Raw genomic sequence first — 57,671 nt, 5'->3', positions numbered from 1 at the left:
CGGAGGCCGATCTTGGTCTTCACCGCGGTCTGGTCGAGTGTGGCGGTCATGACCCGCTCCCGTGGGCGTAGGGGTTGAACTCGTTGGTGTAGAGGTCGGACGGCTTCACCTGGCCGGGCCTGATCTCGCCCTCGCGGCTCAGCCAGTCGATCCACGTCTGGAACTCCTTGGCGGCGATGACGCCGCCCTTGCCGGCGATGCCGGTGCTCTTCCAGAACGTCACCGCGGTCGCGTCCTCGTTGCGTCCGCGCTTGGCGATGATCTGCTTGAACCTGGCGACGACCTCCTCGCGCGGGTGGCTCTGGGCCCACTGGACGGCCTTGGCGAACGCCTCGACGAACGTCCTCGTGGTGTGGGGGTTGCGCGCGATGAAGTCCTCGCGCAGCACGACGGAGCCGGCGGTGAACGGCCCGAACAGGCCGACGTCGGTGAACAACGGGCGCAGGCCGCCGCGTTGCAGCGCCTTGTCCTTGATGATGCCGCCGAGCGTGCCCACGTCGAGCTGTCCCCGGCGCAGCGCCTGCTCGGTGTTGACCGGGGGGATCACGACGAGCTGGACCTGCTTGATCTCCTCCGTGGTCAGGCCCGCCCGCTTCAGGTACTCCTTGATGACGGCCTCGTGGTGCGCGCCGAGCGTGTTGACGCCGATCTTCTTGCCGATGAGGTCGCGGGCGGTGCGGATGGGACTGTCGTCGGTCACGTAGTAGCCGCTGAAGCTTTCGTCGTCGGAGCCGTAGTAGCCGATCACCGCCTTGATCGGCGCTCTGGCCGCCTTCAGCTTGATGATCGCGCCGTTGAAGGCGCCGCCGAAGTCGGTCTGGCCGGTGGCGGCCGACTGGATGTCCTGGGGGCCGCTGGTGGTGTTGCCGACCCACCTGAGCTTGACGTCGCCGAGGTAGCCGAGGTCCTCGGCGAGTTCGGGGTAGGTGACGGCGCCGACGTTGCCCTGGTAACGCAGCACCTTCACCTCCGCTCCGCCGGGACGCGCCGAGCCCTCGGCGGAGCCGCAGGCGGCCAGTCCGGCCGCCGTCAGAACGAGAAGGAGATGCCTGATCTTGATCACGGAATGTTCCTCATGAAGAGGCGCGCCAGTGCGCGGGCGCGCGGGAAGAGGGTGGCACGAGCACCGTCGGCCATGCCGGGATGGGGAAGTGCGCGGTCAGCTGTCCGTGATCAACGACATTGCGCGCTGGCGACGTGACCGAAGTCGACGTGCGGGCGCCGGGTCAAGTGAAGGCCCTGGCTCATATCGGGAACGCTACGGCGCCGGTCGCGCATAGTCAACATTCCCTACTGGATATACATGAATATCCTGGGCCCTCCGGGCCGTCAGAACAGGTCGCGCAGCCGGGCGGCGTACGCGCGCGGGTGGGTGAGATTGCCGTTGTGGCCGCCGGGGAACTCCTCGACCTCTCGCCCGACGAGGGTCGCCAGCTCGTGCGCGCAGCGGTGGTCGAACACGTGCCGGGGCGTGGTGCGCCCCGCCGCCGGGACGATACGCACCGAACTGGCGGCGATCGCGGCGGTGTCGAGGGTGTCGAGGACGATGGCGCCGAAGTCGTTGCGGATGAAGAAGTCGAAGCCGGCCCTGCGCCGGTCGTCCATGGGGTGCTGGGTGAGCCCGGACTCGGTCTCCTGCCGGCCGAGCTGGATGCCGAGGACTTCGGCGATCTTGCCGAACGCTCCGGCGAGCCCCTGGTCCTGGTAGAGCCGCTGGAGGCCCTGGAGCTCCTCCTCGTGGAGGCGGCGTTCGGCGGCGGGCAGCAGGGCGGGCGCGACGGGCTCGTGGGCGACGAGCGTGTGGAGCTGGGCCGGGTGCCGGACGGCCAGATGCAGGCCGAGCACCGCGCCGAAGCTGCAGCCGAGCATGCGGGCGGGCTCGTCGGTGAGCTCGGCGAGCAGGCGGTGCACGTCGTCGGTGTGCTCGGCCACCGTCGCGCCGCCGGCCGGGTCGTCCAGCGTGCTGCGGGACAGGCCGCGCCGGTCGTAGGTGATGACGGTGTGGTCGGCGACGAGCCGGTCCACCAGGTCGACGGTGCGGCCGGCGTCGCCCTCACCGCTCTGGGAGATGAGCAGGACCGGGCCCGTACCGCGGACCTCGTAGTAGAGCCGGGCACCGGGGACGCTGAGGAATCCGTTCATGGGAAAAACATATTAAACTTGATACATCTAACTAGATGTAATCTTGGTCACATGGCCCTCCGTCTGAGGATGGCCGCCGTGGGCTCGTCGGCGGGCAGGAACGCTTCGAGCCGCAGCTCGGACAGCGTGACGTCCACGGCCGTCGCGAACGACGTCAGCGTGGTGATGAGGCGCAGCTCGCCTTCCGGCACCCGCAGCCGCAGCGGCACGGCGAAGCCCAGATGCCCCGCCGGTGGGTCCACGTCGGGAAGGTAAGCGTCCAGCTCAGCGATGAACTCCTCCAGGTCCGGATCGGGGCTCTGCCGCAGCTGGTCGCGCAGGCTGCCGGTGATGTGGCGGCCCCACTCGGGCAGGTTCTCCACCCGGCGGGCCATGCCCTCGGGATGCAGGGCGAGCCGCAGCACGTTGAGCGGCGGCTCCAGCAGCGCGGGGGCGGCGCCCTCGTGCAGCACGCCGAACGCCGCGTTGGCGGCGACCAGCTCGCCGTGCCGCCGGACGACGACCGCGGGATACGGCAGGTGGCCGTCGAGGATGCGCTCCAGCGCCTCACGCACCGGGCCGAGCTCCGGGGCGTCGAGGCTCGACTCGGCGTACATCGGCGCGTAGCCCGCCGCGAGCAGGAGCTCGTTCCGCTCCCGCAGCGACAGCCCCAGCGACTCGGCGAGCCGCACCACCATGACGCGGCCCGGCCGTGAACGTCCCTGTTCAAGGAAGCTCAGATGGCGCTGGGTCGTGTCGGCCCGGATCGCCAGGTCGAGCTGGCTGAAGCGGCGGCGCGTCCGCCAGCGCCGTAGCTCGCGGGCGAACTGCTCGGGTTCCGCCAAGACCGTCATGTCACCATTCATAGTGGACATCCGCGGTGACGCGATTCCCTCCAGGGAATCGCGCGGCCGCCGCCCGGGCCCGCACACTGCTGGCCATGAGGAACACATTCGATGTCAAGCAGTGCGCCGACCGCTATGTCGCCCAGTGGAACGAGCCCGATCCGGCGACGCGCGGCGCCCTCATCCGTGAGCTGTGGGCACCCGGCGGAATCCAGGTGCTGATCGATCCGCCCGAGGCGATCCGCAACGCCGCCGCGGCGCTCGCGTTTCCCGTGCCGCCGCTGGAGGTCCACGGCCACGAGGCCCTGGACGCCAGGGTGACCCGTGCCTACGAGATGTTCGTGGCGCCGGGCGAGCACGTCTTCCGGGTCGCCGGGGAGCCGTTCGTCCTCCTGTCGAACGTGATCGGCGTCCGGTGGTCGATGGTGTCCGTCCGGGACGGCGAGGTCGTGGGCGGTGGCCTGGACATCCTGGCCCTGGACGGCGAGGGCCGGATCCGTACCGACCACCAGTTCATCGGGGTGAGCTGATGCGCTTCACCAGGATCATCCGCACGGGGGACGGCGGTTCGGCGTTCGAGGACGGCGAGATCGCGCTCGAGCGGCGACAGGTCGCCGACGGGGTGCCGGCCATGGCGGTGGGCGGGCTGCCGTCGAGTGACGGCGTGCAGTTCCTGCGCAGCGCCGCGTTCGACAGCAGCGCCCACCCGGCGCCGCGCGAGCAGTGGGTGGTGATGCTGCGCGGCACGATCGAGGTGACGGTGACCGACGGCGGCCGGCGCCGTTTCGGCCCCGGTGACCTGGTGCTCGCCGCCGACACCACCGGCCTGGGGCACGTCACGACGGGCGTCGGCGAGCCGCCGTTCGAGGCGCTGTTCATCCCGCTCTGACGGACGGGGCGACACGGCGATGGTGCGGTGGATCGCGTCGTGCCGGGCGTCGGCCCACTGCTGACGGGTGTGCCGGGTCGTCCGGGCGACCTGCGCCTCGTGGGCGAGGGGGATGGCGGCGCTCTGCAGGTAGGTGCCGATCATGATGGCGACCTGGACCAGCGTGGTGAAGTCCAGGTCGTGGCCGGCCAGGGCGCGCATCCGCCAGTCGGTGCAGGCCATGAGGTTGGGGGCGACGGGCGGCCGGGTCGTGACCGCGACGAGGTGGGACACCCAGGGGTGGTCCTGGTAGATCGCAGTGCCCACTCCGCGCGCGCGGACAGCTCCAGCTTGGCGCGCCAGCCGTCGGGGCCCGGCTCGGGCAGCGGCGCCGTCTCCACCCCGTGGACGGCGCCTCGGGCGGTGACCCGGCCGCCGCCGCACGCTAGATCCAGCCGCGCTCGCGGGCCGCGAGCCCGGCCTGGAAGCGGGTGATGGCGTTCAGGTCGCGCATGACCGCGTGGATGCGGCGCTGCACGGTACGCAGGCCGAGTCCCAGCGTCCGCGCGATGGCCTCGTCGGTCAGCCCGCCCGCGAGCAGCGCCAGCAGCTCCCTGGTCGCCTCGTCGGGCCCGTCGGGGGCGGCTGGGCGGGGTGTCCCCCGCAGCGGGAACCCCCGTCCCCACTCCCGTTCGAACAGCGCGATCAGCGCGTCCAGCAGGGCCGACTGGTGCAGGATGAACGCCGCGTCGATGGAGTACGAGCCGTTGCGGATGGGGATCAGCGCGAGCGCGTCGTCGGCGATCCACATCTTGGCCGCCGCCCCGGCCACCACGCGGGCCTGCTCGCCGTGGGCCATGGAGTCCTGGATGAGCCGCAGCTTGCCCGGCACCGCCAGGGACTCCAGGTCGTACACGCTGCGGTAGTCGATGCCCGACTTGAGCATCCGCCGCTCGCGCTCGACGTTGTCGGCGTGGCCGCGCATGACGTACGGGGGCTTGTCGATGTTGCGGAACATGGTCTGGGCGCTGTCCTGCAGCGCGTACGCCCGGCTGATGATGTTGCCGGTCCCCGTGACGACCTCGACCTGCTCGGCCGGATGCGTCGCGTAGCGGGAGGCCAGGTGGAACGACGTGGTGAGCTCGTGGATGGCCGTGCGCACCTGGTGCAGCTCCTCCTCCTGGCGGGTGAGCAGCGGCCTGATCGCGATGTCGGGCGCGACGGCGACATATCGGGCACGGCGGCCAGGCAGCCTGCTGGCCAGGCCGCGCCGCGCGAAGGCCGCCAGCGTGCGGGCCGCCAGGAGCGTGGAGACGCCGCAGTGCGTGGCGAGCTCGGCGGCGGAGGACCGCGGGTTCTCGACGAGCGTCGTGTACAGACGGCTCTCGGCCGGTGACAGGCCGATCGCTTCGAGCATGGGCGACGCCCCTTCTCCCGGTGGAGGGGTGGCGGGATACCGCCACCTGGCGGGTTTTGGCCCGTCCGGCGGACTTGTGCCCTGACTGATTCCCAGATTAGGTCAGCGAGGAAACGATCTCCATCGCGCGCGGGCGACGATGGCCGGTGTTTCTCACGTCTGGAGAAGGTTGTGCGCATGCTGTCCACCCCCCGGCGCCGCGGAGCCGTGGCCTTACTCGCGGCCGTCCTGGCGGTGCCGCTCTCCGCGGTCCCGGCAACGGCCACCACGGCGACCGCCGCCCCCTCGGCCACCAGGGCGAACGCGCCCGCGATCGGCACTCCACCGGTCAAGATCACGCTGATCACCGGGGACACCGTCACCTACGCCAGGGACGGCGCGGGCCGCGCGTCCGCCACCCTGGAGCCCGCCGAGGGCCACGAGGCGCGGACGTACCAGGCCCAGCAGGACGATCACGGCTACTACGTGATCCCCGCTGACGCCGGTCCTTACATCAGCAAGGGCCTGCTGGACAAGGAGCTGTTCAACGTCGACTACCTGGCGGCCAACGGCTACGGCGACGCCAAGGCCGCGCGGATCCCGCTCATCCTCCAGTACCGGCCGCAGACCAAGGCCGGCGACCTGGCGGGCAAGGCCAGATCGCTGAAGGGCGGCGGGGAGCCGGTGGTGCTGGAGAGCATCGACGGCGCGGCGATCAAGCTGGACAAGAAGGACGCCACCACGTTCTGGCAGTCCTTGGGAGGGAGCACGGGCAAGGCCCTGACGGCCGACCTGCGCAAGGTGTGGCTCGACGGCAAGGTCAAGGCGCTCGACGACGTCAGCAACGCGCAGATCGGCGCCCCCGCGGCCTGGGCGGCCGGGTTCGACGGCACGGGCGCCACGGTCGGCGTCATCGACACCGGCATCGACGCCGCCCACCCCGACCTGCAGGGCAGGGTCGCCTCGGCCCGCAACTTCGTCCCCGCGGGCAGTCCGGGCGGCGGCGACCCGGCGAAGGTCACCGACCGCGTCGGTCACGGCACCCACGTGGCGTCCATCATCGCGGGCAGCGGCGCCGCCTCCAACGGCAGGTACAAGGGCGTCGCCCCCGGCACCCGGCTGACCATCGCCAAGGCGCTGGACGACACGGGCAGCGGCAACGACTCCGAGATCATCGCGGCGATGCAGTGGCAGGCGGCCACCGCGCACGCCCGGGTGGTCAACATGAGCCTGGGCAGCAGCAGCCCGACCGACGGCACCGACCCGCTGAGCCAGGCGGCCGACGAGCTGACCGCCGCGTACGGCACGCTGTTCGTGGTCGCGGCCGGCAATTCGGGCCCCGGCCGGTACACCGTCGCCTCTCCCGGCGCGGCCACCTCGGCGCTGACCGTGGGCGCGGTGGACTCCGCCGACCGGATCGCCGAGTTCTCCAGCCGCGGCCCCCGCCTGAGCGACGACTTCGCGATCAAGCCGGAGATCACCGCGCCCGGCGTGAACATCGTCGCGGCGCGCGCGGCCGGCACCTCCCTCGGCCAGGGCAGCAGCGTCCCCGGCGGCGGCCCCGTCGACGAGCACTACACCGCGGCGTCCGGCACCTCGATGGCCGCCCCGCACGTGGCGGCCGCCGCCGGCATCCTCGCCGCCCAGCACCCCGACTGGACGCCCGACCAGCTCAAGACCGCGCTGACGGGCACCGCCAAGCCGGGCGACGCCACGGCCCACGACCAGGGCGCGGGCCGGCTCGACATCGGCCAGGCCGTCACCCAGCAGGTCTTCGACGACCTGGCGACCGTCTACGCCGGCTTCACCGACCCGTACACCGGCCAGACGCTGACCCGGAAGGTGACCTACCGCAACACCGGCAAGGAGCCCGTCACGCTGAACCTGTCGCTGACGCTGAAGCACGGTGACGCCCAGCCCCCCGCCGGGATGGCCACGATCACCCCGTCGTCGCTGACCGTCCCCGCGGGCGGCACCGCGAGCGCGGACCTCACGATCGAGCCCACGCTCGGCGATCCCGGCTGGTACGAGGGGCGCCTGACGGCGACCGCGGGCACGGCCCGGCTGACCGCGCCGATCGCGTTCCGCAAGCAGGCCAGGATGAACACCGTGCGCGTCCGGCTCGTCGGCCGGCCGGAATGGACGATGAACCGGGGCATCGTGTCCGCCCTGCGGGTCAGCGACACCGACCCGCTCCTCGAAGGCGAGCCGATGACCGTGGCCACCGACGACTGGCGGGCCACCGACACGCCGGGCACGTTCGAGGCCCGGTTCAGGCTCGCCCACGGCGGCGTCTACTCCTTCGGCGACATGCCCTGGTGGTACACCAAGCCGGACCGGCAGCTCCAGTACGCCACGCTGCTCGCCCCCGAGATCAAGCTCGCCGGCGACACCACGGTCACCCTGGACGCCACCGACGTCGAGCCCATCCGCGTGAGCACGCCCCGCACGTCGGAGCCGGTGTTCCTGAACGTGATGAACACCCGCACCACCGCCTCGGGCCAGATGTACGCGGGCGCCTCACTGCTCAGCTACGAGCCGGTCAACACCGGCAGCTACTGGGTCACGCGGCTGCGGAAGGCGCCCACGGTGGGCACCTCCATGGTGCTGTTCGACCAGATCCGCCGAGCCCCCGAGGTCGAGCTGACCGTGCCGGGCCTCCAGCTCAACCCCCGCTACGTCAGCGAGCACGACGCGCTGGTGCCGAAGTTCACCACGGACCGGCGGTTGAGCCTGACCACGGGCGACGACATGCGCGCCGGCGCCGACACGCGCGGCAAGCTCGTCCACCTCCCGGCCAGGGACTCCCTGCAGCTGTTCCTGGCCGACATGGAACTGGCCGCCAAGGCGGGGGCCGCGGGCGTGGTCACCAGCGACCGGTTCGCCTGGCTGCTCAGCGACGCCGCGTACACGGCCCAGAACAAGATCCCGGTGCTGTGGATCGACAGCGGTGAGGCGGACCGGCTGGGCAAGGTGCTGGCCCGCAAGCCGTACCCGGGCGCCGCGCTGCGCTCCACACCGACCACCCCGTTCGCGTACAAGCTGGCCTACTACGTGCGGGGCGCCACGGCCGGCCGCCTCACCTTCACGCCGAAGGCCCGCGACCTCACCGAGATCGACACCACCTACCACGCGCAGTTCCCCCCGCAGGCGGGCACATGGGGGCCGCACGCGGACTTCACGGAGGTCAACCACACCTTCGCGGAGGACCAGCGCTTCAGCATCCGCGGCTCGCACCGCATCGCCGCCCCCACGGCCAGGACCGAGTACTACAACGCGGCCGGCGAGGACGTGCTGTGGGAGCGCGACTACTCGTTCTTCGACCCGGCCTCGGGCGCCGAGCGGTACGCCTCCTCCTCCCGCGGCTTCACCCGCCCCACCCGGGAGCGGGAGAACTGGAACGAGGCCCTCGTGCCCGCGCAGCTCACGACCGGCCCGGACCTGCCGGACTGGGTCAGCCCGGCCCTGTACTGCGACGGCTGCCGCCAGGGCGACCGGCTGCGGCTGCGCGCGCTCACCCCGCTCGGCTTCGGCTACTACTCCGACGCCTCCGACCCGAGCCACACCTACCAGGGCGCGCCGGGGACCGAGGAGGTCCGCCTGTTCAGCGGTGACGCCGAGGTCAAGCCGCAGTACGACGACCTGGGCCTGCCCTACTACACCGTCCCCGCCGGGGCCGGGACGTACCGGCTGACGGACTCGTGGAAGGACGCGTTCCCCGGCAAGCACTCCGGCACCGGGGTCGAGACCACGTGGACGTTCCGCTCCGCCCGACCGGCGACCGGCGACGCCCCGCACGCCTGCCTGGACACCGTGCTGTGGGAGGACAAGCAGCCCTGCGCCCAGGTGCCGCTGATCCGGCTCCGGTACGAGCTCGGGCTGCCGGGCGACGACACCGTCCAGGGCGGCAGGCCGTTCACCTTCACCGTGAAGCCCGAGGGCGGCAGGTCGCCGGCGCTGCGCGGGGTGTGGGTCTCCGCCGACAAGGGCGCCCACTGGACACAGGCCGCGGTACTGCCCGGCGACAAGGTGCTCGTGCTCAACCCCAGGGGCCCGGGCAGCGTCTCCGTCAAGGTCGAGGCCAAGGACAGGGACGGCAACACCGTCCAGCAGATCCTCGCCGACGCCTACCTCGTGAAGTGACCGCTGAGCGGGGGCAGGACACCCCGCCCCCGCTCCTGCGGCGGCCCGGCCTGTACGTTACGTGTCATTTGAGCGAGGTTCGGGCGAAGGGCCGCTGATGAGACAAGACGTGCGCATCCCACTGCCGGACAGCGGCTCCCTGGCGGCGACGGTCGCCTTACCGGAGGGCGTCCCGCCCGCGGACGGGTGGCCGGGGGTCGTGGTGGTGCACGAGATCTACGGCGTCGAGCCGGACATGCTGGACGTGCTGGACCTGTTCGCCGCCCGGGGGTACGCGGCGGTCCTGCCCGATCTGTACAGCCACGGCAGCAGGGTCGGCTGCCTGGCGCGGGCCATGCGGCAGCTCGCGACCGGCAGGCCGGGTCAGCCCGCCGCCGACATCGACGCGACCCGGCGATGGCTGGCCGGCCGCGACGACGTCGACGGCGACCGGCTCGGGGTGATCGGGTTCTGCATGGGAGGCGGGTTCGCCCTGGCGTACGCGGCGAGCGCGCCGCCCGGCGTGCGGGCCGCGTCGGTGAACTACGGCATGGTCCCCCGCGACCAGGAGGAGCTGCGGCCGGTGTGCCCGGTCGTGGGCTCCTACGGCGGCCGCGACCAGGGCTTCCGGTCGCACGGCGCGCGGCTGAAGGAGCACATGCGGGCGCTCGGCATCGAGCATGACGTCGAGATCTACCCGGACGCCGGCCACTCGTTCATGACCGACGGCCATCACCCGGTCGCCAAGCTGGCGCTGTTCCCGCTCAGTCACGGCAACGTCCGCCCGGCCGCGGACGACGCGTGGCGGCGCACCTTCGCCTTCTTCGACACGTACGTCGCCCACCCGGAGTAGCCAGGGATCACGGTGGCAACGGATCACGGCGGGCAACGGATCACGGCGGCTACGGGAGGGGGATGCTGAGGCCGAGCATGCGGGCGCCGGTCTCGGTGCGCGGGCGGTGGGTGCTGCCGGGCGCGAACACCACGTAGCTGCCCGGCCCGAGCCGGTGCCCGCGGTCGATGAACTCGCCCGACACCACGTAGTAGCGCTCCTCGCCCTCGTGCACGTCCACCTCGGGCCACTCGGCGCCGGGGGCGAAGTCGTAAGCCCAGCCGCGGCACCGGTCGGTGGCCGGCAGAGCGCGCCGGACGATGCCGGGGGCGACCTCGACGGGCTCGATCTCGTCGAGGTTCAGGATCTGCATGTCGTCAGCAGGTGATGTCATGCCACCATCGTCCCGGCGGACTCCCCCGCCCGCCCAGCGTCTGGTTTGACACCTACGAGTACTTTTCTGCCATGAAGCTGCACCGGGTGGCCGCTCTCGTGCTGGCGCCGCAGGCGACGTTCGAGCTCGCGTGCGCCCAGGAGGTCTTCGGCGTGCGCCGCCCGAGCCTGCCCGCCCGGTACGCGTTCGAGGTGTGCGGGGAGCGGCCGGGCGCCGTGCCCACCCTGGCCGGCTACGACATGGTGGTGAGCCGGGGGCTGGCGGCGCTGGAGGAGGCGGACACGGTGGTGGTGCCCGGCTGGCAGCACCACGAGCGGCCCGCCCCGCCCGCCGTGCTCGACGCGGTGCGGCGGGCGCACCGGCGCGGCGCCCGGCTCGTCGCGATCTGCTCGGGCGCCTTCCTGCTGGCCGAGGCCGGGCTGCTGAGCCGCCGCAGGGCGACCACCCACTGGCGGATGGCCGCCGAGCTGGCGGCCCGCTTCCCCGAGGTCCAGGTGGAGCCCGACACGCTGTACGTCGATCTGGGGGACGTCGCCACCAGCGCCGGCACCGCCGCCGGCATCGACCTGTGCCTGCACCTGGTCCGCGGCGACCACGGCGCGGCGTACGCCGCGCAGATCGCCCGGCACATGGTGATGCCCCCGCACCGCGAGGGCGGGCAGCTGCAGTACGCCGCTCCCGCCTCCGCCGGCCGCCCGGCGGAGTCCCTGGCCCGGGTCCTCGACTGGGCCGCCGGGCGGCTGCACGAGCCCCTGACCGTGGAGGACCTGGCGGCGCGGGCCGGCCTCTCGCCGCGGACGCTCGCCCGCCGGTTCACCGGACAGCTCGGCGTCAGCCCGGGCAGGTGGCTGCTCGACCAGCGGATCGCCGCGGCGCGGGTCCTCCTGGAGGAGACCGATCTGCCGGTCGAGACGATCGCCGGCCGCGTCGGCCTGTCCTCGGCCACCAACCTGCGCCGGCGCTTCCGGTCCCTGGTGCACACCACGCCGGGCGCGTACCGGCGCTCCTTCGGCCGGCGCGAGGAGGACGCCTGACGCTTCGCCGTCATGGCCTCCCCCGGAGTCGTCCGGCGAGGACGACATCGGCGCGGCGCGGTCGGAGCTCGTCGAGCGCGGGGCCGACGTGGGCGAGGTGTTCCACGACGCGGACGCGGGCGGACCCGGCGGCTGGGCGAAGGAGCGCCGGACGACGACGCCCTCGTCGTCCGGCGGGTTGCCTACCAGGGGATGTTCACCGGGGAGCGGCTACTGGGGGCCGTCGAAGTTCCACACGGCGCGGGTGCCCGGGCCGACGAGGAGGGTCGACCGGCCGATCTGCACCTCGTCCTGGTACGTGATCGTCTTGTTGAGCGAGAAGGTGACCTGCTTCAGGCCGGCCTGGGCGCGGGCGACGGCGTCGAGGCGGATCGTGGTGCCGCCGCCCACCGCGACGATGCCACCGCCCGAAAGGGTGCGGACGCTGAACCCGCCGGCCTTCAGCAGCGGCACCGCGGTGGCGAGGTCGCGCTCGGTGACCCCCATGTGGACGGCGGTGACGTCGCGCATCAGATGGGTGCTGTAGGCGTCGGACAGGTAGCGCTCCCGGCTGACGTCCCCGGGGTAGCTCTCCGGCTCGGTCTTGCTGCGCGGGTCGGCGAAGTACTCCGGCAGGTACTCCATCGCCCACGGGTCGAAGGCGTCGTACTGGTCGGAGAAGGTGCGGATGGTGTCGAACCACGGGACCTTGACGCCGTCGCCGAAGTCACGCGTCTGGCGGTACTTGGCCGGGTCGGTGATCCCGAGGGCCTTCAGCCGGTCGGTGACCGTCGCCAGGTCGCCGGCGTGCTCGGTGGAGACTCCGAGCCCGGCGGAGCCGAAGAGACCGTCCTGGCCGGGGAGATCGTTCTCGCCGAACAGCTCGATGTAGGTCTGGCGGCCGTAGAGGTAACGACCCGTCCAGGTCATCCCCCCACCGGTGGTGGTGCGGACCTCGAAGTTGGCGAACTCCTTCAGATAGTCGGAGTGCTCGATGGCGTCGGCGGTCGCCCGGTCGACCACGCTGTAGGCGTGGTTGTAGAACAGCAGCTGGCTGTCGGCGGCGGGCTGGGTCTGGTCGGCCCGCGCCGTCTTCACGCCACCCGCGACCGCCCCGGTGAGCGCGACGGCGAAGGCCGCCGTGAGGACAGTCATCATCCGTAACTTTCGGTAAAGCAGCATGTAAGCGATCTTAGGGCGAAGAAGATCACTTACACTGTTGATTCGAGGAAATTGCCCCCGTCACGGCGAGCGGCGGCTACGGGCGGCCGACGCTCATGTACGTCCATCCGGCGGAGCGCATCCCGGCCGGGTCGAGCAGGTTGCGGCCGTCGAAGAGCACCGGACGCCGCATCACCGAGGCGGCCTTCGCCCAGTCGACCTCCTTGAGCTGGGGCCACTCCGTCACCACGATCGCCGCGTCCGCACCCTCGACCGCCAGCTCCGGCGTCGCGTGGCGGCTCGTCGAGGTCCACGGCTCCGTCTCGGCCGGGCGCGCCATGGGGTCCCAGCAGCGCACCTCGGCGCCCTCCGCCAGCAGCCGCGCCGCCAGCACCGTGCTGGGCGCCTCGCGCATGTCGTCGGTCCCCGGTTTGAACGTCAGCCCGAGCAGCGCCACCCTGGCGCCGGCCAGGGTGCCCAGCTCCTCCTTCAGCTTCTGGATCGCCCGCCGCTTCTGCAGGTTGTTGACCTCGATCACCGCCGACAGCAGCTGCAGGTGGAGGCCGGTGTTGCTGGCCAGTTGCCGCAGCGCCTCGGAGTCCTTGGGGAAGCAGGAGCCGCCCCAGCCGATGCCGGGCCGCAGGAAGTGGCGGCCGAGCCGATGGTCCAGGCCGACCGCGCGGGCGACCTCCTCGACGTCGGCGCCGGTGTTCTCGCACAAGGTCGCGATCTCGTTGATGAAGCTGATCTTCGTGGCGAGCAGGGCGTTCGAGGCGAGTTTCACCATCTCGGCCGAGCGCACGTCCATCACGACGACCGGCCCGTCCACGCCCTCGTGCAGGTCCGCGACCAGGCGGGCGGTCCCCTCGTCGGAGGTCCCGACGACGATCCGGTCGGGCCGCATGAAGTCGCGGACCGCGGTGCCCTCGGCGGTGAACTCGGGGTTGGAGGCGTAGCCGACGTGCCCGAGACCGGCGGCGTCCAGCGCGGCCCGCACCCGGGTGCCGGTGCCCACGGGGACGGTGGACTTCACCACCACCGCCCGCAGGTGCGGCGCGCCCTCCAGCGACGTGATCACCGACCAGACCCGGGACAGGTCCGCGTCGCCGGACGCGGACGGCGGCGTGTCCACGCACACGTACGCGACCTCGGCGCCGTCCAGGGCCTCCTGGAGGTCGAGCGTGAACGTCAGCCGCTCCTTGTTCCGGGCGATCATGTCACCCAGTCCGGGCTCGTAGATCGGTATGTCGCCGGAGCGCAGCAGATCGACCTTGCCCGGGTCGATGTCCCGGACCACCACCCGGTGACCGAGTTCGGCCAGGCAGGCACCGGTCACCAGACCGATGTACCCCGCGCCGAACACCGTGACCCGCCGCTCCGGCTTGCCGACCACTCCTGACCTTCCCTTCGCCATGAACCGCCACCACCCGCGACCCCGGCCGGCCGTCCGTCCGTCCGGGAGCAAGGCCATCATCGCCCAAGGTCCGCACCTCTCCCGACAGCGAGCCCGGCCAGCGGGGCGGCGAGGGTCAGTCGCAGTGCTCGAAGGGGCTCTCGTACCAGGAGCTGCCGTAGGAGCCGCCCCACATGATGCACTTGCCCGCGGCGCTGACCTTGACCGGACCGGCGTAGTACTTGTAGTTGTCCGCGTCCACCTTGCCGGGCGAGCCGTACACCTGCACCACCGCGCGCACCCAGGCGGTGTTGCCCGCGGCTCCGGTCTTCCAGGTGACCACGCAGTTGCTGCTGCCGTTGTAGAGGAGGTACGTGACGGCGCTGGAGCCGTAGGCGTGGCTGTCGATGACGTGGTAGCTGCCGCCGCCGCAGGCCTCGACGGGCGAGGACGCCGCCATGGCCGGACTGCTCAGCGTGACGGACGCCGCCAGCGCGGCCGCCATGCCGAGGGCGAGGGTCGCGCTTCGCGTGATGGAGCCCATTTTGTGACCTCTCCTCATGATTTCCACTGTGGCGATCAAGAGTAGGGGAAGCGCCGGCACCCCATCCCGGACATCGGTCCAAGATCGTGACTATCCGGTGAAAACTTATGCCATGCGTGACAAGTATGGCGAAAACTGTTTTAATCCCACGCTAGGTGCCACAGGGGCGGCACAAGCCCCGTGTGGTCGTTTTTCCTCGAAATCGCAGCTTCGTGGGAAAGGCAGGCTCGTGGGAGCTCCAGGTGGCGAGGTCATCGTCACGGGCGGTCTCGGTTTCATCGGCTCACATCTGGTGGACGCGTATTTGGCAGCGGGCCACCGAGTAACGATCATCGACTCCAACGCAGGCGCGGTCATCGACGGCGAGGACTACGACGCCGACCCCCGCTGCACGGTCGTCCGGCAGCGGGTGGAGGACTACCTGGCGGCGGGAGGCGACTTCGCCGGCGCCGACCGCGTCATCCACGCGGCCTCGTACGTCGGCCCCGCCAGCATCCTGTCCAGGGCGGGCCGGCTCGGCCACGACATCATCGGCAGCACCGCACCGGTCATCGAGGCCTGCATCAGCGCCGGTGCGCCGCTGTGCCTGTTCAGCTCGGCCGAGGTGTACGGGCGCAGCGGCGTGCTCGACGAGAAGGACGACATCGTCGTACCTACGCACTACAACACCCGCATCGAGTACGCGATCGCCAAGACGCTGGCCGAGGCGATGGTCTCCAACAGTCGCCGGCACGGCCTGCGCGGCGTCGTCATACGGCCGTTCAACGTGGCGGGGGCGCGGCAGTCGCGGGCCGGCGGGTTCGTCATGCCCACGTTCGTCCAGCAGGCGCTGGCCGAGAAGCCGATCACCGTGTTCGCGGGCGGCGACCAGGTCAGGGCCTTCATCGCGGCGAGCGACCTGACCGGGTTCCTGATCGACTACATGGACGCGGCCCTGGACGGCGACGACATCGTCATCAACGTCGGCAACCCGGCGAACGCCGTCACCATCATGGAGCTGGCCCACCGGGTGAAGGACCTCCTCGGCAGCCCGTCGCCGATCGTCAGCGTCGACGGCAGGAGCGTGCACGGGCCGTACTACGCGGAGGCGGAGTCGTTCCACAAGATCCCGGCGCTGCGGGCGGCGACGGGCCTCGGCTGGCAGCCCAGGGTCGCGCTCGACGAGCTGATCCTGAGCACCGCCGCGTACTATCGCGCCCGCGAGGACCGGAGGGCAGCGAATGCGCCGCTTTGACCGTGTGCTGGTGATCTCTCCGCACGCCGACGACGAGGTACTCGGCTGCGGCGGCCTGATCGCCGCACAGGTCGAGGCGGGCGCCGAGGTCCACGTCCTGTATCTGGCGGTCGACGGCATGCGGCACTACGGCCTCGACGGCGCCACCACCTATCGCCAGCGGCTGGACGAGATCGAGGCCGTCCGGGCCACGCTGGGCTTCTCCTACCAGATCGCGTACGGCGACATGGACCTGACCGAGCGGCTGGACACGCTGCCGCGCAAGGACCTGGTCGACCTGTTCGAGCAGGCGCTGAACGAGCGGCGGCCCGACCTGCTGCTGCTGCCGAGCTTCGCCGACTACGACCAGGACCACCTCGCGGTGTTCGGTGCCGGGTTCGCGGCGGCCAGGCCCATCGCCCAGCAGTTCGGCAAGTGGCTCGTGCCGACCGTGCTGCTGTACGAGATGTCGAAGCTGCAGTGGGCGGCCGAGCCGATGCCGCGCTCGACGGCCTACTGCGACATCAGCCCGCACATGGAACGCAAGCTGGAGGCGCTGCGCGGCTACAAGAGCCAGCACCGGCCCGCACCGCACATCAGGAGCGAGGAGTCGGTGACGGCGCTGGCCACACTGCGGGGCGCGGAGATCGGAGTCACACACGCCGAGGCGTTCGGCGTGCTGAGGGAGGTCCTGTAAGGGTGGTTCTGTGAAGAGGTTCGCGTTCTGCACCGGTATGGAGTTCGCGGCACCGGCCGTGGACGTACTCGCCGCTCAGGGCACTCCCCCGTCGCTGCTCATCGGCTACCCGCCCCAGTTGCAGCACCGCTCGGGCTACGCACCGCTGCAGGAGGCGGCGGCCAGGCACGACATCCCGCTGCTGGAGACCGCCGACATCAACGACGGCCGGGCGCACAAGCTGGTCACCGACCTGGACATCGACCTGTTCGTGATCGCCGGCTGGTCACAGCTCGTCCGCGAACCGCTGCTGTCGGCGTGCCCGCTCGGCTCGGTCGGGTTGCACCCCACCCGGCTGCCCGAGGGTCGTGGGCGGGCCCCGCTGCCCTGGACGATCATCAAGGGCATCCGGTCCAGCGCCGTCAGTCTGTTCTTCCTGAACGAGGGCGCCGACGAGGGCGAGCTCATCGCCCAGCGCGAGTTCACGGTGAGCCGCCGCGACGACGTCACCGAGGTGTACCGCAAGGTGACCGAGATCAACATCGAGCTGCTCGCCCAGTACGTCCCGCTGCTGCTCGCGGGCCAGGTGGTGGCGCGCCCGCAGCCGCCGGGCGGATCGGTGTGGGAGCGGCGGCGGCCGGAGGACGGCGTGATCGACTGGTCCAGACCCGCGAGCGAGGTCTACGACTGGGTACGCGCGCTGGCCGCGCCGTACCCGGGAGCCTTCACCTTCGCCGGCGGGCGCAAGCTGTTCGTGCACAGCGCCGACCTCATCGAGTGGGGCGAGCACCGGGAGCCGCCGGGCACCGTGCTGGCGCCGGTCTGGTCGACCGGCGGCGCCGGGGCTCTGGTGGCGTGCGGCTCCGGGCTGCTCGTCCTCCGCGAGGCTCAGTGGGAGGGCGCCGGACGGCACGACGCGCTGGCCCTGCTGGAGTCGGGCGAGCTGTCGGTAGGCACATGCCTGGGGACGTGAGGCTCACCGGGGCGGTGATGGCGCACCCCAAGCGCATGGAGGCGGCCGTCAGCCTGGCGGGCGGCGTCCTCGACGTGGTCACCGATCCCGATCCGGGAGGGCGGCCGTCGGCGTTCCGGACGTCGCTGCTGGCGTGGTCGAGCATCCCCGAGGGAGCCACCCACCACGTGCTGCTCCATGACGACATGGTGCTGTCGGACACGTTCTTCGAGCGGGCGGCGGCGGCCGCCCGGGCCATGCCGGACGCGGCGCTGGCGCTGTTCGCGTTCTGGAACTCGCGCAACGGCGCCGCCGTGCGCCTGGGCGCCCTCGCCGGGGCGCGCTGGGTGCGCGGGGCCGGGGAGTACACACCCGTCGCGGCGCTGCTGCTGCCCCGGCGGGTGGCCGAGGGGTACGTGGAATGGGCACGCGGGCGGGGCGGCACCTGGCCGGACGACGTGCTGATGGGCCGGTACCTCCGGCAGGCCGGTGTGCCGGTGTACGTCGCGGTGCCCAGCCTGGCCGAGCACGAGGACCTGGCCAGCCTGGTGGAGAACGACTTCCAGGGGCTGCGGCGCTCACCCTGCTTCTTCGCCGACGAGCCGCCGTCCGACGAGGCCAGGGTGCTCGGCTCCCTGGCCGCGATCCCGTTCTTCAAGCGAGGGGTGGCGCAGTGCGCCGTGCCCGGCGGCTCGGGGTGGCGGGACATCCGCTGCGAGGACTACCTGGACGGGCGGGGCTTCGACGTCGGCGGCCTGCGGGCGCGTTTCCCGGGCCGCTGGTGGCCGCTCTGGCTCACCGCCTTCACCATGGGCGTGGTCCAGGAGAACTCCGGGGACGCGCGGGTGCTGGATCGGGCGCTGGGGACCATGGGGCCCGGCGGGCTCTGCCACGAGCTCGGGGCTCGCGAGCTGGCCCGGCTGTCGGACGAGCTCCACGACGTCGCACGCGACGGGCTGGCGGCGGGGCTCTCGGCCGCTCCCCAGGCGGTGGAACGGCGGACGGTCGCCGTGACCGGCCCTGACACCTGGCTGCGCGACCAGGTCACGTGGGCGCTCGCCGACCGCGGTCACCTGGCATCCGATCATCCCGACGCGCTGGTGCACGTCTGCGCGCCGGAGCCGGACGCCGATCCGGCCGAGGAGCTGCGACTGGCGCGCGCGGCCTTCTCGGGCTTCGGCGGCCGGAAGATCCTGCTCGGCTCCCGGGGGGTCGCGGCCGGGGAGGCGGTGGTGTTGCGCCTCGGGGAGCCGTACGGGCCGGGGATGCCGCAGGGCGGGACGGTGGCGGAGCAGGTGCTGCGGTCGTCGCTGAACCGGCCGCTGCGAGCCGATGGCGGGGTGGGGCGGCTCGTGCACGTGCGGGACGTCGCCGCCGCCGTCATAGCCGCTCTGACCAGCGGATCGGGGGTGTACGACATCGCGGGTCCGCGGCCGTTGAGCGGGCGGGAACTGGCCGAGGCGGTGGCCGGGGCGGTCCGTCCCGTGCCGATCGAGGCCGCTCCTGACGCGGGGGCGGCGGAGGAGGAGACGGCGGAGGAGACGGCGGTGGACGTCGGGCGGGCCTTCAGCGAGCTGGGGTGGCGGCCGGAGGTGGACCTCGACTACGGCCTGCACACGTGCGCGCAGTGGCTGGCCTACGAGAGCGACCGCCAGTAGAGGCGCCCGTCAGGAGCCGCGACGACGAGCCGTCCCGAGGCGGCGGCCGTCGCGACACGGCTCGCGGAAGGGGCCGGTCCGGGGGTCTCGGTCCAGGCCGGGCCAAGGTCGGTCCACTCCGTGTCCTGACGGTCGACCGTTCTCGTCACGACGCGGTCACCCGCGATGGCGAACAGGCGCCCGTTCATCGCCGTCAGGCCCGTGGCCCCGCCCCCGCCGCCCATCCGGACCCAGGCGGCGTCCGCGAGCCGGCGGATGGGGAGGTACCACAGCTCGTCGTCCGAGGTGAGGGCGAACAGAGCCTCGTCGGCGGCGGCCAGGCCCGTGGCGCGCTCCGGCGCTCGGCTCACGTCCGTCCAAGGGGCCGGGCGGAGGACGGGGTCCCGGTAGCGGATGGCGCCGCCGGGGGCCAGGCCGTACAGGCCCGCCGGCGGGCCGCCGTGGGCCTCACGGGGGGCGGCGAGCGCCAGGGCGTCGGTGACGTCGATCGGGCGCCAGGGCAGGTTCTGGCCGGACAGGTGACGGGTGCTCAGCGTTCCGCCGGACCCGGCGGCGAACAGCCGGTTCTCGCACACCACGAGCGCGACCGGCGGGTCTTCCGCGGACGGGACCGGCGGGCCGGCCGGGCCGATGTCCTCCCACCGCGGCGGGCCGGGAGGGCGGGAGAGGCGGTCCATGACGTTGCGGGTGATGCGGGCCAGGACCGGGTCGGTGGCCAGGGTGTTGCCCCAGTTGATGGTGCCCGCGTTGAAGACGGTCCCGGCTCCCAGCCGGTGCACGCCCATGGTCGCCGCACCGCCCTTGCCGTGGCTGCGCCAGTGCGACAGGTCCGCCGTGGCGAGGACGACGAACGACGGCGGGGTGCCGTCGCGGCCCGTGGCCCGGGGTACGCCGTCCTGCCACTCCAGGTCGGCGGCGTCCGTCTCGTAACCGAGCGCGCCCCTGCCGAACGTGTCGCCGTCCCGCAGGCCTGTGCCCGCGTAGACCCAGTGGTCGGTGAAGCGGGCCGTGTAGGACTCCTGGGACATCACCCGCGAGTCCACCCAGCAGCCGGCGCCGTTGCGGAAGGTCAGCCCGGTGAGGGTGTTCTCGGGACGGTTGACGGGGTCGCTGGGCCACTCGACGGTGGTGCGGCCGGGGTCGGTGCGCGAGAGAGGGTCGGCGACGGCATCGCGGTAGCAGACCATCGTCCGGAGGTCGTCCTCGAAGCGGACCTGCCACCAGCAGGTGTTGCCGGAGAATATCGCGATATTTCCACCGGCTCGCGCGAACGCCTCCACGGCGTCCCGCATCTCCCACGACCAGTACTCGTCGTGTCCGTTGATCACCAGCAGCCGGTAGCGGCTGAGCAGGTCGAGACCGCCGTGCAGGTCCAGCCCCGAGCAGTAGTCGACCGCGTACCCCGACGGGCCGAGCCACCGCAGCAGCCCGAGCTCCCACTCCTCGACCTGCGGCCCCGCCCCCGGCCGGTCGAAGCCGACCTTGACCGCGCGATCGGGCTGCTCGGACTGGTAGAGCCCCTCACCGGGGACGCCGGGCCGGTTGTACGCCTCCCAGGTGGGGAAAGGGATCGCCACCACCACCGGGGAAGCCGGCACCCGCCCCCGTACGACGAAGTAGGCGGACCCGTCGCCCAGGACGGCGCGATAGAGCGAGCTGGGCCAGTCCGGGCCCACCTCGAGCGTCCAGGTGTCGCCGCCGGCCGTGTCCCGGAGCACGACCCGTCCCGACGGCACGTCCTCGACGGTGATCGCGCCCCCGTCCCCCAGCAGGTGGAACCGGAGGGTCTCGCCCTGCGCGCACGACGTGGCCGCCGCGTACAGGGTCATGCGGCCGCCGCTTCGACCAGCATCGACTCCAGGTCGAGCAGGAACCGTTCGATCCCGGGCGGCGCGAGCAGCGCGGTGTCGGCGTACAGCGACACCTCCATCCGCCCCGGCTCGCCGCCGAGATGCAGCCGGAAGTCGCAGATGTTGCGGTCCATGGCGTCCGTCCAGGCCAGCTCGGTCCGCTCCATCGAGGCGCGGACGGCGCGCTCGTCCAGCCCCGCCGCCCCGTCGTGCTGCACCAGCCGCTGGTCGTTGAAGCAGCCGAACGACCTGATCGCCGGTCCCACGCCCGACACCGCCTCCTCCATCGCGTACGGATCGAACTGGGCCTGCCGGTACGCCCGCAGGGCCACTCGCCAGCCCTGCCGCACCAGTTGCCCGAAAGGGGAGGTACGCAGGTCGAGGAGCACGAGCCCCTCCTGGGAGATCGTGGAGACCACGTCGCGGCGATCGGCCGCGAACCGGTTGTTGACGATCACCCGCATGCCGCAGAACCGCTGGCCCGTGAGCCGCCCGGCGAGCCGGACCGCGGCCGTGAGCAGCACCGTCGAGGAGCTCACCCGCTCGCGGGCCGCCACGGCCTGTGCCGCCGCGGCGATCGCCTCGGAGGTCATCGTGGCCTCCCGGAACCGCGGGCTCCGGGGGACGTCCGACAGGTTCACGGGGTCCATGCGCCGGTATTCGGACAGCCAGAAGGCCAGGGCCTCGTCCGACGTGCGCCGTCCCTCGGCCGAGTGCTGCCACTCGGCGATCTCGCGCGGCGTGGCGCTCCGCACCGGCGGCAGCGCATCGCGCAGCAGGAGCAGCCGGAAGTCCTTCACCAGGAGCTCGGCCGCGTGCCCGTCGGCGGCCAGGTGGCAGAGGACCAGCACGACATGCCGGACATGGTCGCCGGCCACGACGAACGCCACCCGCAGCGGCCACTCCTCCCAGTAGTCGAACGGCTCGGCCGACAACCGGTCGCACACCGCCTGCGCGGGTTCGTCCGTCACCTCGACGTACGGCTGGGCGACGGCCGAGATCCGCTGCCGGGGCCGGTCAGGGGGCCCGATGAGGCGGGTGCGCAGCGCCTCGTGCCGGGCGACGAGCCCGTCCAGGGCCTTGACGGCGCGCTCGACGGTCACGGGCCGCTTCGGCGCGGCGAAGATGCGGCCGATGTTGAGATAGTGCTCCTCCGGCCGCGCCGCCACGACGGCCCGCCAGATGTCGTGCTGACCCCAGGTGAGCGGCGAGTCAGGCATGGAGCCGTACGTAGTCCACCAGCTCGTCCAGGCTGCCGGCCGATGCCAGGTCGAGCTCGACGCCGAACTCGGCCTCCACCGCGTCGATCAGCCTGAGATAGCCGAGCGACGTGACGCCGAGATCGGCCAGCCGGGCCTCGCCCGCCAGCACCTCGGCCGCCTCGACCGCGCCGTCGGTGGCCGTGGCGACCATGTCGGCGAGCCGTCCGCGTAGCTCCTCGTCCGTCTGCACCTGGAAAAGCCCTCCCGTTTCCCGGAAATCGGGGCGAGTGTGTCACGCGGGGCTGGATGGCGGCAAGCGGCTGCCGGTAAGGGGTTGACGCAAATGTGCATTTTTTCTAGCGTCTTGCGGCAGCCCGATAATTATTTTGGGAGGTGGTTCAGTCGGCCCTTCCTGTCCCCGCTCTGCTGAGCTCACGCGCCGCCACCGCCCCCGACCACGAAGCCCTCATCGTCGCCGGAAGAGGCGGCCTGACACTCGGTGAGTGGGACGAACGCTCCGACGCCGCCGCCCACCATCTGCTGGACCGGGGCGTACGCCGAGGTGACCGCGTCGCGCTGGTGTTCGGCGGCGGTGACTGGCTCGACTACGCGGTGAGCTGGATGGCGGTGCTGAAGGCGGGCGCCGTCGCGGTCCCGCTGTCGGACCGCCTGGCCGCGCCGGAGCTGGCCGCCCTGATCGAGCACTGCGGCGCGACGACGACCATCCGGCGCGGCGACGAGCTCACGGGCGCGTCCGGCCGGCTCCCGTTCGAGGCCGACCCGCTCGACCTCGCCCAGATCCTCTACACCTCCGGCACCACCGGACAGCCCAAGGGCGTGGCCGCGAGCCACGCGAACCTCACCTCCCCGCCCGTCCACCCCAAGCGCCGCCCGTTCGCTCATTCCCGGCATCTCGTGCACGCCTTCCCCATCGGCACGAACGCCGGCCAGGTCATGCTGCTCCACGCGCTGACCGCCGCGCCCACCGTGGTCACCCCGCCGCTGTTCACGCCGGCCCGCTTCGCGGCGCTCATCGAGGCGTACGCGGCGGGGACCGTGTTCGTCGTGCCCGCGATGGCCGTCGAGCTGCTCGGCGCGCGTGTCCAGGACCGCCACGACCTGTCGAGCGTGCTGCTGCTCGGCTCGGCCGCCGCCGCGCTGCCGCCGAAGGTCGCCGCCGAGCTGACCGAGGCCTTCCCGAACGCGACGGTCGCGAACTACTACACCTCGACCGAGGCGGCCCCGGCCCAGACCATCATGATCTACGACCCCGACCGGCCGGGCGCTCTCGGGCACGCGGCCGGCGCCCTGAGGATCGCGGACGCCGACGGGAACCCGGCCGGGCCGGGCGAGACCGGCGAGGTGTGGCTGCGCGGCCCGGCGCACTCCCGCGCCTACTACGGCGAGCAGCGCGACGACACCTTCCGGGACGGCTGGGTCCGCATGGGCGACCTCGGCTACCTCGACGACGAGGGCTACCTGTACCTCGTCGACCGGGAGAGCGACGTGATCAAGTCGGGGGCCGTCAAGGTCTCGACGCTCCAGGTCGAGGCCGCGCTGCACGAGCACCCGGCCGTGTCCGAGGCGGCGGTGTTCGGCGTGCCGCACCCGGTCATGGGCATGGCGGTGGCGGCGGCCGTCGTGTCACACGAGCCGGTGACGCTGGCCGGTCTGCGAGCCTTCCTGTCCGAGCGGCTCGCCCAGCACGAGCTGCCCACCCGGCTGCTGTGCGTGGACGCGCTGCCCAGGAACACCGCCGGAAAAGTGATCAAGCGAGAACTGCGCGGCATGGCAGAGGAGTGAACATGGTCCTGGCGTCGCAGGCGCAGCACGGCATGTGGATCACGGAGGTGATGCACGGCACCGGCACGGCCTATCACATGCCCTTCGCCATGTGGTTCGACGGCCCGCTGGACCGGGAGGCGATGCTGGCGGCGTGCCGGGCGGTGGTCGCGCGGCACCCGGTGCTGAGCTGCGCCTTCGAGGAGCGTGACGGCTCGCTGCACCTGGTGCCCGCCTCCGGCGCCCCGCCGATCGCGTTCGTCGTGGAGCCGGACCCCCGCCTCCTGGTCGAGCGGGAGATCGCGCTGCCGTTCGAGCTGTCCGCCGGGCCGCTGGCCCGGTTCACGCTGGTGGAGATGTCGCCGTCCCGGCACCTACTGCTGTTCGTGGGTCACCATCTCGTCTTCGACGGCATCTCGAAGGACCTGCTCGTACGGGATCTGGCCGCCGCCTACTCCGGGGCCCCCTCCCCGCCGCTGCCCATGCCGTACGGGATGGCGGAGGAGCCCTCGCCGGAGGCGCGGGCGTACTGGCGGGCGCGGTGGCGCGAGGTGCCACACGTCGTGATCAACGGGGCGACGAGGACGCCGCGACTGGCCGAGCACGGCGAGACCGTGCTGCGCGACCTGACCCATGACCTTCCCGACCTGCCCGGGTTGACCAGATTCCAGGTGTTCCTCGCCGCCGTGCACGCCCTTCTGCACCGGTACGGCAACGCCGACACGTCCGTGGCCGTGTCCATGTCGACCAGGACCGCCGAGACCCGGGACCACATCGGCCTGTTCGCCACCGAGCTGCCGGTGTTCTCGTCGTTCCCGCCCGGAGGCTCCTTCCTTGAGCTGGCCCTGGGCCTCAGGGACGAGCTGCGCGAGCTCAACGCCTTCCGCGAGGTGCCCGTGGCCAGGGCGGTGGGCGGCATCAAGCCGAGGGCGGCGCTCGCACCGGTGTCCATCAGCTACCGGCGGCGCGCGCCGGACCAGGTCTTCCCCGGCCTGAGCCTGTCGGTGGACTGGAGGATGTCCAACCACATGGTCAGGAACGCGCTCCACCTGCAGGCCGTCGACGGCGCCGACGGCCTGCTCCTGACGCTGCACCACAGCCCGGACGTGATCTCCCGGCGGGACGTCGAGCTGGCCGCGGACCACCTCTCCGCGGTGCTGCGCGCGGTCTCCGCCGATCCGGAGGTGCGGCTCGCCGACCTGCCGCTCCCCGGCGCCCCCGTGCCCGCCCCTGTGGCGGCCCCCTTGGCCGCCCCCTTGGACGCCACCGTGGACGCCCCCGTGGACGCCACCGTGGACGCCACTGTGGCCGCGCCCGCGGCCGGGCCCGCGCACGCCGGGGCCGGCGGCGAGCTCGCCGAGGGGGAGCTGATCGAGCAGGTGCGGCTGATCTGGATGGAGGTCCTGCGGATGGACCACATCGCGCCGGACGAGGACCTCTACGACCTCGGCGGGCATTCCCTGACCATCACGCAAATCAGCGCGCGGATCAGGAAACGGCTCGGGGTGGAGGTGCCGTTCGACGTGTTCCTCGACGATCCGACGATCATCGGGGTGGCCGCGGCCATCGACGGGCTGCGGTCATGATCTCCCTGGGCCAGGAGCGGCTCTGGTTCCTCCAGCGGCTCGACCCGTCCGACGCGGCCTACCGGGTCGCGGTGGTCCGGCGGCTGCGCGGGACGCTCGACGTCGAGGCGCTGACGAGGGCGTTCGGGGATGTCGTGGAGCGGCACGAGTCGTTGCGCACGAGGTTCCCCGACCAGGACGGGCTGCCGGTCGCGGTGATCGACCCGCCGGGGCCGGTCCCGGTCGAGCTCATGGCGTTCGAGCCGCCGGCCCCGGAAGGGCCCGCGCTCGACGAGGTCGCGCGGCTGCTCGGCGAGCGCGTCAACACGCCCTTCGATCTGGCCTCCGCCCCGCCCCTGCGGATCACGCTGGTCCGGCTGGCGGACGACGACCACGTGCTGTGCGTGGTGCTGCACCACATCATCGGCGACGGCTGGTCCCTGAACGTGCTGATGAGCGATCTGGCCGCCTGCTACCTCGCCCGCGTGGAAGGCGTACCGGTCTCCCTCCCCGGCCTGCCCGTCCGCTACGCCGAGTACGCCGACGCGCAGCGCAGCCGCGACGCCGGCGCCGACATCGGCTACTGGACGGGCCGGCTGGCCGGGGTGACGCCGCTGGAGCTGCCCACGGACCGGCCGCGTCCCGCCCAGCGGAGCAGCGCGGGCGACGACGTGGGCTTCGAGCTGCCGCCCGAGCTCGCCGGCGCGCTGTCGCGGCTGGCCAGGGCCGAGCGCTCGACGCTGTTCATGGTGCTGCTGGCCGCGTACCAGGTGCTGCTGGCCAGGCATGCCGGGCAGGACGACATCGTGGTCGGCTCACCCACCGCCGGCCGCGATCGGCCGGAGCTGGAGCCGATGGTCGGGCTGTTCGCCTCCACGCTGGTGCTCCGGGGGGACCTGTCGGGCGATCCGTCGTTCACCGAGGTGCTGCGCCGTACCCGCCGTACCGTGCTGGAGGCGATGGCGCACCGCGAGGTGCCGATCGAGCGGGTGCTGTCCGCGCTCGACATCGAGCGCGACCTGTCGCGCACGCCGCTGTTCCAGACGATGCTGGCGCTGCACAACTCCGCGGTCGGCTACGACGAGGCGGAGTCGTTCGCCGGGATGGAGAGCCTGCCGTTCCCGCACGGGGCGCCTCCGGCCATGGTGGACCTGCGGATGGATCTCTGGCCGTCGGGCGGGGGCTGGCACGGGGCGTTGTTCTACAGCACCGAGCTGTTCGACCGGGAGACGGTGACCCGCCTCGCGGCCCGCTTCCTGACCTTGCTGGCCTCGATCGTCGCCGCTCCCGAGGCTCGGCTGTCGGAGCTGGACCTGCTTCCCGCCGCGGAGCGCGCGCTGCTCGACCGCGTCTCGCACGGCCCGTCCCTCGAGGTGCCGGCCGCGACCGTGGTGGACCTGGTCATGCGGCAGGCCCGGCTGCGTCCGGAGGCGACCGCCGTCTCGTGCGGCGACGACCACCTCTCCTACGCCATGCTCGCCGCCCAGGCCGTACGGGTCGCGGCGGAACTGCGGGAGCGGGGCGCGGGGCCGGGAGCCGTGGTGGCCGTCCGCGTGCGGCGGTCGGCGGCACTGCCGGGGACGCTGCTCGGCGTGATGCTGACGGGAGCCGCCTACCTGCCGATCGACCCGGCGCTTCCGGCGAGCCGGGTGGCCTATGTGCTGGCCGACTCGGGAGCCCGGTTCACCCTGGACGACGCCCCATCCCCGGCCGCCGCCTCAGGATCCGCTGCCTCTGGACCCGCCGCTCCTGGACCGGACGGCGGGTCGGCCGCCTATGTGCTCTACACCTCCGGTTCGACCGGCCGCCCGAAGGGGGTGGCCGTGCCCCACTCGGCGCTGGTGAACCTGCTGGCCGGGATGGAGCGGCTGCTCGGGGCCGGACCGGCGGACGTGTGGCTGGGCAGCACCTCCCTCTCCTTCGACATCGCGGGGCTGGAGCTCTATCTGCCGCTGGTGACCGGCGGGCGGCTGGTGCTGGCCGGGGACGAGACCGTGCGCGACGGCGCCGCGCTGGCCGGGCTGATCTCCGCGTCGGGCGTCACGCACGTACAGGCCACCCCGTCGGGCTGGAACATGCTGCTGTCCGCCGGACTCGACGCCTCCGGGCTGGTGGCGCTGGCGGGTGGCGAGGCGCTGCCGCTCGCGCTGGCCAGGCGGCTGCGACGGCGGGTTGCCCGGCTGTTCAACATGTACGGCCCGACGGAGACCACGATCTGGTCCACCGCCTGGGAGGTCCCCGCCGAGCCCGGCCGGGTTCGCATCGGACGGCCGATCGCCAACACCCACGTCCACGTGCTCGACGGCGCCGGCGCGCCGGCGCCGATCGGCGTGCCCGGCGAGCTGGCGATCGGCGGGGCGGGGCTCGCGCTCGGCTACCTGGGCAGGCCGGAGCTGACCACCGAGCGCTTCGGGACCGGGCTCTACCGGACCGGCGACCGGGTCAGGTGGCTCGGCGACGGCGACCTGGAGTTCCTCGGCAGGGACGACGGCCAGGTGAAGCTGCGCGGCCACCGGATCGAGCTGGGCGAGATCGAGACCGCCCTGGAGTCGCATCCGGACGTGCGGCGGGCGGCCGTTATCGTCCGCGAGGACGAACTGGTCGCCTACGTGGTGACCACGCCTGCCCCCGGGACCGCCGGGCCCCCGGGCCACCCGGTCGGCCTGCTCGACCACGTGGCCGGCTGGCTGCCCTCCTTCATGGTGCCCCGTGCCGTGGTGGCGCTCGACGCACTGCCGATGACGCCCAACGGCAAGGTCGATCGGCGGTCGCTGCCCGAGCCGGAGGGCCCGGTCGCGGGCAGGGGAGGCAGGCCGCGCACCGCCCGCGAGCGGCAGGTGGCCAAGATCTTCGGCGACGTGCTCAGGATCGGCGACATCGGCGCGGACGACGACTTCTTCGCCCTCGGCGGCCACTCGCTGCTGGCCACCCAGGTCATCGCCAGGCTGGAGGCCGCGGGGACGACGGTGCCGCTGCGGACGTTGTTCGGGCACCCGACCGTGGCGGGGTTCGCGGCGACGCTGGAGGGCCTGCCCGCCGAACCGGGCCGCCCCCCGGTCCCGCGCCCGCCCGGCACGCTGCCTCCGCTCTCGGCCGCCCAGGAACGGCTGTGGTTCCTGCACCGGCTCGATCCGGGCGACGCCTCGTACAACATGTACGTCGTGCGCAGGCTTCGCGGCCCGCTCGACCCCGAGGCACTGCGGCGGGCGCTGACCGCGCTGCTCGCCAGGCACGAGTCGCTGCGCACCCGCTTTCCCGAGGTGGACGGGCGGCCGGTCGCCGTCGTCGAGCACGCCGCGCCCGCGGCCGTCGAACGGCTCGACGCCAGTGACGAGGCGCAGGCCCGCGCGTGGGTCGCCGCCCGCACCAACGCCCCCATGGACCTCGGTACGGCGCCACCGCTGCGGATCACGCTGATCCGGCTGAGCGACGACGATCACGTGCTGTGCGTGGTGCTCCACCACATCATCGCCGACGGCTGGTCGATCACCGTCCTCCTGAACGACCTGGCCGTCCTGTACGCCGAAGCCCGGTCGGGCGGCACGGGGGGCCTGGCGCCGCTGATCGTCCAGCACGGGGACGTCGCACGGTGGCAGCGGGAGCAGGACGGGACCGCGGCGCTGGAGTACTGGCGGGAACGGCTCGCCGACCCGCCCACGCTGGCGCTGCACACCGACCGTCCGCACACGCCGGGTCCGGCGCGCGGCGACTTCCACCTGCTGGACATCCCCGACGATCTGGCCAAGGCGCTGGACGCGACGGCGCGGCGGCACCGCAGCACGCTGTTCATGGTGCTGCTGGCGGCGTACCAGATGCTGCTGGCGCGGCACACCGGTCAGACGGACGTCCTGGTCGGCTCGCCCACCGCCGGGCGGGACCGGGTGGAGATGGAGCCGATCGTCGGCTATCTCAGCACCACCCTGGTGCTGCGCGGTGACCTGTCGGGCGATCCCACGCTGGACGAGCTGCTGGCCAGGACGCGAAGGACGGTGCTGGACGCGATGGCGCACCAGGACGTGCCGTTCGAGCGGCTGCTGGCGGACCTGGACATCGAGCGGGACATCACCAGGAAGCCGATGTTCCAGACCATGCTGACGCTGAACAGCCAGACCGCGGACGGGGAGCAGGATCGGCTCGGCGACGAGCTGGAGATGACGTACTTCGACGACGGTTACCGGCAGGCCAAGTTCGATCTGGTGGTGGAGGCCTGGCGGGCGCCGGGGCGGCTGCGGGTGGCGTTCGGGTACGACGCGGGGCTGTTCGACCGGGAGACGGTGGCGGGGCTGGCCGACCGGTTCGCGGTGCTGTTACGCGGCATCGCCGACCCGGACCACCGTCATGCCCGCCTGTCGAGCCTGCCGATGCTCACCGCCGCCGACTCGGAGCTGATCGCCTCGGCGGGCGGCGACGGGAGCGCCGTGCCGGGCGTCGACGTGCCGGGGATGATCGCGGAAGCCGTCGCCGCCCACCCTCACGAGCCGGCCGTCGTCTGCGGGCCGGAGAGCGTGACCTACGGCGAGCTGGCCGAGCGGGTCTCCCGGCTGGCCGCCGAGCTGACCAGGCACGGCGCGCGGCCTGGTGACGTGGTCGGCCTCCGTCTCGGCCGGTCGGTCGACGCCGTGGTGGCGATGCTGGCCGTCTGGCGCACCGGAGCCGCCTACCTGCCCCTCGACCCCGCCGATCCCGTCACCCGCCACCGGCACATGCTCACCACGAGCGGCGCCCGCCTGACCGTCTCCGACGGCCTGCGCGTCTCAGGCGGCCTCTCCGCCTCCGGCCCGAACCGTCATCCCCACGATCGGCTCGTCCCGGACGGCCAGCTCGTCCCGGACGGTCAGCTCGTCGCGGACGGTCAGCTCGTCGCGGACGGTCAGCTCGTCGCGGACGGTCGCCCCGGCGGCCAGGACCCCCGCGACGGCCTCGCGTACGTCATCCACACCTCCGGCTCCACAGGCACCCCCAAGGGGGTGGCGGTCGAGCACGCCGGCCTGGCCGCCCGTGTCCGGTGGATGCGCCGCGAGTACGGCCTGCGGCCCGGGGATCAGGTGGTCCAGCTGGCCTCGTTGAGCTTCGACACCCACGCCGAGGAGCTCTACCCCGCTCTGGCCGCCGGCGCCACGGTCGTGCTCGTCCCCGACGGCGGCGCCACCCTCCCCGATCTGCTCGCCGCGCGCCCCGGCATCACCGTGCTCGACCTCCCGACGGCGTACTTCCACCAGCTCGTGGACCTGATCGACGAGATCGCCTGGCCGGCCGCCCTGCGCCTGGTCGTCATCGGCGGCGAGCAGGTGCGCGCCACCGCGCTGGCCCGTTGGCGCGGACGGTTCGGCGACCGGGTGCGACTGGTCAACACGTACGGCCCCACCGAGACCACGATCGTCGCGACCGCCACCGACCTGGCCGGCGACCCGGACCCGCGCCCGCCCATCGGCCGCCCGATCGAGGCCACCACCGTCCGGGTCCTCGACGCCCACGGCGCGCCCACCCCGCCCGGCGCCCCAGGCGAGCTGTACATCGGCGGCCCGGGCGTCGCCCGCGGCTATCTCGGCCTGCCGGAGCTGACGGCCCAGCGCTTCGTCCGGCTCCCCGGCGGGGACCGGTACTTCCGCACCGGCGACCGGGTCCGGCTGCGCCCCGACGGCCTGCTGGAGTTCCTCGGGCGCATGGACGAGCAGGTCAAGGTGCGGGGCTTCCGCATCGAGCCGGGCGAGGTCGAGCACTGCCTGCTCACGCATCCGGACGTGCGGCAGGTCGCGGTGGTCGCCAGGGACGGCGAGCTCGTCGCCTACGTGGTGGGCGAGGCGGCCGAGCTGGGCCGGCACGCGGCCGGGCGGCTTCCGCCGTACATGGTCCCCACCCGCTGGGTCGTCCTCGACGCGCTGCCGCTCACCGCGAACGGCAAGCTCGACCGCGGCGCGCTGCCGGAGCCGGACCGCCCCGCGGGCCAGGAGGCCACGCCGCCGCGGTCGGACGCGGAGGAGCTGGTCGCCGACGTCTGGGCGGAGGTGCTCGGCGCGGACAAGGTCGGCGCGTTCGACGACTTCTTCGCGCTCGGCGGGCACTCGCTGCTCGCCATCAGAGTGGCGGCACGGCTCCGGGCGATCGCGGGGGTGGACCTGCCGATCCGTACGCTGTTCGCCCGCCGGACCGTCGCCGACCTGGCGCGCGCCGTCGAGGAGGCGTTGCTGGCGGAGGTGGCCGGGCTGTCCGACGAACAGGCGCTGAGCATGCTGGACGCGGAGGACACGGCGTGAGCGAGCTGACCCAGGCGCAGCGGGCGCTGCTGACCCAGCGGTTGCGGCGGCGCGGAAGCGTCGCGACGATTCCGCGGCTGCCGGAGGGGCAGGCGCCGCCGCTGTCCTACGCGCAGGAGCGGCTGTGGTTCATGGAGCAGTACGCGCCGGGCAACCCCGCGCACACCATCCCGTTCGTCCGGCGGCTGCGCGGCCCGCTCTCCGCGGAGCTGCTGGGTGACGCGCTGGACCGGGTCGCCGCGCGGCACCAGCCGTTGCGGACCCGCTTCCCGGTCGGTGACGACGGGCAGCCGACGGTGACGGTCCCGGCGGACATCGCGGTCCCGCTGACCATCGCCGACGCCGCCGCCGACGACGGGGCGCGGGCTCTGGTCGACCGCTTCCTCGCCGAGCCGTTCGACCTGGTCACCGGGCCGGTGATCAGAGCCCTGCTGGTACGGCTGGCGGCCGACGATCACGTGCTGGCCATCGCCGTCCACCACATCGCAGCCGACGGCTGGTCCGCGAACGTCCTGCTGCGCGAGCTCCTGACCTGCTACGGCGGGGGCCCGCTGCCCGAACTGCCGGTCACCTACGGGGACTTCGCCGCCTGGCAGCGCGAGCGGCCCGGCGGCGCGGACGACGTGGCCTACTGGCGCGAGCGGCTGGCCGGCCTGCCGCCGCTGGAGCTGCCCACGGACTTCCCCCGGCCGCCCGAGCTGACCTACCTCGGTGCGGCACACCCTTTCCAGGTGGACCCCGCTCTGGTGACGCGGCTGGAGCGGCTCGGGCGGGAGCACGGCGCCACGCCGTACATGGTGCTGCTGGCGGCCTTCGCGGCGCTGCTCGGCCGCTACGCCGGGCAGGACGACGTGGCGGTGGGCTCCCCGGTGGCCGGGCGTTCGCTGCCGGAGCTGGACGGGCTCGTCGGCTGCTTCATCAACATGCTCGCCATGCGGGTGGACCTCTCGGGCGATCCGTCGTTCCTGGAGCTGGTGCACCGGGTGCGGGACCTGTCCATGGACGCCTACGCGCATCAGGAGCTGCCGTTCGAGCGGCTGGTGGCGGAGCTGAACGTGCCGCGCGAGGTGTCGCGGTCGCCGCTGTTCCAGGTGCTGTTCGCGATGCAGAACTACGGCGGCGAGCCGTCATCCGCCGGCGGGCCGGCTGTCGAGGGGTTCTCGCCGGGCGTGTGGGCCACGCGGTTCGATCTGGAGCTGTACACCGGTGGCGATGGTTCGTTCCTGTTCGTCTACAACGTCGCGCTGTTCTCGGCCGAGCGGATCGCGCGCATGGCCGGGCATCTCGGCGCCCTGCTCGACGGGGTCGCGGCCGACCCGTCGGCCCCCGTCTCCACGATCGAGCTGCTCACGGCCCCGGAACGGGCGGAACGGGACCGCTGGAACGACACCGGGCTCGACCTGGGCGCGGCCGGCCTGTTGCACCGCCCGTTCGAGGAGCGGGTGCCGTACGCGCCCGATGCCGTCGCGGTCGACCACCCGGGCGGCGAGATCACGTACGCGGAGCTGGACCGGCGGGCCGCGCTGCTGGCCGCCGAGCTGACGTCGGCGGGCGTGGGGCGCGGGGAGCTGGTGGCGGTCGTGATGGAGAGGGGGTGGGAGCAGGTCGTCGCGGTGCTGGCCATCGGCAGGGCCGGAGCGGCGTACCTGCCGGTCGACGCGGACCTGCCGGACCGGCGGCGCTTCGAGCTGATGGCGCGCGGCGAGTGCCGCGTCGCGGTGACCCAGCCGTGGCTTGACCTCACCTGGCCCGCCGGCGTGACCCGCGTCCCGGTGACCCCCTCGCCGGCTCCACCGGCCGCGCCCGAGTGCCCGGCGGAACCGGACGACCTCGCTTACGTGATCTTCACCTCGGGCTCGACCGGCAGCCCGAAGGGCGTGATGATCGAGCACCGAGCCGCCCTGAACACCGTCCGCGACCTCAACCACCGCTTCCACGTCGGCCCGCGCGACCGGATCCTCGCGCTGTCGGCCCTCAGCTTCGACCTCTCCGTCTACGACGTCTACGGCGCCCTGGCCGCCGGGGCGACCCTCGTCATGGGCGAACCGTCGGCCGACAAGGACCCCGCCGCCTGGGCCCGCCTGGTCACCGAGCACCGCGTCACCGTGTGGAACTCGGTTCCCGCCCTCATGGAGCTCCTGGTCGACCACGCCGAGCACGAAGGCACCGACCTGAGCTCGCTGCGCCTGGTGCTGCTGTCCGGCGACTGGATCCCGCTGACGCTCCCCGGCCGGATCCGCGCCCTCGCCCCGGAGGCCGAGATCATCAGCCTGGGCGGCGCCACCGAAGGCTCCATCTGGTCCATCTTCCACCCGATCGGCGAGGTGGACCCGGGCTGGTCGTCGATCCCCTATGGCCGCCCGCTGGCCAACCAGTCCTTCCACATCCTGGACCGCGGCCTGTGCGACGTGCCCGTGGGCGTGCCCGGCGACCTCTACATCGGCGGAGCGGGCGTGGCCACCGGCTACTGGCGCGACCCGGAACGGACCGCCGCCGCCTTCATCGCCCACCCGCGCACCGGCGAGCGCCTCTACCGCACCGGTGATCTGGGCCGCTACGCCCCGGACGGCACCATCGAGTTCCTCGGCCGCGCCGACGCGCAGGTGAAGATCCGCGGCTACCGCGTCGAGCTGGGCGAGATCGAGACCCATCTCTCCCGCCACCCGGACGTGGCGGAGTGCGTGGTCACCACCCACGGCTCGGGCACCCGGGCGCAACTGGTGGCGTACGTGGTGGGCCGGGTCGATCCGGTACGGCTGCGCGGCCACCTCACCGAGACCCTGCCCGCGTACATGATCCCCACCCGCTTCGTCCCCCTCTCCCACCTGCCCCTGACGGCCAACGGCAAGGTGGACCGGCGGCGCCTGCCCGCCCCCACGTCATCGGCGGGCGACGCGGAACCGGGCGGGCGCGTCCCACCCGGCACGGAGGCGGAGCGCCTGGTCGCCGCGGTCTGGGCCGAGGTGCTGGACGTGTCGGCCCGCGACGGCGCGGCTTTCGGCGTCGATGACGACTTCTTCGACGTCGGCGGGCACTCCCTGCTGGCGATCAAGGTGGTGGCCAGGTTGCGCAGGGTGTCGCCGCCCGGCGCGGCGCCCATCGCCGTGGTGGACCTGTTCAAGCACCCGACCATCCGCGGGCTGGCCGCGCTGGTCGACGGCACCGCCACCGCGTCGCGCGGGCTCCTGCACGAGCTGACGCCTCGCCGTGCCGCTCCTCCTGAGCTCACCTACGTGTGCGTGCCGTACGGCGGAGGCGCGGCGGTGGTGTACCAGCCGCTGGCCGACGCCCTGCCGGAGACGTACGCCCTGTGGTCGCTCGCCATCCCCGGGCATGACGTCGGCCTGGACGAGGAGCGGCTGCCGCTGGAGGAGGTGGCGGCCCGGTGCGTGCGCGAGATCCAGGAGAAGGTCCGCGGACCGGTCGCGTTGTACGGGCACTGCGGCGTGGGGTCGGCCCTGATCGTCGAGATCGCGCGTCGGCTGGAGGCGGCGGGACGGGAGCTCGAAGCGGTGTACATCGGGGCGATCTTCCCGTTCGCCCGCCCCCGGAGCGGGCCCATGGCGGCGCTGTCCAGGCTGGCCAGACGGGAGTTCCTGCGGAGCGACCGCGGCTATGTCAACTGGCTGACGTCCATGGGTCTGGACATGGGCGACCTGGAGCCGGGACAGGCCCGGCACATCATCAGGAACATGCGGCGCGACAGCGAGGCCGCCGAGGAGTATTTCACCGGGCTGTTCGAGAGCTCGGTGGAGCGGCTGCGGGCGCCGATCATCAGCGTGGCCGGAGAGCACGACCCGGCGACCGAGTACTTCGAGGAGCGGTATCGCGAGTGGCACTTCCTCACGCCCACGGCCGCCGTGGTGGAGTTGGACGAGGCGGGCCACTTTTTCCTGAAATATCGGGCGGCTGAGCTCGCCGAGATCGTCACCCGCACGCATCTCGCCCTCGCACCGAGCGAGCCCGACCCAGCCCCGGCAACTGCCCCGGCTTCTGCCCCGGCCCCGGCATCAGGACCCGTCGCAGAGCCCGTCGCAGAGCCTGGGGCGGGCGCGGAGGCCGTGGGCGGGGTCAGCTGGCGGTTGCGGGAGGTGTCGCGGGCCGGGGCGCGGACCGCGCCGGCCGGGCCGCAGCCGAGCATGAAGCGGTTCACGGCCGTCGCCACCGGTCAGCTGGTGTCCCTGCTGGGGTCGGCGCTGACCGGGTTCGCCATCCCCATCTGGATCTATCTGACCACGGGCTCGCTGGCGCAGTTCGCCCTGCTCTCCGTGATCGGGCTGCTGCCGGGGATGGTCGTCGCCCCGCTGGCGGGCGCGATCGTCGACCGGGGGAACCGCCGGGCCGTCATGCTCGGCGGTGACGCCGCCGCCGTCGGCGCCCAACTCGTGTTCGGGACACTCCTCTGGACGGGCAACCTGCAGACCTGGCACGTCTACCCCCTCCTCGCGGTGCTGTCCGTGGCGCTCACGTTCCAGCGGCTGGCCTACACCTCTGCCGTGCCGCAACTCGTCCCCAAGCGTTACCTCGGGCACGCCAACGGCATCGTCCAGATGGCCGGTGGCATGACGCAGCTGCTCGTCCCCCTCGCGGCCGTCGGGCTGATGGCCGCGATCGGGCTGGAAGGGATACTCGTGCTGGACGTGGCCAGCTACGTGTTCGCGATCGGGGTGACGTCGCTGGTGCGCTTCCCCGCCGCGATGGCCTGGCGCCGGAAGGAGCCGGTGCTGGCGGAGATGGCGGCCGGGTTCCGCTACTCCTGGGGGAACGCGGGGTTCCGTCAGATGCTCGTCTACTTCGCGGTGCTCAACATCTTCCTGTCGCCCCTGTTCCTGCTGATCTCGCCGCTGGTGCTCTCCTTCGGCACGCTGGCGGACGTGGGGCGGATCTCGTTCGTGTCCGGGCTGGGGGTCTTCGTCGCCGGCCTGACCATGACGGCCTGGGGCGGCCCGAGGCGGGGGCGGATGCGGGCGGTGCTGTGGTGCACGCTGGCGCTGGCGGTGTTCTGCCTGGTGACGGGGTTGCGGGCGGATCTGGTGACGATCGGGATCGGGGCGTTCGGGATGTCGCTCTGGGTGACGCTGCTGAACGGCATCTATGCCACGATCGTGCAGGTCAAGGTGCCGCAGCGGTTCCACGGGCGGGTGTTCGCGCTGAACACGCTGATCGCCTGGTCCACCCTGCCGCTCGGTTTCGGGCTCGTGGCGCCGTACGGCGCGGCGGTCTTCGACCCGCTGCTCGCCCCCGACGGGGCGCTCGCCCCGACCGTCGGGGCGCTCATCGGGACCGGCGCCGGGCGGGGGGTGGGGCTGATGTACCTGCTGTTCGCCCTGGCGATCACGGTGGTGGCGGTGGTGGCGCTGCGGTCGAGGCTGCCGGTGCTGCTCGACAGGAGCGCCGACGCGACCCCGGACGACCTGGTCGGGCTACAGGCCCTCGGGCGGACGCTCTAGGGTCTCCTTCAGCGCCTGCAGGAACAGGACGACCTCCCTGCCGTTGACCAGCCGGTGGTCATAGGCCAGGCCGATCGCCGCCACCGTCCGCCCGCCTTCGGGCTGTGGTGAGGTGAGGGCGACGGCGCAGGCCTGGCCGGGGAAGACGATCGGGACGGCCATGATGATGTCGGCGTCGTGATGGAGGGTGACGACGATGTTCCCGCCCGTGAGGTGCTCTTCGCCGAACCCGCCGTGCTGGGCCAGCCTGCGGAACTCGGCCAGGCGCTCGGCGATGTCCGGCACGGTCAGGCGATCGCGGATCACCGGCACGTAGAGGCCGGTTCCCATGTCGATCGTCACCCCTACGCGTGGCCGATCGGGGATGCGGACGGTCCGGTCGTCGACGAGCTCGGCGAAGAACATCGGGAAGTCGGCGTGCAGCCGGGCGACGGCGGCGATGAGCAGGTCAGGAAGGCCGACCAGCCTGCGTAGTCGCCTGGTCAGGGTCCGGGCCGTCGTCAGGGCGGGGGTGACGTCCACCTTTATCGCGGTGTAGCCGGCGGGGATGGTCTGGTGCGACCGGGTCACGGTCCGGCCGACCGCGCGCTGGTGGTTGGACAGCGCACGAGTCTGCCCACCGGCGGTGGAGATCGCGGCGGCGAGCCGTTCCACGTCGGTTCGCCGCACCACCTTGACCTCCAGCCCGGCCACCAGTGCGGGGTCGAGGCCGAGCTCGTCCAGCAACGCGCGCGCGGGGGCCGTGACGATCGGCCCGCCCGCTTCGGGGACCGGCTCCGGCTCGGGCCCCGGCTCGCCGTCAGGCTTCGGCCGGGCGGCGGGCACCGGGCCGACTCGGGCGATCAGCTGGCCGGGGGTGCACGTCGCACCCGTCCGCACCAGCTGGGTGAGCACCCCGTCCTGCTCGCTGACCAGCTCGTCCACCGTCTTCGACGTCTCCAGCGTCACCAGCGGGTCATCCCGGCGCACCGGCGCGCCGTCCTCGGCCAGCCACTCCAGCAGCGTGTATTCCGAGTCGTTGTTGTTCAGTTTCGGGACCCGGATCTCACCCATCGAGCGCCTCCAGTACGGCCCGGCAGATCGTGCTGTCCTGGAGCACCACGTCGCGCTCCAGGTGAGCGGCCGCGGGGATCACGCTGTCGGCCGAGCTGACCAGGCGGATCGGCCGCCGGAGCGAGCCCCACAGCCGGGTGTGCAGGTCGGCGGCGAGGTGCGCGCCCCAGGTGCCGCCCGCGCTGCCGTCCTCCGCCACGCAGATCAGTCCCGCCTGACCGAGCAGCGGCAGCAGCGCGGCGGGGTCGAACGGGTACAGGCGCGACGGGACCAGCACCGCCCCGGCGAGGTCATGGGAGAGCAGCAGCGTCCGCATGGCGGCGATGGCCCGGTGCGCCACGCCACCCGGAGCGATCACCGCGTAGTCGAGGTCGCCGTCGAACCGCACCACGGCGACGTCTCCCACGAGGTCCCGGGTGAACAGCTCGTCCACGTCGTACATCCGGCGGGTGTAGAGGACCTTGTCCTCGAAGAGCAGGCAGGGCTCTTCCAGCGCGAGCATGCGGTCGAGGACGGCGCGGTTGTCGTGGAACGGCGACATCTCGAAGAGCGACAGGCCGGGCACGCCGACGAAGTGCTTCTGCAGGTTCTGGCTGTGGGTGGGGCCGTAGCCACGATTGCCCCCCGAGGGGCAGCGAATGATCACCGGCATGGGGACGCGCCGGCCGTACATGGAGACGGACTTGCTGGCGAAGTTCACGATCTGGTCGAAGGCGAGCGCGGCGAAGTCACCGAACATGATCTCGACGATGGCCTTCTCCCCCGCCAGCGCGAGGCCCGAGGCGGCGCCGACGATCGCGCCCTCGCTGAGCGGCGTCGTCAGGACCCGGTCGGGGAAGCGGGTGGACAGGCCGCGGGTGATCTTGAAGGCGCCGCCGTAGGGATCCAGGATGTCCTCGCCGAGGACGTACACGCCCGGGTCGTCGCCGAGCAGGCCGTGCAGGGCCTGGTTGAGGTTCTCGCCGACCCTCACGCGGCGGTCCGGGCGGCCGGGGGGCGGGCGGCCACCTCTTCGGCGATCGCGTCCACGCGGGCGCGGGCCGCCGCCTCGATCCGGGCCGACTGGCCGGGATGCTCGGCCTGGTAGGAGGCGTACCAGTCGGGGCGAACGGCGTCCGGCGGGCGGGTGTCGTCACCCTTGCTGTGCGGGCCGAGGCGGTGCGTGGCGAATTCCACCACCGACGGCGAGCCACCCCGGACGGTCTCCACCAAGGGCGCCAGCTGCCGTCGTATGTCGGCGACATCCAGGCTCGACACCCGCGTGTGCCCGATCCCGAAAGCGGCCGCCCGCCCCGCGACGGTGCCCGCCATCTGCAGCTCGGTCGGCGTCGACTGGGCGATGCCGTTGTGCTCCACCACCACGAGCAGCGGCAGCCGCCAGAGCCCCGCCATGTTCAACGCCTCGTACACCGCTCCCTCGCCCCACGTCCCGTCACCGATGTACACGCAGGCGAGCGCGCCGGGCTCGTGCCGCCTCAGGTGCAGGGCGACACCGGCGGCCACCGGCAGGCTCTGCCCCTGCACCCCGGTCGACAGGTAGCGGTCGCGGCGCAGATGCTGGCTGCCCCCCACGCCGTCGCACACGGCGCCCTTCCGGCCCATGATCTCGGCGAGCAGCCCTTCGGGGTCCTCGAACCGGGCCAGGTAGTGGCCATGACCGCGATGGTTGCTGAACACCCAGTCACCATCGCTCAGCAGCGGGCGCAGGGAGACGGGAACGTACTCCTGCCCGAGGCAGGTGTGGGTGGTGCCGTTGAGCTCGCCCCGCTCGAAGAGCGCGAGCAGCTTCCGTTCGAAGGACCGGATCAGCAGCAGCAGCGCCAAGTCCTCATCAGCCAGCCTGTTCATAGGCCCCTTGAGTCCCGGGAGAACCTCCAGAAAGGCTATACAACACCGACTTGTCACGTCTACGGCTGATCAGCGGAACGCCGGCGGGCGGCGCCACGCATGACCCCGGCCAGTCCCAGGAGCAGCAGCCCGGCCGAGGCCCAGGCCGCCCAGTCGCCCAGCCGCCCGTACAGGGTGGTCCGCGCGCGGCCGGGCAGTGCGGCGGTGACCGTGGTCATCTCCTTGGCGCTGCGCGCCTCGGCCAGCACACGTCCCCGCGGGTCGCTGACGACCAGCAGTCCCCCGCGGGCGGCTCGGGCGACCGACAGGCCGCTCTCGACCCCGCGGGTGATCGCCATCCGGCTGTGCAGCCAGGCGTCGTCGCCGAAGTCCCACGCGGGGGCGAGCAAGGCGGTGGCTCCCCTGCTGCGGTAGTCGCGGACCAGCTCGGGGAAGTCCAGGTCCTTACAGATGATCAGGCCCCACGTGGAGCCGGGCAGGAAGGTCAGGCTCCTGCCGGGAGTCAGCTCCGACTCCAGACCGGGAATCAGGTGCTGTTTGTCGTACTCCACCGGGTAGGCCAGGGCCGCGTTGACCGTCACGTCGCCCTTGCGGAGGACGGCGCCGACGACGACGTCCACTCCGGGCCCGCCCCGTGGCGGCGGAGAGTCGGTGCGGAAGGTCTTCTCCGGCAGGATCACGACGCGGGCGCCCCCGGCCGCGGCGGCCTGGATCGCAGAGGTGTAGCGGCGCGAGAGTTCTCGTCCCTGCGGGGAGCTCAGCTCGACCGAGTCGGGCGGGTCGTCGGTGGAGACGAGCGCGACCTGCCGGCCGAGGCCGTCGGCGGGGCCCGTCGAACGCCAGACTCCGTGGCCGAGCGCCAGGCCCAGGATCGCGCCCGCCGTGACGGCGACCCGCAGCCTGCCGGGCGCGCCCGGCGCGAGCACGGCGGCGATGGCGGCAGGCACCAGCAGGAGCAGGAACGTGATGCCCCAGACCCCCGTGAGCGCGGCGGTCTGCAGCACGGGTGACACGTCCGCCTGGGTGTAGGCGAGACTCCACCAGGCGCCGTGCGGCGCCGACAGCGAGATCGCGTACTCCAGCGCCACCCATGCCGCCGGCACGGCCAGCGTCGCGAGGACCGGGCGCCCTCCGGCCAGGAGGGTGCGGAAGAGCAGGGTGATGAGGCCGAACGCGATCGACGTGCCGATGATGATGGACGCCGTCACGACCAGGGGGGTCTCGATGGTGCTGGAGTAGTAGGACCACATCTGCGTCTGACCGCCCAGCCAGGCCAGTGCCGCCGAGGCGAAGGCCGTGCCGGCGCCCACCCTGCCCACCAGGAGCAGGACCGGCAGGAACGCCACCCAGGTCAGCCAGGGCACCGGATGGAGCCCGGTCCCCAGATGCAGGAGGAGCGCCGACAGCAGAGCGGCCGCGACAGGAGCGAGTTTGTTCACACCTCGATGATCTGGACAACGCCCCGGCGGGCGCGTCAGTCGTGAGCGTGATCTCCTGTGTCACTCCCACCGGGGACGACGAGGCCGGACTCATAGGCGAAGGCGACCGCCTGCACCCGGTCGCGGAGGGTCAGCTTGGACAGCATGCGGCTCACGTGGGTCTTGACCGTGTGCTCGGTGACGACCAGCTCGGCGGCGATCTCGGCGTTGGACAGCCCGCGGGCCACCAGCCGCAGCGTCTCGCGCTCACGGTCGGTCAGCTCGCCCAGCCTGGCCGCCAGGCGCGGCGCGACGTCGTGGCTGGGCCGCCTGACCAGGTCCTCCAGCAGTCGCCTGGTGGCGGCGGGGGACAGCAGCGAGTCACCGGCCGCGATGGTGCGGACGGCTTCCGCCAACTCGTCCCTGCGGATGTCCTTGAGCAGGAAGCCACTGGCTCCGGCGCGCACGGCGTCGTAGACGTACTCGTCCAGGTCGAACATGGTCAGCACCAGGACCTTGGCCGTGGTGGCGGCGCAGATCTGCCGGGTGGCCTCGATGCCGTTCATGCCGGGCATGCGCACGTCCATCACGACCACGTCGGGCCGCAGTTCGACGGCGGCGGCCACCGCGGACTCGCCGTCGGCCGCCTCGCCGACGACCTCCATGTCCGGTTGCGAGCCGAGGATCAGGCCGAAGCCGGCCCTGAAGAGATCCTGGTCGTCGGCGACGAGCACACGCAGCATGATCACCATCAAACAGGAAAGGATGCCCTGACCACGAATCCGCCGTTGTCGCCGCTCCCCGCGTGCAGCGTGCCGCCGCACGCGGCGGCGCGTTCCCGCATCCCGGCCAGGCCGTACCCGCCGGAGTGCCCGTTCGGCCCGCCGCCCCCGTCGGCGATCTCGATGTCCAGCCCCTGCTCGCCCCACCGCACCCGCACGTGGACGGCGGGAGTACCCGCGTGTTTGAGCACGTTGGTCAGGGCCTCCTGGACGATCCGGTAGGCGGCCGCCTCGACGCCACCGGTGATGGGCCGCGGATCGCCCTCGACGGTCAGCGTCGTCTCGAGGCCGGTGCGCTCGAGCAGTCCCGGCAGGCCGTCGAGGCGGGGTTCCACGAGGTCGCCGCCCGCTGAGCGCAGCGCGGCCAGCAGCCCGCGCAGCTCGACGAGCGCCCCCCTGCCGGTCTCGGCGATCGCCTCGAAGGCCGCCTCGGCCCGCGCCGGATCCAGTGGCCCCGCCTCGGCCTGCACGACCATGAGCCCGACGGAGTGGGTGACGATGTCGTGCATGTCGCGGGCGATGCGGGTGCGCTCGCCGGCCACCGCCGCGATGTGCTCCTGCTCCAGCCTGCGGGCCCGTTCGGCCAGCTCGGCCAGGCGGGAGTGGCGGGCGCGGGCGCTGGTGCCCAGCGCGTAGGCGGCCACGAACGCGGTCCCGATCAGCCGGACGGTCTGGTCGTCCTCGGCGGGCAGGGCCAGCGAGACCCCCACCGTGGCGGCGACGATCGGGATGGCGGCCATCCGCACCCGCAACGGGCTGAGCTCGGCGACGGTGTACACGGCCACGAGCGGCCCGAACGGCAGAAACGGCTTCTCCCACATGACCATGACGGTCATCGCCGCGCCCACCAGCAGCCCCGTGGCCATCGGCGCCCGGCGCCGCCACCACACCGGCGCCGAGGCCAGGAAGCCCAGCGCCACGATCCACCAGGCGCGCGGCTCGGGCACCAGGAGGGGGCCCACGGTGGCCACGGTCACCGCACCCGTGATCGCGACTTCGGTCGTGCGCGACGACAGCACCGGCATCCGCCCACTATCCCGGAATTCCGGGATACCGGACATCGCTCTCAGGAGTGATCAGGCGAGTGAGCTCGCCCTGGCGGCCCCTGGACGGATCCCCGGTTCTGACACAGGGTCGAGAATGAAGCAGACATCCCTTGAAGCGCCCGTACGGAGGATCATGTCCCACACGATCGCTGCCTTACTCGTGTTCTCCTCAAGCATCACCGGTGGCCTGGGGGCGGCCGGCCAGGCGCCCGTGGTCAGCACAGCGGCCGCTACGGGCCCGAATCTCCGCGCCTGCTTCGACGGCAGGTGCAAACTCACCCTCTCCAGGCCCGTGTCGTTCCGGGTCAGCTCCCGCTACGGCATCACCAGGCTGTCCATCACCTTCACCAGGCAGGTCGTTCGGGTGAAGGGCACAGGACCGGGCGTGAGCTCACAGGCGACGCTCGGCGCGGGAGCCTCCGGATCGGTCAACGGAATCGGCGTGCGCGTTGTCTCACTGACCGGTCGCAAGGCGGCGCTGCGCCTGTCCCCGGTCCGCTGACTCGCCACACAAAGTGGTACAGAAGTCAAGAATGGCGACGAAGATCGTCAGAATGCTATACAGAGGGAGATCGTCGGAAGCGCCGTGGCGGCGCCGACGGAGAGGGAGTTGCTTTGAACACTCTGCTTGCTCTGGAACCCCGTGAAGCAGGTACGAACGTGCTGGAGCCGACCGTCGGATTCCCCGAGACCGTCATGGCGCAGGAGGGGCGGCTGCAGATCGACAGCACCTGGTCCCAGGCGGCCGACAGCACCTGGTCGTAGGCGACCGACGGCACCTGGCCCGCTGTCGAGGCCGTGCTGAACGTCCTGGGAGAAAAGGTCCGGCATGCTCTTCTGGCGTGATGGCGTCAATGTCTGAGGTGTCAGCGAGGGACTCCGAAGCCATCGAGAGAATCGTCGAAGAGCATGTCCGGACCGGCCATCGCATCCGGCTCGGACCGACGTGGCTGACGGTGTGTCCCGATGGTGTCCCGCTGCCCGACCATGGCTGGAAACTGCACGTCTCCTCCCGGTCGGCAACCTACTCGGAGCTGGTCGAGAAACTCGTTCCCCTCCTTCTGGCCGAGGGCTGCGTGTTCAAGCTCGCACGCTCGCACCAGGTCCTCGACAGGCTGAACAACGGCTACAGCGCCCCGGCGAGCGTCGGGAAGGCGTTCACGATCTACCCGGACCAGCGGCGTGTCCGCGGGCTGGGCCTGGAGCTGGCCGAACTTCTGCGTGGTCATCCGGGGCCGCGGGTGCTCAGCGATCGGCGGGTGGACCAGGACTCCCCGGTGTACTACCGGTATGGCCCGTTCAAGAAGGCCGGCGACTCCGGCGCGCGGGGACGGTTGGCCGCCCGGATCGACGGGCCCGGCGGAGAGGAGTTCGAGGGGCGCGCCGGCCTGCGCTACGAGCAGCCGGCCTGGGTCGTCGATCCGTTCACCGGCCTGCGCCCGGGTGACGAGAGCGCTCCGGAGGAGCCGGTGGTTCTCGGCCACCACTACCGGGTCGTCGAGGGAATCTTCGAATCCGCGCGGGGCAACGTCTATCGAGCCGTCGATCAGCGCGACGGGACGTACGTCGTCATCAAGCAGGCCCGCGCCCTGGTGGACGAAACCGCCACCTCGGGCGACATCCGCATGCGGCTGCGCAACGAACGCCGGGTCCTGCAGGCGCTCAAGGACTGCCCCGGTGTCCCGCGATTCCTGGATCACTTCCGGCACGGACAGGACGAGTTCCTGGTGACGTCCGACGCCGGCCCGGTCAATCTCGCCGAGGACGTCGCCCGGAACGGTCCGTACCCGATCGACGCGCATCCTGGCGCCGCAGATCGGCGTCGCCTCGAAACGCTCGGCCGGCGACTCGCGCGGATCCTCCTCGATCTTCATGCGCGCGGCGTCGTCATGCGCGACCTCGCACCGAAGAACGTGGTGATCGACGGTGACCGGGTCAGCGTCGTCGACTTCGGCGTGGCCGCCTACGACGGCCTGCACCTCCCCGGAGGGACGCATGGCTATGCGCCGGCGCGGCAGCGGCGCGACGAGCCGCCACGAGACACCGACGACCTGCACGCCCTCGCCATGACGCTGCTGTTCGCGACGTGGCACATGCGGCCGGTCACGCTGGAGGACGACTCCGATCTGCCCCGCGAGCGCGCGCTGCAGGCCATCCGGTCCGCCCACGGCGAGGAGCCGGCCGGAGTGATCGGCATCATCGCGGACCTGCTCGGCGACGAGCACACCGCCCGGACCGCACTGCGGCGGCTCGCAGCCGGGAATCCTGGGCTTCTTCCGCCGCCTCGCCCGGCAGGGCGGCCGGACGCCTCTTCCCCTGCCCGTCGCGACGTGATGATCCGCCCCGGTTCCGGCCAAGGAGACACTGTGCACGCTCCCGACCTCCGTACTTCTGGACGTCTCGCGGAAGATGAGCCGCGCGACCAGGAGGATCGCCTCGGTCCTCGCACCGGCGACGCGATCGGGGACATGCTGCGCGACGCCTACCGGGCATCTCTGACCTCGGACGCCGCCCCGGTCCTCCAGATCGTGGAACGCGACGACGGCCTGGTGAAGTCCCTTCCCGTCGCGCCCTGGCTCGCGCCGATCGAGCAGTGGCCGGCCGAGCAACGCCGGGCATTGGATCTGCTCCAGGGCAAGGTCCTGGACATCGGGGCCGGCGGAGGACGAGCCGCGCGCGCGTTGCTCGACCGGGGCCACGCCGTCACCGCGATCGACATCTCCCCTGGCGCGCTAGACGTGTGCAGGCAGCAAGGGATCCGGTCAGCCGTTCTCGGCACGGTCGACGAACACGCCGCGACGGGGGCGCGTTACGACAGCTTCCTGCTCCTGGGCGCCAACCTGGGCCTGCTGGAAAGCCGCGAGCGGGCTCCGCGGTTCCTGCGGGCTCTGGCCGCGATGGCCGCACCCGGTGCCGTGATCGTCGGCCAGGGCAACAACAGGACCGATTGCGACGATCCACAGCATCTGCCCTACAACGAACGGAACCTGCGGGCCGGCCGCATCGCCGGACAGCGGACCATGCGGATCCGCTATCGCGACGTGGCGACACCCTGGTTCCACTACCTGTGCCTGGCACCACGCGAGCTCGCCGAACTGGCCTCCGGCACAGGCTGGGAACTCACCGACGCCACCTATGACGAGAACTCGACGGTCGACTACATCGCCACCCTCCGCCGAGTGGGCTGACCGGCGGGATGTGACGCCCCGCCGGTCAGCCGCGTTCGGTCAGCCGCGTTTCACGGGGTGGGGGCGAGCACCTTCGGCTCTTCCGCCTTCGGCTCGGCCGGGCGGCGCCGCATCCGCTCCTTGGCCCGCTCCACCATCACGTACAGCGTCGGCACGAGCACCAGCGTCAGGAGCGTGCTGGTGATCAGGCCGCCGATGACCACGATCGCCAGCGGCTGCGAGATGAACCCGCCCGATCCCGTCACGCCCAGCGCCATCGGCGTCAGCGCGCAGATCGTGGCCACCGCCGTCATGAGGATCGGCCGCAGGCGGCGCCGGCCGCCCTCGATGACCGCCTCGACGATGCCCAGGCCCTGATCGCGGTACTGGTTGATGAGGTCGATGAGCACGATCGCGTTGGTCACCACGATGCCGATGAGCATCAGCATGCCGATCAGCGCCGGCACGCCCATCGCGGTTCCGGTGGCCACCAGCAGGCCGACGGCGCCGGTCGCGGCGAACGGGATCGACACCAGCAGGATGAGCGGCTGGGCGAAGCTGCGGAACGTCGCCACCATGATCAGGAAGACGATCGCGATGGCCGCCAGCATCGCCATGCCCAGGTCGGAGAACGCCTCCTGCTGATCGGCAGACGCGCCTCCGATCTTGTAATTGACGCCGCCGGACAGGTTCAGCTTCTTCAGGCGGGTGTCCAGCGTCTGCGTGAGGCTGCCCAGGTCGCTGCTCGTGGTCTTGGCGGACACGGTCGCCGAGCGGTCACCGTCGATGCGGGTGACCTGCGTGGGCCCGGCCACCTGCTTCACCTCGGCCACCGACGACAGCTTGACCAGGCCGGCGGCGGTGGGCAGCTTCAGGTTCTCGATCGCCTTGACGTCGTCGGGAGCGTCGCCGGTGCGCAGCACCAGGTCGCTGGCCCGCCCGTCGAGCGTGAGCTGGCCGAGGGGGGCGCCGCGGAAGGCCTGCGCCACGCTCTGGCCGATCTGCGCCTCCGTCAGGCCCTTGGCCGCGGCCTTCTCACGGTCCACCCGCACGTCCACGCGGGGCGCGCTGGCCTCCAGGTTGGAGGTGATGTCCCGCAGTCCGGTCACCTCGCCCATGGCCGCCTTGACCTGGTCGGCCGCCGAGCGCAGCGCCGCGCTGTCGGGCGCCTGCACGATCACGTCCACCGTGTCGGAGGAGAAGCCGCCGCCCGAGCCGCCGACGCGCACCTCGCCGACATCCTTCATGCCGGCCAGCCGATCGCGCAGCGCCTGCTCCACCTTGGGGGTGTCGGCGTTCTCGGCCAGGGTCAGGGAGTACGAGGCCCGGTCCGCGCCGGCGCCCCCGCCGAAGCCGCCCTGCAGCGCGTTGCCGCCGCCCACCGTCACCTGGTACGACTCGACGCCGTCCAGGCCGGTCAGCACGCCCTCGACCTTCTTGGCCGCCGCGTCGGTGGTCGCCAGGTCGGTGCCGACGGGCATCCGCTGGGTCACCGACACCGTGTTCTGGCCGGAGGAGTCGAGGAAGTTCGTCTCCAGCCGGCTCGTCAGGCCCATCGTGCCGATGAACACCGCCACCCCGACGAGCACGGTCACCAGCTTGTAGCGCGTCGCGAACCGCAGCACCGGCAGGTAGGCGCGCTGCAGCGGGCTGCGCAGCTCCTTGGCCTCGGCCTCCTCACGCTGGGCGCGCGCCTGCTCGGGCGTCAGGTCGGGGGCCTTGAGGAACCAGTACGCCAGCACCGGGATCACCGTCAGCGACACCAGCAGCGAGGCGAGCAGCGCCACCGCCACCGTGATCGCGAACGGCCCGAACAGCTCGCCGACCATGCCGCCGACCACCGCGATCGGCGCGAACACCGCCACCGTCGTCAGCGTCGAGGCCGTCACCGCGCCCGACACCTCCCGGACCGCCGACAGGATCGCCCGCAGCTTGGGCTCGCCGTAGCCGAGGTGGCGCTTGATGTTCTCCAGGACGACGATCGAGTCGTCCACCACCCGGCCGACCGCGATGGTCAGCGCGCCGAGCGTGAGCATGTTCAGCGAGTAGTCGCCGGCCCACAACGCGATCAGTGCGATGATCACCGAAAGCGGGATCGACACCGCGGTCACCAGCGTGGACCGGATCGACAGCAGGAACACCAGGATGACCAGCACCGCGAACGCCAGGCCGAGCAGGCCCTCGGTGGTGAGGTTCTCGATCGACTCCTGCACGTACGGCGCCTGGTCGAAGACCACCTCGACCGCCGTGTCGGAGGAGTCGCCGAGGGCCTTGGTCAGGTCGGGCAGCTTCTCGCGTACGTCGCCCGAGATGCTCACCGCGTTGCCGTCGGGCGTCATCGTCACCGACACGCCGAGGCTGGTCTTGCCGTTGGTACGGGTGATCGAGGTCGGCTCGGCCAGGCCCCGCTCCACGGTGGCGACGTCACCCAGCTTGACCGGCTTCAACGCCTTGACCACCGGCTGAGCCTGCGCCGTCTGCGGCCGGCCCGACTGCGGCTGCCCGCTCTGGGGCTGGCCGGCCTGGGGCTGGCCCGCGCTCTGCGGCTGGCCGCTCTGGGGGCGGCTCGCCTGCGGCTGAGCGGTGGAGGGGGCCTGCGGCTGGGCGGGCGTCAGGTAGAGGGCCTTCAGCTTCGCCACCGAGTCGACCCGGGCGCCCACCTGCACGGTCAGCGACCTGCCGTCGGAGGTGAGCGTCCCGGCCGGGACCGGCGTGCCGTTGGCCCTCAGCACCTCGGGGATCTGCGTGGCCGACACCCCGGCCTTCGCCATCTTGCCCAGGTCCGGGGTGATCGTCACGACCTCGTCCCGGGTGCCCGTGACCGTCGCCTCCCGTACACCCTTGATGCCCTGCAACTCCGGCAGCATGACCTGGCGCAGCTTGTCGGCCATCGCCCGTGAGTCGCCGCCGTCGCCCACCGCCAGCACCATCACCGGGATGTCGTCGGTGTTCCCGGCCCCGACCTGCGGCTCGACCCCGGACGGCAACTGGGGCTGCACCCGGCTGACAGCCTGCTGCATCTTGTTCAACGACGCCTCGACGTCCGTGCCGAAGGCGAAGGCGACCTGGATCTGCGCCAGGCCCTCCTTCGACGTCGAGGTCATCTGCTCCATGCCGTCGAGTCCCTGGAAGGCGTCCTCCAGGGGCTCGGTGACCTGGTCCTCCACGATCTCCGGGGACGCCCCGGGATAGGAGGCGATCACGAAGGCGCCGGGGAAGGCCAAGGACGGCAGCAACTGCTGTTTCAACTGCGGAATCGTGAACGCGCCGAATGCGCTGAGCACGACCGCGACCAGGATGACAAGCGTGCGGTTGGCGAGGCTCAACCGGGCGAGTGCGGTCATGAGGGGTCCCTCCAAGTGTTCGCCCCGAGACTAACACTTCGCCCCATACGAATATTTAGGACAAGGCGAGCTTCCTGATAAGCTTCTCAGGAAGCGAAGAGGTGAGAGTGGACGACGAACGCGAAGACCTGATCCGCCGGATCACGGAGACCCAGCGGGGCCTCGGGCGGGCCTTCGCCCGGCACCCGTCTCCCCTGTTCAGCTCCAACCTGACGATGCGCCAGCTCAAGGTCGTCATGGTCCTGGCCCTCCACGGCTCCGCCTCGGGCCAGGAGCTCGCCCACGACCTCGGCGTCGGCCTCGGCACGGTCACCGGCATCGTCGACCGCCTCGTCGCCCAGGGACTGGTCAGCCGGCACGAGGACCCCCACGACCGGCGCGTGCGCCGGGTCGAGCTGACCGCCGAGGGCACCGACCTCATCGGGCGCATCCAGGACGCCGGCATGCAGCACTACCGGCGGGTCATGGAGCACCTCGACACCGGCACGCTGCGCACCCTCGACACGATCGTCCGCCGCATCAGGGACATCGCGGAAGACCTGGAGAAGGAAGAGACCTCGCGCGGCTGAGTGGACCATCCGGCCGAGCAGCCGGGGCCCTTGTCCGGCGAGCCGCTGTACGGAAGCCGTCGGGGCCCCGGCCGGCGCCCGGGTCGCGGCGCGAAGGCTGAGGCCGTGGACAGCGCCGTACCCGACTCCTACGGCTGTCGCAGGGCCGTCAAAGGCGCAGCCCGAGGGGCGCCGCTCCCACGAGGCCGCCGTCGATGACGAGGTCCTGACCGGTGATGTACGACGCGTCGTCCGAGGCCAGGAAGGCGACGGCGGCGGCGACATCGTCCGGGTGGCCGAGCGAGCCGAGCGGCACCTCCGCCAAGATGCGGCTCTCCGCGCCGGGGTCGATGGCGGACCGGTACATCTCGGTCTCGATGTAGCCGGGGCTGACGGAGTTGACGCGGATGCCACGGGGCGCGAGGTCGGTGCCGAGCGTGCGGGCGAGATTGTGCACGGCCGCCTTGCTGGCGGCGTAGATCGAGGCCACCGGGAGGCCGCGGTGCAGGGTCCAGGAGGCGTTGATGACGACAGCGCCTCCGTCGCCCATCAGCGGCAGCGCCTTCTGGATCGTGAAGAACACTCCCTTGAAGTTGATTCCGACGGTGTGGTCGAAGTCCTCCGGGGTGAACTCCGGCCTGAAGTCCGCGATTCCGGCATTGGCGAAGACCGCGTGGAGGGCGCCGCGCCAGGTCTCGATGCGTCGCACGAGGAGAGCGAGGTCGGCGTCGACGCTGACGTCCGCGCGGACGGGCAGGACCCGCTCGGAGCCCAGGCGTTCTGCCGCGATGTCGAGGCGGGCCTGGTCGCGGCCGGTGATGACGACGTACGCGCCCTCGTCGAGGAGCCTGCGCGCGGCCGCGAATCCGATGCCGCTGGTGCCGCCGGTGATCAAGACTGTTCTGTTCGTGAATCGCTTCATGCCGACGATCCTCGAACGGCGCGAGCCTACGCGGCAGTGTTGGCTGAACCTGGGTCTGACACCACCATGAGGCGCTCCAGCAGGGCCACCGTTCCGGTCCCGGGTGCGGGGGTGTGCAGCGACAGGCGGTGGCCTGGCAGCTCGGGCAGCGGCAGGGTGGTGGCCTCGAAGGTCAGCGTCCCCAGACCGGGGATCTCCACGGCCTTGGTGCCGTGGGTGGGGCCGCCCACGGGGAGTTCCGCCCAGATCTCGGCGAAGGCGGGGCTCGCGGCGCACATGTCCGAGGCCAGGCGGCCGAACTCGGGATCGTCCGGGTAGCGGGCGGCGTCCGCCCGGAACAGGCCGATCATCGCTCGCGCCGTGTCGTGCCAGTCCACGACTGCCGCACGGTAGCGGGCGTTGGTGAAGAAGCTGACCAGGCAGTTGTGGTCGTACTCGTTGCACTGGAACACGACCTCCGCCGCGCGGTTGACCGCGAGGACGTTCCAGTGCCGGTCGATGACGTACGCGGGCCGCGGCAGCCAGCCCTCCAGCAGTCGCCGCACGGCGTCGGGGACCCGGCCTTCGGACGGGGCCGCCTGCGGCGGATTGAGGCCGGCGAGGAGGTACAGGTGCTCCCGCTCGGTGGGCTCCAGGCGCAGCACCCTGGCGATGGCGTCCAGGACGTCGGCGGAGACGTTGATGTCGCGTCCCTGCTCCAGCCAGGTGTACCAGGACACTCCTATGCCGGCGAGCACCGCCACCTCCTCCCGCCGCAGCCCGGGCGTACGGCGGCCCTCGCCTGCCGGCATGCCCACGTCAGCGGGCGTCACCCGGTCTCGCCGCGACCGGAGGAACGCACGCAACTCGGCACTGCGCCGCTGCCGCGCATCTGTAGAGAGCCGGGAGATGTCCATGAGGTCATGCTAGTGACAGGCCTCGTCCGGACAGCGCGCCCAGGCGTGCCGCTGCCCGGGGGTGCTGCTGACCGGCCGGGCCGTCTCGCGTGCGAGCGCGCTGTGCCCGCAGCGTCTCTCCGGACGGAGTTCGGACGACGGCCCGGCGCCTTTACAAAGTAGATTTCAGCGGTGGAGCCGGGACAGCACCGCCGGCAGGTCGCCCTCGTGGACGACCGTCAGCCGGCGCGTCGCCCGGGTCACCGCCACGTACAGGTCCTGGCCGCCCTTCGGCGACTGCGCCAGGATCCCCGCCGGGTCCACCACCACGACCGCGTCGAACTCCAGCCCCTTGGACCGGGTCACGGTCAGCGCCACCACCGCCTCCTCCAGATCGTCGCCCGGGAACAGCGCCGCCACCCGCGCGTGCAGGGCGTCCGGGCAGATGACGCCCGCCCGGCCCTCGCCGATCGCGGCCAGCTCCTCCGCCACCAGCCGGGGCAGCTCGGCGATCCCGCACCGCACCGCCCGCGGCTCGTCGCCGCCCTCGCGCACCGACTCGGGCGGCTCCTCCCCCGGCGCCACGGAGCGCAGCACGTCGGCCGCCACCCGCATGATCTCCACGGGCGTCCGGTAGTTGACGAGCAGCCGCTCCTCCCGCCAGCGGCCCTTCAGGTGCGGGTCCAGCACCCCGGCCCAGGAGGCGGCGCCCGCCGCCGAGCCGGTCTGCGCGATGTCGCCCACGATCGTCAGCGACTTGGCCGGGACCCGCCGCATCACCATCCGCCAGGCCATCGCCGACAGCTCCTGCGCCTCGTCCACGATCACGTGCCCGTAGGCCCAGGAGCGGTCGGCCACCGCCCGCTCGGCCGTGGTCAGCTCCTCGCCGCCGTCCGCGTGCCGGCCGGCGAGCACGTCGGCCCGGCCGAAGACGCCCTCCTCCAGCAGGCCCGTGGACTCCAGCACCTCGCGGGCGTACAGCTCCTGCTCCTCCCACTCCGCGCCGGCGGCACGGGCGGCGGCACGGGCCGCGGAGTCGTCCTCGCCGAGCAGCTCGGCGGCCTCGTCCAGCAGCGGTACGTCGCCGACCGTCCACGGCGCGTCCGCCGGCCGTACGAGCAGGGGCCAGTCCACCCCCGACGGGCACACCTCCCACAGCGTGTCGGAGGAGGACAGCAGCTCGGAGATCAGCCGCTGGGGCGTCAGCTCCGGCCAGAGCCCGTCGATCGCCTCGCGCACCGGCGGCTCCTGCCACAGCCGCCGGGCGGCCAGCTCCACGTCCAGCTCGTCCAGGTCCCCCTCCAGGTCGAGCGGCTCGGCCAGCTCCGGGTCCTCCAGCTCCATCTCGGGCAGGCGCAGCGACTCCTCCACCGCCCGCGCCTCGGCCCGGGCGAGCTCCTTGAGCAGCTCGATGACGAACAGCTTGCGCGCCATGTTGTGCCGCAGCCGCACCGCGCGCGCCCGGTCGCGCAGCCGCAGGCACGTCTCGTGCGGCACTCGCAGCGTCAGCCCGTCGAGGCGCACCTCCAGGTCGCCGCGAGGAACGCGCTGGCGGGCGCGCACCGCCGCCTCCACCACCTCGGCCATCCGCGCGTCGCCCTTGACCACGGCCACCTCCGGGTCGTCGGCCGCCACCGCCCGCACGCCGGGGAACAGCTCGCCCAGCGTTGCCATCACCACCTGCGTCTCCCCCAGCGACGGCAGCACCTGGCCGATGTAGCGCAGGAACATCGCGTTCGGCCCGATCACCAGCACGCCGCGCCGCTCCAGCGTGTCGCGGTGGGTGTAGAGCAGGTACGCGGCCCGGTGCAGCGCCGCGACGGTCTTGCCGGTGCCGGGACCGCCCTGCACCACCAGCGCGCCCTGCAGCGCCGAGCGGATCACCCGGTCCTGCTCGGTCTGGATCGTGGCCACCACGTCGCCCATCCGGCCCGTGCGCCCCCGCCGCAGGGCCGCCAGCAGCGCCGCCTCGCCGACCAGCGTGCGCCGGTCGCCGTCGCTCATCTGCTCCAGGTCGAACACCTCGTCGTCCAGGCCCACGACCGTACGGTCCTTGAGATGCAGGTGGCGGCGGCGCAGCAGCCCGTCGGGGTCGCCGGCCGTGGCCACGTAGAAGGGGCGGGCGGCCGGGGCGCGCCAGTCGATCAGCACCGACTCGTGCTCGGCGTCGCGCAGCCCGATCCGGCCCACGTACAGGCTCCGGCCGGACACGTCGTCGATCCGGCCGAAGCACAGGCCGCGCTCCACGGCCCGCAGCCTGGCCAGCCGCCGCGTCTGCTCGGCGGCCGCCACCTCACGCTCCACCCGCGCCTGCCGGGTGCCGCCGGCCCCGCCGCCCAGGTGCGCCGTCCGCAGCGCCGCCTCGGCCCGGGCACGGGCCTCGTCGAGATGGCCGTAGAGCGCCGAAACAGTCACCTGTTCCTTGTCAAGGGCTTCCGCAAGAGCATCTTGACGCTTACTCATGCCGTGGTATACTCCTATCGGGAGGTCTGTGAAGCGCCGCTCGTTTTGAGTTGAGCATGCGAGCTTAACCCTCCTGTCGGGCCCGCCGCAACCACGCAGGTCCCCGGCGCCCGCGACCTTCACGGCGCGTTGAGCGGTTCCAGGCCCCCTGACCGGAGCGCGCACTTGACCGTGGTCATCGGCGGGTGGAGTCGCGCAGGACCAGGCGCCACTCGATCGGGCCGGTCTCATTCGCCGCTTCCTCGCCCAGGACCAGTTGCGCGCAGCGAGCTCCCTGGGCGCGCAGGTTCTGAGCGACGGTCGTCAGCCCGGCGGCGGCGGCCGCGTCGGTGTCGTCCCAGCCGGTGACGGCGAGGTCGCCGGGGACGGCGAGACCGGCACGGGCGGCCGCTCGCATCAGGCCCAGGGCGAGCTCGTCGCTCATGGCCATGACCGCGTCCGGGGCGTCCGGCCCCGCGAGGAGCGCGGTGGCCAGGGAGTCCGCCTCGCACGCGCTGTTGCGCGCGCACACCGCGACTCGCACCTGCGGCCATCGGCCCCCGGTTGCCTCCCAGGCGTCCCGGACTCCGCGCAGGCGCTCACGGGTCACGCGGAAAGTAGCCTCGGCCGGATCCAGCCCGTTGCGGATTCCGGGCGTCCGGGCGCGATCGAGCGGGAAACTGAGCACCATCGGCCGCCGGGCGCCGGCGAGGGCCTCGGCGGCGACGGCGCGGGCCGCCGCCCTGTCGTCGATGGCCACGAACGGCACGTCCCGGTGCTGTGGTCCGCCGTGCACGACGGCGGGCAGACCGGTGGCGGCCACCGCCGGCAGCACGGGGTCGTCGTCGCTGGTCGTCCAGACGACGAAACCGTCCACCGCGGCCTCGGCGACCCGGTCAGCGTCGGAGGGCGCCCCGGTGATGGGCACGATCGTGAGCCCCAGGCCGTGACCGGCGCATACCTCGGCGACGCCGGCCAGGAATCGGGTGGCCTGGGGGTCCTCGAAGGCGTAGGTCAGGTGCTCGCCCAGGACCACCCCGAGGCTGCCGGTCCGTCCCCTGCGCAGTGAGCGGGCCCCCGGATGCGGGCCGGGGTATCCCAGCCGGGTGGCGGCCTCGCGGACCCTGGACCGGGTGCGTTCGGAGACGCGATCAGGCTGGGCGTAGGTGTAGGAGACGGTCATCACCGACACCTTCGCCGCACGAGCCACCTCCGCCATGGTCGGCCGGGGCCGAGAAGGATCTTTGGCCATGCCTCACCCTATCTTGTGTATCGTTACACTTCATGTGTAACGATACACAAGCGAGCATCGATCATGGTCACACCCGGGCCTGGGTGCCCTACGCGGGATTCACTGTCTTCGGCGCGTTCTGGGGCGTGTGGGGCGCGTCCGTTCCCGCCATCCGCGACCAGGCCGGGCTGACCGATGGCCAGCTCGGCACGGCGCTGCTGTTCATCGCCGCCGGTGCCCTGCCCGCCATGCCTCTCGTGGGCCGGGCCGTGGACCGGTGGGGGCAGCGCGTCACGGCGATCACCCTCGTGTCGCTCGGGATCGCCGGCGTCGCCGTGGCCGTCACCGCTCGCGACCTGCCTGCCCTGTCCGTAGGACTGGCGGTTCTCGGCGCGTCGTCCGGCGCCGCGGACGTGACCATCAACGCGGCGGCCGGCTCCGCCGAACGGGCCAACGGCCGTCCGGTCATCACCCGGGCGCACGGCTTCTTCTCTTTGGCCGTGGTCGCGGCGAGCCTCGTCACCGGCCTGGTGAACGCCGCCGGCCTGCCCGTGGTCGTGCCGTACTTGCTGGTCGTGCTCGCCGCCGGCGCCGTGAGCGCCGCCATCGGCACCGGCGATCGCACGCAGGCCGATCCCGGCCGCCACGATCACGCCCGCACCTCAGCCGCGCACAGCCGGCCGGGTCTGCGCGCTCATCTGCCGCTCCTGCTCGTCGCGGGCGCACTGGGGGCGCTCGGGTTCGCCGTGGAGAACGCTCACCAGAGCTGGAGCGCCGTCTACCTAGCCGATACCGTGCACGCCGGACCCGCGCTGGTCGGCACCGGGCCCGCGGTCTTCGCACTTGCCGTCTCGCTCACCCGCTTCGCGATCAGCGCGGTGAAGATTCGTCGTGCCTGGATCGTCCTCACCGCCGGCGCGGTGATCTCCGCGGCGGGGACGTCCCTGCTGGCCCACACCGCGTCCCTCCCTCTGGCTCTGCTCGGGCTGGCCCTGGCCGCCGTCGGCACCGCCGTGCTCTTCCCCACCGTGCTCGGCCTCGCCACCGCCAACGTCCCCGCCGCCACCCGCGGTGCCGCCACCTCGGTCGTGTCCACCATGGCCTATCTCGGCTACCTCGCCGGGCCGGTGTACGTGGGGCACTGGGCGCAGGCGACCGGGCTGCCGGGCGCCATGCTGGCCGTGGCGGCACTCGCCGCGGTCTTGGCGCTGCTGGCGTTGCCCGCGCTCAAAGCCGTCGTCCCCTCCCGGGGTAGCACCGAGGCAAGCTCGAAAGCCGCCAGTACTTGATCCTTGTTGCCGCCAGAAGTCCGGACCCGGCAGTGCGGGGCATGGGCCTTGATCTGGCATAACGGGCGACAATCTGATCGTCTCCGGCGGCATCGGCGTCCATACCCGCCCCGTGTAGATCTCTCGCTGCTCCTCCCCTCTCGGCGTTACTGCTGTCAGGGGCATACCGCGCTTCCACCCGCCGACGGCGACGGGCGGTGGGCGCCCCGAGTGCGTCAGGGGGACTTGTGCCGCTGGTAGTAGCGGGCGACGCGGGCGCGGTTGCCGCAGCGGGCGGCCGAGCACCACCGGCGGCGGGGGTGCGCGGGCAGGAACAGCATGACGCAGTCGTCGGCCTCGCACTCGCGGACGCGCCCGGCCCGACGAACTCGCCCGGCTCGACCTCCAGATCCACGCCCCGCACGGCCGGCACCGG

43 protein-coding genes (1 of these 43 running past the window's edge) are annotated in these 57,671 nt (G+C 72.4%); 19 read left to right on the top strand and 24 right to left on the bottom strand.

The annotated features are described in order from the left end of the window. The 4 genes from ABZS51_RS25175 to ABZS51_RS25160 all read right to left on the bottom strand — a co-directional run. On the bottom strand, positions 1–50 hold the start of the coding sequence (locus ABZS51_RS25175; protein ID WP_355445524.1) for an ABC transporter ATP-binding protein. It extends 784 nt beyond the left edge of the window; 50 of the gene's 834 nt are visible here — the first part of the coding sequence; it begins with the start codon at positions 48–50; its stop codon lies beyond the left edge, outside the window. Further along, positions 47–1,063, bottom strand: a complete 1,017-nt coding sequence (locus tag ABZS51_RS25170; protein WP_355445521.1) for an ABC transporter substrate-binding protein — start codon at positions 1,061–1,063, stop codon at positions 47–49. Before ABZS51_RS25170 ends, ABZS51_RS25175 begins: the two co-directional genes overlap by 4 nt. A 266-nt stretch (positions 1,064–1,329) precedes the next feature. Beyond that, the gene (locus ABZS51_RS25165; protein WP_355445518.1) at positions 1,330–2,142 is read right to left on the bottom strand and encodes an alpha/beta hydrolase; all 813 of its coding nucleotides are present in this window, start codon (positions 2,140–2,142) and stop codon (positions 1,330–1,332) included. 47 nt (positions 2,143–2,189) lie between these two features. Beyond that, entirely contained in the window at positions 2,190–2,975 is a 786-nt protein-coding gene (locus tag ABZS51_RS25160) for a helix-turn-helix domain-containing protein (protein ID WP_355445515.1), read from the bottom strand. An 86-nt stretch (positions 2,976–3,061) separates the two neighbouring features. Between ABZS51_RS25160 and ABZS51_RS25155 the strand changes: the two genes are divergently transcribed. From ABZS51_RS25155 to ABZS51_RS25145, 3 genes are all read left to right on the top strand, one after another. After that, positions 3,062–3,496 (top strand): hypothetical protein, encoded by a 435-nt coding sequence (locus tag ABZS51_RS25155; RefSeq protein ID WP_355445512.1) that lies wholly within the window; start codon positions 3,062–3,064, stop codon positions 3,494–3,496. Then, complete coding sequence (locus tag ABZS51_RS25150) at positions 3,496–3,855, top strand: hypothetical protein (RefSeq protein WP_355445509.1); 360 nt, start codon at positions 3,496–3,498, stop codon at positions 3,853–3,855. Before ABZS51_RS25155 ends, ABZS51_RS25150 begins: the two co-directional genes overlap by 1 nt. 142 nt (positions 3,856–3,997) lie before the next feature. Next, the gene (locus ABZS51_RS25145) at positions 3,998–4,147 is read left to right on the top strand and encodes a hypothetical protein (RefSeq protein WP_355445505.1); all 150 of its coding nucleotides are present in this window, start codon (positions 3,998–4,000) and stop codon (positions 4,145–4,147) included. A gap of 132 nt (positions 4,148–4,279) precedes the next feature. Here ABZS51_RS25145 and ABZS51_RS25140 read toward each other — a convergent pair whose 3' ends face one another. After that, entirely contained in the window at positions 4,280–5,251 is a 972-nt protein-coding gene (locus ABZS51_RS25140; protein ID WP_355445503.1) for a helix-turn-helix domain-containing protein, read from the bottom strand. 177 nt (positions 5,252–5,428) lie between these two features. On the opposite strand from ABZS51_RS25140, the gene ABZS51_RS25135 reads away from it, so the two are divergent. Together ABZS51_RS25135 and ABZS51_RS25130 are read left to right on the top strand one after the other, a co-directional pair. Next, positions 5,429–9,373 (top strand): S8 family serine peptidase, encoded by a 3,945-nt coding sequence (locus tag ABZS51_RS25135; RefSeq protein WP_355445500.1) that lies wholly within the window; start codon positions 5,429–5,431, stop codon positions 9,371–9,373. A 109-nt stretch (positions 9,374–9,482) separates the two neighbouring features. Continuing rightward, positions 9,483–10,205: a dienelactone hydrolase family protein gene (locus ABZS51_RS25130; protein ID WP_355445497.1), complete on the top strand. Its 723-nt coding sequence runs from the start codon at positions 9,483–9,485 to the stop codon at positions 10,203–10,205. 49 nt (positions 10,206–10,254) lie between these two features. On the opposite strand, the gene ABZS51_RS25125 is transcribed toward ABZS51_RS25130, so the two are convergent. Then, positions 10,255–10,578 (bottom strand): cupin domain-containing protein, encoded by a 324-nt coding sequence (locus ABZS51_RS25125; RefSeq protein ID WP_355445494.1) that lies wholly within the window; start codon positions 10,576–10,578, stop codon positions 10,255–10,257. A gap of 71 nt (positions 10,579–10,649) precedes the next feature. Here ABZS51_RS25125 and ABZS51_RS25120 point away from each other — a divergent pair, with 71 nt between their 5' ends. After that, a complete protein-coding gene (locus tag ABZS51_RS25120) occupies positions 10,650–11,612 on the top strand; it encodes a helix-turn-helix domain-containing protein (RefSeq protein WP_355445492.1) in 963 nt (320 codons plus the stop codon). A 210-nt stretch (positions 11,613–11,822) separates the two neighbouring features. Here ABZS51_RS25120 and ABZS51_RS25115 read toward each other — a convergent pair whose 3' ends face one another. The 3 genes from ABZS51_RS25115 to ABZS51_RS25105 form a co-directional block, all read right to left on the bottom strand. Beyond that, positions 11,823–12,773 carry a DUF5829 family protein gene (locus ABZS51_RS25115; protein ID WP_355445489.1) on the bottom strand — a complete coding sequence of 317 codons (951 nt, stop codon included), beginning with the start codon at positions 12,771–12,773 and terminating at the stop codon, positions 11,823–11,825. A 76-nt stretch (positions 12,774–12,849) separates the two neighbouring features. Next, positions 12,850–14,166 (bottom strand): UDP-glucose/GDP-mannose dehydrogenase family protein, encoded by a 1,317-nt coding sequence (locus tag ABZS51_RS25110; protein WP_355445484.1) that lies wholly within the window; start codon positions 14,164–14,166, stop codon positions 12,850–12,852. 115 nt (positions 14,167–14,281) lie between these two features. After that, a complete protein-coding gene (locus ABZS51_RS25105) occupies positions 14,282–14,689 on the bottom strand; it encodes a spore-associated protein A (protein WP_310713207.1) in 408 nt (135 codons plus the stop codon). Positions 14,690–14,918: 229 nt separating this feature from the next. Between ABZS51_RS25105 and ABZS51_RS25100 the strand changes: the two genes are divergently transcribed. From ABZS51_RS25100 to ABZS51_RS25085, 4 genes are read left to right on the top strand one after another with little or no spacing between them, the layout of a single operon-like run. Then, positions 14,919–15,923 carry an NAD-dependent epimerase/dehydratase family protein gene (locus ABZS51_RS25100; protein ID WP_355445481.1) on the top strand — a complete coding sequence of 335 codons (1,005 nt, stop codon included), beginning with the start codon at positions 14,919–14,921 and terminating at the stop codon, positions 15,921–15,923. A 10-nt stretch (positions 15,924–15,933) separates the two neighbouring features. After that, a complete protein-coding gene (locus ABZS51_RS25095) occupies positions 15,934–16,599 on the top strand; it encodes a PIG-L family deacetylase (RefSeq protein WP_355445478.1) in 666 nt (221 codons plus the stop codon). A gap of 10 nt (positions 16,600–16,609) precedes the next feature. Then, positions 16,610–17,551: a methionyl-tRNA formyltransferase gene (locus ABZS51_RS25090; RefSeq protein ID WP_355445475.1), complete on the top strand. Its 942-nt coding sequence runs from the start codon at positions 16,610–16,612 to the stop codon at positions 17,549–17,551. Further along, positions 17,548–19,188, top strand: coding sequence for a hypothetical protein (locus tag ABZS51_RS25085; protein WP_355445472.1), 1,641 nt, complete (start codon positions 17,548–17,550; stop codon positions 19,186–19,188). Before ABZS51_RS25090 ends, ABZS51_RS25085 begins: the two co-directional genes overlap by 4 nt. Here ABZS51_RS25085 and ABZS51_RS25080 read toward each other — a convergent pair. Genes ABZS51_RS25080 through ABZS51_RS25070 form a run of 3 tightly spaced genes read right to left on the bottom strand, consistent with a single transcriptional unit; the run spans position 19,167 to position 22,490 of the window. Continuing rightward, positions 19,167–21,017, bottom strand: a complete 1,851-nt coding sequence (locus ABZS51_RS25080; RefSeq protein WP_355445469.1) for a N,N-dimethylformamidase beta subunit family domain-containing protein — start codon at positions 21,015–21,017, stop codon at positions 19,167–19,169. The genes ABZS51_RS25085 and ABZS51_RS25080 overlap by 22 nt on opposite strands. Further along, positions 21,014–22,258 carry a condensation domain-containing protein gene (locus tag ABZS51_RS25075; RefSeq protein ID WP_355445467.1) on the bottom strand — a complete coding sequence of 415 codons (1,245 nt, stop codon included), beginning with the start codon at positions 22,256–22,258 and terminating at the stop codon, positions 21,014–21,016. Before ABZS51_RS25075 ends, ABZS51_RS25080 begins: the two co-directional genes overlap by 4 nt. Next, positions 22,251–22,490 carry an acyl carrier protein gene (locus ABZS51_RS25070; RefSeq protein WP_355445464.1) on the bottom strand — a complete coding sequence of 80 codons (240 nt, stop codon included), beginning with the start codon at positions 22,488–22,490 and terminating at the stop codon, positions 22,251–22,253. The genes ABZS51_RS25075 and ABZS51_RS25070 overlap by 8 nt, the downstream gene beginning before the upstream one ends. A gap of 143 nt (positions 22,491–22,633) precedes the next feature. On the opposite strand from ABZS51_RS25070, the gene ABZS51_RS25065 reads away from it, so the two are divergent. The 4 genes from ABZS51_RS25065 to ABZS51_RS25050 are packed head-to-tail and all read left to right on the top strand — an operon-like array spanning position 22,634 to position 37,291. Then, on the top strand, positions 22,634–24,043 hold the full coding sequence (locus ABZS51_RS25065; protein WP_355445461.1) for an AMP-binding protein: 1,410 nt from the start codon (positions 22,634–22,636) through the stop codon (positions 24,041–24,043). 2 nt (positions 24,044–24,045) lie between these two features. Then, entirely contained in the window at positions 24,046–25,608 is a 1,563-nt protein-coding gene (locus ABZS51_RS25060; RefSeq protein ID WP_355445458.1) for a condensation domain-containing protein, read from the top strand. Then, positions 25,605–31,841 (top strand): amino acid adenylation domain-containing protein, encoded by a 6,237-nt coding sequence (locus ABZS51_RS25055; protein WP_355445455.1) that lies wholly within the window; start codon positions 25,605–25,607, stop codon positions 31,839–31,841. Before ABZS51_RS25060 ends, ABZS51_RS25055 begins: the two co-directional genes overlap by 4 nt. Then, positions 31,838–37,291: an amino acid adenylation domain-containing protein gene (locus ABZS51_RS25050; RefSeq protein ID WP_355445453.1), complete on the top strand. Its 5,454-nt coding sequence runs from the start codon at positions 31,838–31,840 to the stop codon at positions 37,289–37,291. The genes ABZS51_RS25055 and ABZS51_RS25050 overlap by 4 nt, the downstream gene beginning before the upstream one ends. Here the strand turns inward: ABZS51_RS25050 and ABZS51_RS25045 are convergent. The 6 genes from ABZS51_RS25045 to ABZS51_RS25020 are packed head-to-tail and all read right to left on the bottom strand — an operon-like array spanning position 37,265 to position 43,417. Further along, positions 37,265–38,344, bottom strand: a complete 1,080-nt coding sequence (locus ABZS51_RS25045) for a 2-oxo acid dehydrogenase subunit E2 (protein WP_355445450.1) — start codon at positions 38,342–38,344, stop codon at positions 37,265–37,267. The genes ABZS51_RS25050 and ABZS51_RS25045 overlap by 27 nt on opposite strands. Further along, positions 38,337–39,317, bottom strand: a complete 981-nt coding sequence (locus tag ABZS51_RS25040) for a transketolase C-terminal domain-containing protein (RefSeq protein WP_355445447.1) — start codon at positions 39,315–39,317, stop codon at positions 38,337–38,339. The genes ABZS51_RS25045 and ABZS51_RS25040 overlap by 8 nt, the downstream gene beginning before the upstream one ends. Beyond that, entirely contained in the window at positions 39,314–40,192 is an 879-nt protein-coding gene (locus tag ABZS51_RS25035; protein WP_355445444.1) for a thiamine pyrophosphate-dependent dehydrogenase E1 component subunit alpha, read from the bottom strand. Before ABZS51_RS25035 ends, ABZS51_RS25040 begins: the two co-directional genes overlap by 4 nt. A 59-nt stretch (positions 40,193–40,251) precedes the next feature. Next, complete coding sequence (locus tag ABZS51_RS25030; protein WP_355445441.1) at positions 40,252–41,631, bottom strand: nitrilase-related carbon-nitrogen hydrolase; 1,380 nt, start codon at positions 41,629–41,631, stop codon at positions 40,252–40,254. 35 nt (positions 41,632–41,666) lie between these two features. Next, a complete protein-coding gene (locus tag ABZS51_RS25025; protein ID WP_355445438.1) occupies positions 41,667–42,353 on the bottom strand; it encodes a response regulator transcription factor in 687 nt (228 codons plus the stop codon). An 8-nt stretch (positions 42,354–42,361) separates the two neighbouring features. Next, positions 42,362–43,417, bottom strand: coding sequence for a histidine kinase (locus ABZS51_RS25020; protein WP_355445435.1), 1,056 nt, complete (start codon positions 43,415–43,417; stop codon positions 42,362–42,364). Positions 43,418–43,571: 154 nt separating this feature from the next. Between ABZS51_RS25020 and ABZS51_RS25015 the strand changes: the two genes are divergently transcribed. The 3 genes from ABZS51_RS25015 (at position 43,572) to ABZS51_RS25005 (ending at position 46,626) form a co-directional block, all read left to right on the top strand. Continuing rightward, positions 43,572–43,940 (top strand): hypothetical protein, encoded by a 369-nt coding sequence (locus tag ABZS51_RS25015; protein ID WP_355445432.1) that lies wholly within the window; start codon positions 43,572–43,574, stop codon positions 43,938–43,940. A gap of 113 nt (positions 43,941–44,053) precedes the next feature. Next, on the top strand, positions 44,054–44,203 hold the full coding sequence (locus tag ABZS51_RS25010) for a hypothetical protein (RefSeq protein ID WP_355445429.1): 150 nt from the start codon (positions 44,054–44,056) through the stop codon (positions 44,201–44,203). 494 nt (positions 44,204–44,697) lie between these two features. After that, positions 44,698–46,626 (top strand): methyltransferase domain-containing protein, encoded by a 1,929-nt coding sequence (locus ABZS51_RS25005; protein ID WP_355445427.1) that lies wholly within the window; start codon positions 44,698–44,700, stop codon positions 46,624–46,626. A 50-nt stretch (positions 46,627–46,676) separates the two neighbouring features. Here ABZS51_RS25005 and ABZS51_RS25000 read toward each other — a convergent pair whose 3' ends face one another. Further along, a complete protein-coding gene (locus ABZS51_RS25000) occupies positions 46,677–49,949 on the bottom strand; it encodes an efflux RND transporter permease subunit (protein ID WP_355445425.1) in 3,273 nt (1,090 codons plus the stop codon). A 101-nt stretch (positions 49,950–50,050) separates the two neighbouring features. Here ABZS51_RS25000 and ABZS51_RS24995 point away from each other — a divergent pair, with 101 nt between their 5' ends. Beyond that, positions 50,051–50,518, top strand: coding sequence for a MarR family transcriptional regulator (locus ABZS51_RS24995; RefSeq protein WP_355445422.1), 468 nt, complete (start codon positions 50,051–50,053; stop codon positions 50,516–50,518). 148 nt (positions 50,519–50,666) lie between these two features. On the opposite strand, the gene ABZS51_RS24990 is transcribed toward ABZS51_RS24995, so the two are convergent. From ABZS51_RS24990 to ABZS51_RS24975, 4 genes are all read right to left on the bottom strand, one after another. Then, complete coding sequence (locus ABZS51_RS24990; protein WP_355445419.1) at positions 50,667–51,419, bottom strand: SDR family oxidoreductase; 753 nt, start codon at positions 51,417–51,419, stop codon at positions 50,667–50,669. Between the two features lie 26 nt (positions 51,420–51,445). Beyond that, entirely contained in the window at positions 51,446–52,315 is an 870-nt protein-coding gene (locus tag ABZS51_RS24985) for a helix-turn-helix transcriptional regulator (RefSeq protein ID WP_355445416.1), read from the bottom strand. A 165-nt stretch (positions 52,316–52,480) separates the two neighbouring features. Next, the gene (locus ABZS51_RS24980) at positions 52,481–54,757 is read right to left on the bottom strand and encodes an ATP-binding domain-containing protein (protein ID WP_355445413.1); all 2,277 of its coding nucleotides are present in this window, start codon (positions 54,755–54,757) and stop codon (positions 52,481–52,483) included. Between the two features lie 175 nt (positions 54,758–54,932). Then, on the bottom strand, positions 54,933–55,946 hold the full coding sequence (locus ABZS51_RS24975; protein WP_355445410.1) for a LacI family DNA-binding transcriptional regulator: 1,014 nt from the start codon (positions 55,944–55,946) through the stop codon (positions 54,933–54,935). Positions 55,947–56,020: 74 nt separating this feature from the next. Here ABZS51_RS24975 and ABZS51_RS24970 point away from each other — a divergent pair, with 74 nt between their 5' ends. Then, complete coding sequence (locus tag ABZS51_RS24970) at positions 56,021–57,256, top strand: MFS transporter (RefSeq protein WP_355445407.1); 1,236 nt, start codon at positions 56,021–56,023, stop codon at positions 57,254–57,256. Between the two features lie 215 nt (positions 57,257–57,471). On the opposite strand, the gene ABZS51_RS24965 is transcribed toward ABZS51_RS24970, so the two are convergent. Next, on the bottom strand, positions 57,472–57,671 hold a 200-nt coding region (locus ABZS51_RS24965), incomplete at its 5' end, for a CGNR zinc finger domain-containing protein (protein WP_355445404.1).

It is taken from the genome of Nonomuraea sp. NPDC005501, assembly GCF_040605905.1.
In the GTDB taxonomy this organism is placed as follows: domain Bacteria; phylum Actinomycetota; class Actinomycetes; order Streptosporangiales; family Streptosporangiaceae; genus Nonomuraea.
This window is presented reverse-complemented; position numbering and strand designations above follow the sequence as displayed.

Bases quoted from the DNA above. Each gene is read 5' to 3' on its own strand.
- ABZS51_RS25080 (WP_355445469.1), bottom strand. From the start codon at position 21,017: ATGACCCTGTACGCGGCGGCCACGTCGTGCGCGCAGGGCGAGACCCTC.
- ABZS51_RS25125 (WP_355445494.1), bottom strand. From the start codon at position 10,578: ATGACATCACCTGCTGACGACATGCAGATCCTGAACCTCGACGAGATC.
- ABZS51_RS25115 (WP_355445489.1), bottom strand. From the start codon at position 12,773: ATGCTGCTTTACCGAAAGTTACGGATGATGACTGTCCTCACGGCGGCC.
- ABZS51_RS24990 (WP_355445419.1), bottom strand. From the start codon at position 51,419: ATGAAGCGATTCACGAACAGAACAGTCTTGATCACCGGCGGCACCAGC.
- ABZS51_RS25055 (WP_355445455.1), top strand. From the start codon at position 25,605: ATGATCTCCCTGGGCCAGGAGCGGCTCTGGTTCCTCCAGCGGCTCGAC.
- ABZS51_RS25165 (WP_355445518.1), bottom strand. From the start codon at position 2,142: ATGAACGGATTCCTCAGCGTCCCCGGTGCCCGGCTCTACTACGAGGTC.
- ABZS51_RS24980 (WP_355445413.1), bottom strand. From the start codon at position 54,757: ATGAGTAAGCGTCAAGATGCTCTTGCGGAAGCCCTTGACAAGGAACAG.
- ABZS51_RS25000 (WP_355445425.1), bottom strand. From the start codon at position 49,949: ATGACCGCACTCGCCCGGTTGAGCCTCGCCAACCGCACGCTTGTCATC.
- ABZS51_RS25025 (WP_355445438.1), bottom strand. From the start codon at position 42,353: ATGCTGCGTGTGCTCGTCGCCGACGACCAGGATCTCTTCAGGGCCGGC.
- ABZS51_RS24970 (WP_355445407.1), top strand. From the start codon at position 56,021: ATGTGTAACGATACACAAGCGAGCATCGATCATGGTCACACCCGGGCC.
- ABZS51_RS25035 (WP_355445444.1), bottom strand. From the start codon at position 40,192: ATGAACAGGCTGGCTGATGAGGACTTGGCGCTGCTGCTGCTGATCCGG.
- ABZS51_RS25110 (WP_355445484.1), bottom strand. From the start codon at position 14,166: ATGGCGAAGGGAAGGTCAGGAGTGGTCGGCAAGCCGGAGCGGCGGGTC.
- ABZS51_RS25120 (WP_355445492.1), top strand. From the start codon at position 10,650: ATGAAGCTGCACCGGGTGGCCGCTCTCGTGCTGGCGCCGCAGGCGACG.
- ABZS51_RS25075 (WP_355445467.1), bottom strand. From the start codon at position 22,258: ATGCCTGACTCGCCGCTCACCTGGGGTCAGCACGACATCTGGCGGGCC.
- ABZS51_RS24985 (WP_355445416.1), bottom strand. From the start codon at position 52,315: ATGGACATCTCCCGGCTCTCTACAGATGCGCGGCAGCGGCGCAGTGCC.
- ABZS51_RS25155 (WP_355445512.1), top strand. From the start codon at position 3,062: ATGAGGAACACATTCGATGTCAAGCAGTGCGCCGACCGCTATGTCGCC.
- ABZS51_RS25150 (WP_355445509.1), top strand. From the start codon at position 3,496: ATGCGCTTCACCAGGATCATCCGCACGGGGGACGGCGGTTCGGCGTTC.
- ABZS51_RS25140 (WP_355445503.1), bottom strand. From the start codon at position 5,251: ATGCTCGAAGCGATCGGCCTGTCACCGGCCGAGAGCCGTCTGTACACG.
- ABZS51_RS25020 (WP_355445435.1), bottom strand. From the start codon at position 43,417: ATGCCGGTGCTGTCGTCGCGCACGACCGAAGTCGCGATCACGGGTGCG.
- ABZS51_RS25045 (WP_355445450.1), bottom strand. From the start codon at position 38,344: ATGGGTGAGATCCGGGTCCCGAAACTGAACAACAACGACTCGGAATAC.
- ABZS51_RS25015 (WP_355445432.1), top strand. From the start codon at position 43,572: ATGTCCCACACGATCGCTGCCTTACTCGTGTTCTCCTCAAGCATCACC.
- ABZS51_RS25160 (WP_355445515.1), bottom strand. From the start codon at position 2,975: ATGACGGTCTTGGCGGAACCCGAGCAGTTCGCCCGCGAGCTACGGCGC.
- ABZS51_RS25135 (WP_355445500.1), top strand. From the start codon at position 5,429: ATGCTGTCCACCCCCCGGCGCCGCGGAGCCGTGGCCTTACTCGCGGCC.
- ABZS51_RS25060 (WP_355445458.1), top strand. From the start codon at position 24,046: ATGGTCCTGGCGTCGCAGGCGCAGCACGGCATGTGGATCACGGAGGTG.
- ABZS51_RS25145 (WP_355445505.1), top strand. From the start codon at position 3,998: ATGATGGCGACCTGGACCAGCGTGGTGAAGTCCAGGTCGTGGCCGGCC.
- ABZS51_RS25105 (WP_310713207.1), bottom strand. From the start codon at position 14,689: ATGGGCTCCATCACGCGAAGCGCGACCCTCGCCCTCGGCATGGCGGCC.